This window comes from Paenibacillus sp. MER TA 81-3 (assembly GCF_023713585.1).
GTDB classification, from domain to species: domain Bacteria; phylum Bacillota; class Bacilli; order Paenibacillales; family Paenibacillaceae; genus Paenibacillus_B; species Paenibacillus_B profundus.
On record NZ_JAMAWB010000015.1, the window covers coordinates 115,344 to 155,971 of the forward strand.

Annotated in this window: 38 protein-coding genes and 1 tRNA gene (1 of these 39 only partly in view); 10 read left to right on the plus strand and 29 right to left on the minus strand. The window is 47.2% G+C overall.

The genetic code is table 11. The annotated features are described in order from the left end of the window. The 11 genes from M3650_RS20975 to rpsF all read right to left on the minus strand — a co-directional run. Positions 1 to 568, minus strand: the start of a protein-coding gene (locus M3650_RS20975; protein WP_019423267.1) for an adenylosuccinate synthase. Its footprint begins 716 nt before the window's first position; 568 of the gene's 1,284 nt are visible here — the first part of the coding sequence; its start codon is at positions 566 to 568; its stop codon lies beyond the left edge, outside the window. A 169-nt stretch (positions 569 to 737) separates the two neighbouring features. Then, positions 738 to 2,093 (minus strand): replicative DNA helicase, encoded by a 1,356-nt coding sequence (dnaB, locus tag M3650_RS20980; RefSeq protein WP_019423266.1) that lies wholly within the window; start codon positions 2,091 to 2,093, stop codon positions 738 to 740. Position 2,094: 1 nt separating this feature from the next. Beyond that, a complete protein-coding gene (gene rplI / locus M3650_RS20985) occupies positions 2,095 to 2,538 on the minus strand; it encodes a 50S ribosomal protein L9 (RefSeq protein WP_019423265.1) in 444 nt (147 codons plus the stop codon). Next, positions 2,535 to 4,493: a DHH family phosphoesterase gene (locus M3650_RS20990; protein ID WP_233698634.1), complete on the minus strand. Its 1,959-nt coding sequence runs from the start codon at positions 4,491 to 4,493 to the stop codon at positions 2,535 to 2,537. The genes rplI and M3650_RS20990 overlap by 4 nt, the downstream gene beginning before the upstream one ends. 11 nt (positions 4,494 to 4,504) lie before the next feature. Further along, the gene (locus tag M3650_RS20995) at positions 4,505 to 5,431 is read right to left on the minus strand and encodes a DUF2232 domain-containing protein (protein WP_251577489.1); all 927 of its coding nucleotides are present in this window, start codon (positions 5,429 to 5,431) and stop codon (positions 4,505 to 4,507) included. A 145-nt stretch (positions 5,432 to 5,576) separates the two neighbouring features. Then, positions 5,577 to 5,999, minus strand: coding sequence for a CBS domain-containing protein (locus M3650_RS21000; protein WP_251577491.1), 423 nt, complete (start codon positions 5,997 to 5,999; stop codon positions 5,577 to 5,579). Between the two features lie 124 nt (positions 6,000 to 6,123). Then, entirely contained in the window at positions 6,124 to 7,101 is a 978-nt protein-coding gene (locus tag M3650_RS21005) for an LCP family protein (protein WP_251577493.1), read from the minus strand. 748 nt (positions 7,102 to 7,849) lie between these two features. After that, complete coding sequence (locus M3650_RS21010) at positions 7,850 to 8,341, minus strand: hypothetical protein (protein ID WP_251577495.1); 492 nt, start codon at positions 8,339 to 8,341, stop codon at positions 7,850 to 7,852. Positions 8,342 to 8,536: 195 nt separating this feature from the next. Further along, positions 8,537 to 8,809, minus strand: coding sequence for a 30S ribosomal protein S18 (gene rpsR, locus M3650_RS21015; RefSeq protein ID WP_019423259.1), 273 nt, complete (start codon positions 8,807 to 8,809; stop codon positions 8,537 to 8,539). A gap of 68 nt (positions 8,810 to 8,877) precedes the next feature. Next, positions 8,878 to 9,375, minus strand: coding sequence for a single-stranded DNA-binding protein (ssb, locus tag M3650_RS21020; protein ID WP_251577497.1), 498 nt, complete (start codon positions 9,373 to 9,375; stop codon positions 8,878 to 8,880). Positions 9,376 to 9,423: 48 nt separating this feature from the next. Continuing rightward, positions 9,424 to 9,708: a 30S ribosomal protein S6 gene (gene rpsF, locus M3650_RS21025; protein ID WP_019423257.1), complete on the minus strand. Its 285-nt coding sequence runs from the start codon at positions 9,706 to 9,708 to the stop codon at positions 9,424 to 9,426. Positions 9,709 to 10,016: 308 nt separating this feature from the next. Here rpsF and M3650_RS21030 point away from each other — a divergent pair, with 308 nt between their 5' ends. Continuing rightward, positions 10,017 to 10,211 carry a YjzC family protein gene (locus M3650_RS21030; protein ID WP_251577499.1) on the plus strand — a complete coding sequence of 65 codons (195 nt, stop codon included), beginning with the start codon at positions 10,017 to 10,019 and terminating at the stop codon, positions 10,209 to 10,211. Between the two features lie 387 nt (positions 10,212 to 10,598). Here the strand turns inward: M3650_RS21030 and M3650_RS21035 are convergent. The 4 genes from M3650_RS21035 to M3650_RS21050 form a co-directional block, all read right to left on the minus strand. Beyond that, positions 10,599 to 10,689 (minus strand) — tRNA-Ser (locus M3650_RS21035). Between the two features lie 60 nt (positions 10,690 to 10,749). After that, the gene (locus tag M3650_RS21040) at positions 10,750 to 10,953 is read right to left on the minus strand and encodes a DUF951 domain-containing protein (RefSeq protein ID WP_019423255.1); all 204 of its coding nucleotides are present in this window, start codon (positions 10,951 to 10,953) and stop codon (positions 10,750 to 10,752) included. Further along, positions 10,943 to 11,884 carry a mechanosensitive ion channel family protein gene (locus M3650_RS21045; protein ID WP_251577501.1) on the minus strand — a complete coding sequence of 314 codons (942 nt, stop codon included), beginning with the start codon at positions 11,882 to 11,884 and terminating at the stop codon, positions 10,943 to 10,945. Before M3650_RS21045 ends, M3650_RS21040 begins: the two co-directional genes overlap by 11 nt. Positions 11,885 to 11,903: 19 nt before the next feature. Further along, positions 11,904 to 12,173, minus strand: coding sequence for a putative Se/S carrier protein (locus tag M3650_RS21050; protein ID WP_251577503.1), 270 nt, complete (start codon positions 12,171 to 12,173; stop codon positions 11,904 to 11,906). 107 nt (positions 12,174 to 12,280) lie between these two features. On the opposite strand from M3650_RS21050, the gene yyaC reads away from it, so the two are divergent. Continuing rightward, the gene (gene yyaC / locus M3650_RS21055) at positions 12,281 to 12,868 is read left to right on the plus strand and encodes a spore protease YyaC (RefSeq protein WP_251577505.1); all 588 of its coding nucleotides are present in this window, start codon (positions 12,281 to 12,283) and stop codon (positions 12,866 to 12,868) included. A gap of 27 nt (positions 12,869 to 12,895) precedes the next feature. On the opposite strand, the gene M3650_RS21060 is transcribed toward yyaC, so the two are convergent. The 13 genes from M3650_RS21060 to rpmH form a co-directional block, all read right to left on the minus strand. Continuing rightward, positions 12,896 to 13,402: a DUF4446 family protein gene (locus tag M3650_RS21060; protein ID WP_251577507.1), complete on the minus strand. Its 507-nt coding sequence runs from the start codon at positions 13,400 to 13,402 to the stop codon at positions 12,896 to 12,898. Positions 13,403 to 13,436: 34 nt separating this feature from the next. After that, on the minus strand, positions 13,437 to 14,588 hold the full coding sequence (locus M3650_RS21065; protein ID WP_251577509.1) for an aminotransferase class V-fold PLP-dependent enzyme: 1,152 nt from the start codon (positions 14,586 to 14,588) through the stop codon (positions 13,437 to 13,439). A gap of 500 nt (positions 14,589 to 15,088) precedes the next feature. Continuing rightward, entirely contained in the window at positions 15,089 to 15,943 is an 855-nt protein-coding gene (locus tag M3650_RS21070) for a ParB/RepB/Spo0J family partition protein (RefSeq protein WP_019423249.1), read from the minus strand. Then, positions 15,936 to 16,697 (minus strand): ParA family protein, encoded by a 762-nt coding sequence (locus M3650_RS21075; RefSeq protein ID WP_019423248.1) that lies wholly within the window; start codon positions 16,695 to 16,697, stop codon positions 15,936 to 15,938. The genes M3650_RS21070 and M3650_RS21075 overlap by 8 nt, the downstream gene beginning before the upstream one ends. 368 nt (positions 16,698 to 17,065) lie before the next feature. Further along, complete coding sequence (gene noc, locus M3650_RS21080) at positions 17,066 to 17,881, minus strand: nucleoid occlusion protein (protein WP_019423247.1); 816 nt, start codon at positions 17,879 to 17,881, stop codon at positions 17,066 to 17,068. 567 nt (positions 17,882 to 18,448) lie between these two features. Continuing rightward, complete coding sequence (locus M3650_RS32060; protein WP_285848593.1) at positions 18,449 to 20,824, minus strand: S8 family serine peptidase; 2,376 nt, start codon at positions 20,822 to 20,824, stop codon at positions 18,449 to 18,451. Positions 20,825 to 21,046: 222 nt separating this feature from the next. After that, positions 21,047 to 21,769 carry a 16S rRNA (guanine(527)-N(7))-methyltransferase RsmG gene (rsmG, locus tag M3650_RS21090; protein ID WP_019423245.1) on the minus strand — a complete coding sequence of 241 codons (723 nt, stop codon included), beginning with the start codon at positions 21,767 to 21,769 and terminating at the stop codon, positions 21,047 to 21,049. Positions 21,770 to 21,841: 72 nt separating this feature from the next. Continuing rightward, positions 21,842 to 23,749: a tRNA uridine-5-carboxymethylaminomethyl(34) synthesis enzyme MnmG gene (mnmG, locus tag M3650_RS21095; RefSeq protein ID WP_251577511.1), complete on the minus strand. Its 1,908-nt coding sequence runs from the start codon at positions 23,747 to 23,749 to the stop codon at positions 21,842 to 21,844. Between the two features lie 100 nt (positions 23,750 to 23,849). Further along, on the minus strand, positions 23,850 to 25,226 hold the full coding sequence (gene mnmE / locus M3650_RS21100; protein WP_251577513.1) for a tRNA uridine-5-carboxymethylaminomethyl(34) synthesis GTPase MnmE: 1,377 nt from the start codon (positions 25,224 to 25,226) through the stop codon (positions 23,850 to 23,852). 258 nt (positions 25,227 to 25,484) lie between these two features. Continuing rightward, positions 25,485 to 26,264 (minus strand): RNA-binding cell elongation regulator Jag/EloR, encoded by a 780-nt coding sequence (jag, locus tag M3650_RS21105; RefSeq protein ID WP_019423242.1) that lies wholly within the window; start codon positions 26,262 to 26,264, stop codon positions 25,485 to 25,487. Continuing rightward, on the minus strand, positions 26,261 to 27,049 hold the full coding sequence (locus M3650_RS21110; protein WP_019423241.1) for a YidC/Oxa1 family membrane protein insertase: 789 nt from the start codon (positions 27,047 to 27,049) through the stop codon (positions 26,261 to 26,263). Before M3650_RS21110 ends, jag begins: the two co-directional genes overlap by 4 nt. Before the next feature lie 90 nt (positions 27,050 to 27,139). Further along, a complete protein-coding gene (gene rnpA, locus M3650_RS21115; protein ID WP_026011241.1) occupies positions 27,140 to 27,478 on the minus strand; it encodes a ribonuclease P protein component in 339 nt (112 codons plus the stop codon). A 214-nt stretch (positions 27,479 to 27,692) separates the two neighbouring features. Then, entirely contained in the window at positions 27,693 to 27,827 is a 135-nt protein-coding gene (gene rpmH / locus M3650_RS21120) for a 50S ribosomal protein L34 (RefSeq protein WP_019423239.1), read from the minus strand. An 898-nt stretch (positions 27,828 to 28,725) separates the two neighbouring features. Here rpmH and dnaA point away from each other — a divergent pair. From dnaA to gyrB, 6 genes are all read left to right on the plus strand, one after another. Further along, positions 28,726 to 30,081, plus strand: a complete 1,356-nt coding sequence (gene dnaA, locus M3650_RS21125) for a chromosomal replication initiator protein DnaA (protein ID WP_251577532.1) — start codon at positions 28,726 to 28,728, stop codon at positions 30,079 to 30,081. Between the two features lie 183 nt (positions 30,082 to 30,264). Further along, a complete protein-coding gene (gene dnaN, locus M3650_RS21130) occupies positions 30,265 to 31,407 on the plus strand; it encodes a DNA polymerase III subunit beta (protein ID WP_019423237.1) in 1,143 nt (380 codons plus the stop codon). Positions 31,408 to 31,491: 84 nt separating this feature from the next. Continuing rightward, positions 31,492 to 31,716 carry a S4 domain-containing protein YaaA gene (gene yaaA / locus M3650_RS21135; RefSeq protein ID WP_019423236.1) on the plus strand — a complete coding sequence of 75 codons (225 nt, stop codon included), beginning with the start codon at positions 31,492 to 31,494 and terminating at the stop codon, positions 31,714 to 31,716. A gap of 3 nt (positions 31,717 to 31,719) precedes the next feature. Beyond that, a complete protein-coding gene (recF, locus tag M3650_RS21140) occupies positions 31,720 to 32,832 on the plus strand; it encodes a DNA replication/repair protein RecF (protein WP_251577515.1) in 1,113 nt (370 codons plus the stop codon). 12 nt (positions 32,833 to 32,844) lie between these two features. Next, positions 32,845 to 33,102, plus strand: coding sequence for an extracellular matrix regulator RemB (remB, locus tag M3650_RS21145; protein ID WP_019423234.1), 258 nt, complete (start codon positions 32,845 to 32,847; stop codon positions 33,100 to 33,102). Positions 33,103 to 33,135: 33 nt separating this feature from the next. Next, complete coding sequence (gene gyrB / locus M3650_RS21150; protein WP_251577517.1) at positions 33,136 to 35,046, plus strand: DNA topoisomerase (ATP-hydrolyzing) subunit B; 1,911 nt, start codon at positions 33,136 to 33,138, stop codon at positions 35,044 to 35,046. A 119-nt stretch (positions 35,047 to 35,165) separates the two neighbouring features. Here gyrB and M3650_RS21155 read toward each other — a convergent pair whose 3' ends face one another. Further along, a complete protein-coding gene (locus M3650_RS21155) occupies positions 35,166 to 35,915 on the minus strand; it encodes a YheC/YheD family protein (protein ID WP_251577518.1) in 750 nt (249 codons plus the stop codon). A gap of 492 nt (positions 35,916 to 36,407) precedes the next feature. Between M3650_RS21155 and gyrA the strand changes: the two genes are divergently transcribed. Continuing rightward, positions 36,408 to 38,936, plus strand: coding sequence for a DNA gyrase subunit A (gene gyrA / locus M3650_RS21160; protein ID WP_251577520.1), 2,529 nt, complete (start codon positions 36,408 to 36,410; stop codon positions 38,934 to 38,936). A 132-nt stretch (positions 38,937 to 39,068) separates the two neighbouring features. Then, positions 39,069 to 40,163, plus strand: coding sequence for an HD-GYP domain-containing protein (locus M3650_RS21165; protein ID WP_311295111.1), 1,095 nt, complete (start codon positions 39,069 to 39,071; stop codon positions 40,161 to 40,163). Positions 40,164 to 40,628 lie beyond the last annotated feature (465 nt).

A 40,628-nucleotide genomic window follows, 5' to 3' on the forward strand; every position in this document is an offset into this window, starting at 1 on the left:
CTAAGTATTCTTGCAGTGTTGCTTCAATATCAAGCGGTTCGCCGCCGTACATGCTGATGAGTTCGTTCTTCTCGTTCGCCAGATGGCGGAACTTCTCTTCGAACACGTCCTTATCGAGCAAGTCGACAATACGAATGCCGTTACGGGCCGCTTTGTCCATATAGCAAGGGCCGATCCCTTTGCGGGTCGTGCCGATTTTGTTCGGGCCTTTGCGTTCTTCTTCCAACCCATCCAGCACCATATGATACGGCATAATGACATGCGCGCGATCGCTGATGCGGAGATTGTCGGTCGAGAAGCCATTATCGTGAATATATCCAATTTCTTCGATTAATGCCTTAGGATTGATGACCATTCCGTTGCCGATGACACAGATTTTGTTCGTATAAAAAATACCGGACGGAATCAGACTCAGCTTATACTTTTTATTATCAATTAGGATCGTGTGCCCCGCATTGTTACCACCTTGATAACGCGCGACCACGTCGGCGCTTTCGGCGAGGAAGTCGGTAATTTTCCCTTTTCCCTCGTCACCCCATTGGGTTCCTACGACGACTACTGTAGACATATTCATACCCCCGTCGGGTGTTCACACACCGGTTATTCGCTGCTTCACCGAAAAGCAGCATTTCTAGTTTATCAGCGATATCGCACAAAGTCAATGAAAAGCGAACGTTAATTTCCGGATTTAGACTAATGTTCGGAAACTGACGTTCGCTCCTATAAATTATATTGTATTATCCCGCAGATAAGTCCTGATGATTCCTCTCGTAGCTAACGAATTTATTGAAATTTTTCAGAAATACGAGCTCTACGGTGCCGACCGGACCATTCCGCTGCTTGGCTATAATGATTTCAATTATATTTTTCTTTTCCGTATCCTGGTTATAATAATCATCCCGATACAAGAACGCAACGATATCGGCATCCTGCTCGATCGAGCCCGATTCCCGCAAGTCAGACATCATCGGACGCTTATCCTGCCGTTGCTCGACTCCTCGACTAAGCTGGGAGAGTGCGATGACAGGAACTTCAAGCTCCCTTGCAATCATCTTGAGCGTCCGCGATATTTCGGACACTTCCTGTTGACGGTTATCTCCGGCTTTGCCGCGTCCGTGGATAAGCTGCAAGTAGTCGATTAGAATCATGCCGAGGCCGCGCTCTTTCTTCAAGCGCCGGCACTTGGCGCGGATGTCCGCGACGGTGATGCCCGGCGTATCGTCGATATAGATCTCCGCTTCTGACAATGCGCCAATGGACATCGTCAGCTTCTCCCAATCATCATCTTCCAGTTGACCCGTACGGAGCCGCCCGGCATCGACGTTCGATTCGGCGCATACCATCCGCTGTACGAGCTGGGCCGCCGACATCTCGAGACTGAAGATAGCTACTGTCTCTTTTGCCCGAACACCGACGTTCTGGGCAATGTTGAGCGCAAAGGCTGTCTTCCCTACAGAAGGACGGGCCGCGACGATAATCAAATCGTTGCGCTGAAATCCCGATGTCATCTTGTCTAGATCCGGAAATCCCGATGGAATGCCGGTCGTGATGCCCTGCTGCAAATTCAGTTGTTCCACTCGTTCGTATACGTCCATCAGGACGTCTTTAATGGCGATAAATCCGCTCGATGAGCGGCGGTTCGATATTTCTAAGATACGACGTTCCGCATCGCTTAACAGTCCGGAGACATCGTCACCGCCCGTATACCCCTCGCTTACAATCTGCGTGGCGGTGCGAATGAGACGGCGCATCATCGATTTTTCTTCAATAATTTGCGCGTAATAATCAACGTTGGCCGCGGTAGGCACCGCATTGGCCAGCTTCGTCAAATAGGACACGCCGCCGATGTCTTCCAACTGCTGCTTACCTTGCAGCTTTGCCGTCAGCGTAACGAGATCGATCGGCTGATTATCTTCCCCAAGCTCGATCATTGCCTCGTAGATCATCTGATGGGACGGGTTGTAGAAATCCTCGGATTGCACCCGCTCCATCGATGTAATCAACGCCTCCGACTGCAGCAAAATGGCGCCGATTACCGCTTGCTCGGCCTCCACATTTTGCGGCGGAACACGATCGACAAACATCTCGTTCATTTTATTCCTCCGTTACGTGTACCTTCATCGTTGCTTTGACATCCGGATGCAGTTTCACCGTCACGTTTGTATATCCTAACGCACGAATCGGATCAGGAAGTTCGATTTTGCGCTTATCCACTTTAATCTTCAACTTGCTCAACGCTTCCGCAATTTGCTTAGAAGTGATGGCACCGAACAAACGTCCGCCGTCTCCTGCCTTTGCCTTCAGCTCAATCGTCGTTTCATTTAATGTCGCTGCAAGCTTTTCGGCGTCTTCCTTTTCCTCTTCTTTGCGTTTCAATTCCGATTTATGCTGCTGCTCCAGCGTCTTCAGGTTGCCCTCCGTCGCCGGACGCGCCAGTCCTTGCTTGATAAGAAAGTTCTGTGCGTATCCTTCGGAGACCTCTTTGACTTGTCCTTTTTTGCCTTGTCCTTTTACATCCTGCAACAAAATGACTTTCATTCGAACAACCCCTCTTCCGCGTCGATTTCTTCCAGCACGCGCTTGAGCTTATCCTGCGCCTCTTCGAGTGTGCCTTGCATTTGCACGGCAGCATTCGTCAGATGTCCCCCGCCGCCCAGCCGTTCCATAACGACTTGCACGTTCATCTGACCTAGAGAGCGCGCGCTGATTCCGATAATGCCGTCCGGACGTTCGCTAATGACGAACGAGGCCAACACATCGGTCATATTTAACAGCGTATCAGCTACCTGCGCAATGAGCAACTGTGAAAATTTGCGTCCCGGTTCCGTCACCGCGATAGCGATATTGCCGTATAGCATTTCCGCATGGCGAATAATTTCCGCCTTCTGAATGAATTCTTCTAAATCTTCTTTCAATATCTTCTGAATTAGCAGCGGATCAGCTCCTTGCCGACGCAGGAAGCTTGCCGCATCGAACGTCCGTGACCCGGTCCGCAACGTAAAGTGCTTCGTATCCACTGTAATGCCCGCCAATAAGGACGTCGCTTCCAACGTGCTCAAGCTTAGGCGGTTATTAATGTACTGCAGCAGCTCGGTGACGAGCTCGGCTGTAGATGACGCATAGGGCTCCAAATAGACGAGCACCGCATCATTGATGAACTCCTCGCCGCGGCGATGGTGATCGATTATGACGATGCGCTCCGATTGCAGGAGCCGTGGTTCTTCCACCATCGACGCCTTGTGCGTATCGACAACGACGACCAAGCTATCCTCCGTAATCATCTCTATCGCCTCGCTTCGTGAAATGAAGCGGGACCATAAGATTTCATCCTTCTCCAAGTATGCGACCATTCTGTCGATCGACGGATTACTCTCCTCCAGTACGATATAAGCCTCCACATTCAGCGAGCGGCAAGCATTAAGCACGCCGATCGCCGACCCGATGGAATCCGTATCCGGGTTCTTATGCCCCATAATGAATACGGCATCGCTTTGTTGAATGAAATCACGCAGCGCGTGGGCAATGACGCGGGCACGCACCCGCGTGCGCTTCTCCACAGCGTTCGACTTACCGCCATAGAAGGACAGACGCTGCCCTAGACGGACGGCTACCTGATCCCCGCCACGGCCGAGCGCGATGTCGAGGCTCGATTGCGCAAGCTGGCCAAGCTCCGTCATCTTGTCTGCACCGGCCGCAATCCCCATGCTAAGCGTTACAGGCAGCTTGTTATCAAGCGTCGTCTCCCTTACTTCATCGAGGATGACGAAGCGCGTCTGTTCAAGCGCCTTCAACGTCTGCACGTCCATCACCATAAAGTGACGTTCCGAGGATAGTCGCTTGATCAGAATGCCATGTTCGCTTGCCCATGCAGTAATCTGGCCAGTAACACGCGCCAACAGAGCGGCACGTTGTTGATCATTCAGACCTTGAGTCGATTCTTCCAAATTGTCCATAATGACGATGCCAACCGCGATCCGTTCCTCTTCGTATCGCTTGCGCAAAGTCCATATGTCCGTAATATCCGTGAAATAGACGACCCGCTCCTCTGGCACGATGTCCGCATGCAGGATCCTACCGCCGATAAACAGCTCTACCGAACGTTCCTTCTCCTTCCCGATATGGAGCTGAGGAAAGGCTTCGGACAGATCTTCCCCCACTAGGGAGGGTAGAGCTGCTAGCTGCGCCAAATAAGGATTATGCCACTCAATAACCCGTTCATCACTATATAACAAAATGCCGTAAGGCAAATCAACAACTGCTTCTTCTCCTGCTCGTTTCACCCTTAACCCTAGCGTTGTCAAATATGACTCCATCTCATGACGGAATTTGCGCTCCGCCGCAAGTGACGCAATCGCAAGCACAACAATGGCGACAAACGCCAGTATGCCAACAATCCAATTGTAGAAAGTCACGACGATGGTTAAGGCTGACAGCAAGACAAACGTCCAGCTCGTATACTTCGTATACCAGCGATGGAACAATAGTTTAGGCATACCTTCTCACCCTATACTCTTGGTTTGGAAATGGATTGCCGTATAGGAAACGCCAAATCCACAATTCCAATAATACGTAATATCGCATGAAGCACTGGCAGGAATATGACCGCTATTGTCATAACGATAGGTATTCCCTTATTCCACCGCCTTGCATTCGCCAAGAAGAAGAGAAAAGAAATCCCTTGAAGCATAAACGCCATCTGAAGCAGAGGCGCCAAGTTTAATAAAATGAGCGTTAAGAAGCTGTCCGACGATTTCGTCACAACCAAATCCAAAATAATCGTAATCAAGTAATACCAGAGCAGCGATCTCGGCAGCATCCATTGATGAAGCGGCTTCAGCTTCTGCACACCGGCGCCTTGGGCCGTTAACAGCGGTCTGCTGATCGCATACGTAATCGTACCCATATAAAGCGCGCTGATGATAAGCATGAACGGAATCATTTGACTGAGCAGCAGAACGAACTGCTCTTTCGTATCGGACGTCATCCCCGTAGGGAACAGTGCAGTCTGTTCAAGTCCCAACAGGGACTCGTTCATGATCGTCATAATATAATCGTAAAAGTTGAAATTAAGCGCCCATTTGGCTAAAGCCAGCACAACCAAGGACTGAATGAGAAACGTGACCGTTCCTGCAAAATAAACGTTCAGTGCAGGCTTCCTCTTTTTAAACATATGCCCAAATACAATACCCGGAATCATGAAATAGAGAGCCGTAAGCACGGCAATTGACCCTAAGTTGCCCAACAAGAAAAATATGATGACCAGCACCGGCACCACAAATAATGCGAACCTGCGCGTCGATTGCGTCGCGTAGAGCATTACAAACGGAACCGCCATAAAGCTCATCGTCAACACCTGTATCGGCTGAAAGATAGATAGTAGCAACACGAGCGCGACAATCGCCCATGTAATCGATGACCAGCGGTTTTTCAAAAATGTTCACCTCTTGCGCAAAAATTGTTTCCTTATTCCATTCGATGCTTATAAAACCCGTGGCGGTTTAGGGCGGATCAGCAGTTTGGTTTTTCTATTTTTTACCTTAACCTCTAAAAAACCGTCATCTTTCATTATACCATAATTATTTCACGTCCATAGCTTTGGTAACGAACTGCTCACAGTATTCGATGATCTGACTCCGGCGCACAATACCGATGAATCGGTTCATATCGTCTACGACCGGAACGAAGTTCTGCATCTTGGCGAGATTGATTAAATCCTCCATATTTGAATCAATGCGAACACTTTTATTGCGCATATTGAGCGAGACTTCCTTAAGCATAAACTTTGAAGCGTTCTCAAATGTGACTTCGCCATTTGAATTTTTCATATGCCATAGTAAATCTCCTTCAGTCACGGTGCCGACATATTCCCCGCCTTCGTTCAAAATGGGCACCGCGGTATAACGATGATATTCCATCCGTTCAAGCGTCTGGCGCAGCGTTACGTTCAAGGTTAAGCAGACGACTTCATGTTTCGGTGTTAAGAAAAAAGCGATATTCATCCGTGTGGTCTCCTCCTCAATCAAGCAGGGGCCGTATTTACCCATAACTCCCTAAGACTAAATTAACACATTTCCCGGATCAAAAACAAAAAGTCAGCCGTAAATACGGCTGACTTGCTATTCATCAATCTTCACGCATAGGACGCGGCGCCATTAACTCTGCTTTTGGAGTACTTGCATCCAACCAATTGTTAAGCAGCTTCTGCACATATTCCAAATCTTCGTCATCCACCATGTAGTACCAGACGTTATCCATCATTTTACCATCGCCGTGCAGCATGTAACTGCTAATTTGCGGTGGATCATCTTGCGTGAACATCGTCTTGGCCAAATCAATCATATATTTTGGACGCATATCCGTTGTAAAATTATCACCCATAATTTCAATAAGCTCCGGAATGCGTGCGATTTTATCCATTTCGATAGCCCGTTCCATAACCGAATTCAAAAAGATGCGGTGCCGCATAGTCCGATTCATATCAGAATCCTCACGGTAACGAACGAAGTACAACGCTTCTTGCCCATTATAAATCGGCTTGTTGGCTTCAATTCTGAACTTCTCGTGATTCGGGTCCTTGTTGACGATATCCTTCGTTATCGGCAGCTTCACGCCGTCCAACGCATCAACGACGTCCTTTAGCCCGTTAAAATTAATTGTCGCGTAATGGTCCACTTTGTGATTAAGCAGGTTATCTACCGACTCCATACTCATTTTGGCACCGCCATAGGCGTATGCGTGATTTAATTTCGTTTTAAACCCTTTTCCGATAATTTCCGTGTACGCATCCCGCGGAATCGAGAGCAGCAGCACCTTATTATCTTGCGGCCGGACAACAGAATAAATGATCGTATCGGAGCGGCCTATCTCCTTATCCCGCTGGTCCACCCCGAGCAGCAGCACCGAGAACGGTTCCGTTACTTTGCGGATAACTTCTTCTTTTCCCTCAATCGGCTTATAAGACTTATCTAACGTTTCCTCCACATGGCCCGACAAGAACATATCAAAGGCCAAGACAGCGATTTGCTTACGGAAGAAAAATCCGCTAAAACCTATAATAGCTATGACTGCAAACGCTATTCCCCATTTTTTATATTTTTTCATTCAAAACCACTTCTTCCTAATGATGTGTTATACGGTTCCCATCAAACCATAATCGTTGTTTATGCATATTTTGTTCCCATATTTGAACATAATGAATAACAGGCGGACTTTGGGTATGCAGCACCTCGGAATCGCTGTTCTTAGAGCTGCCAGCATACAAAAAGAAGTAAGCACTCACACGGACTATAATACTCCCCTAGAAACCTTCGGCCTTCCAAGTCTGGCACATGTTCCATGATCCAACAGACGTGCTCCTGTCCTCCTTCAGCAATCATCCCGCTTGCTTGCGCTTTATCTCGTATGGCGGGAAAACGGATCGGAATTAGGATGAGCATGCGTGACCGATTTTATCTGTCTTTTTCGGTCCTTGAAATTAAGCCCTTTTCTGTGAGTTCGATGTTGTTGTGATGTTTATGCAAGAAACAATATTTTTATTTTACATGCAATCGATCGAAAAATAAAATAAAGATTCGTCACATTTATGGAAATAAAGCAGCAGGAAAGGAAGAAGCCGCCTATGAAGGCGGCTTTCGTAACGAATAGATAGGCGTTAAAAACTGTATAGATACGTAATAAATATGGATTCAATAATGACTTTTTATGCTGCGTTACATCGTTAATTGACTTATGTCGCTGTGTTGGTCATAGTATCCCTATCGTTTAAGGCGGATTATGATTCCTTGCGCACATTCCGAACAATATGACCGAGAATATATTCCATTATTTAACAATCAATTCACATGGAAAGCTAGTCAAACCAACTTCTGAACCAACGTGCCGCATCCAGCGTTAATGGAATAATACCAAAGCCATGATTGCCAATCGCAATGACCCCGTAAGCGTATTGGCCAATACCGATGGCCCCTATCCCCCATGTTCCGATGCCAATGGCTCCCACAGCCACTTTCGCAGATATTGCTACCGCCCCTAACGCGAAGGCACTTCCAATCGATACTGCTCCTACAGACATAACTCCACTTAATGCGACGGCACCGAGCGCCATCAACCAGCCAACCGTAAACACTCCAAGCGATAGCAGGCCGATGCTAAAAATGCCCCCCGCAACTAGTCCAATCGCAATATCTCCAAACGCAATCAGGCCGACGGCCGTCTTCAATTTTTCTCCGGGTCTGCCCCCATTGGTTCGTATGCTGATAATAGGCAGGCTCGGAGAAGGCCATTGATAATCAATTCCCCGCCCGCCTCGCAACGTTGTAAACAATCGGTTATTCCACCACATGAAGCATCCCCCATCATGAGTTACTGCTTCTCATTGTAGCACCATCTCTTCACTGTGAAATCGGTCCCTGAACGGAATCGTGGCCTCGGTCTCTGGACTGACCTGAAAAAAATAAAATGTGAAAAACGAAAAACCCTACAACTGAATGTAGGGTTTCTGTAATAAAGACCAACCCAGTTATCCCGGCTTGTCCTATTATTCCGTTGTGTATGGCAGCAATGCTACTTGACGAGAGCGTTTGATCGCTATTGTCAATGCACGTTGATACTTCGCGCTTGTGCCAGTTACACGACGTGGCAAAATTTTGCCGCGCTCGCTAACGAATTTCTTCAACAACTCAATGTCTTTATAGTCAATGTGAGTGATTTTATTCACTGTGAAGTAGCACACTTTACGGCGCTTGTTACGGCCTTTACGACCGCCAAACTTACGTTCTGGACGTTCGCCGCCTTCGCTTCTGAAGCTCATTCTATTCAACTCCTTGTCGTTAAAATTCCGTTCCAGGCAACTTTACGAATCAATTCGTAATCGGTCCCTTAGAATGGCAAATCGTCATCTGAAATATCGATCGGTTTGCCGTCGTCAGAGAAAGGATCCGCTGCTTGCCCGCGAGAATAGTTCGAACCGCCACCGCGCGGCTGCGAGTTGTTGCTTGGCGCAGGCGCACCGCCACCATAACCCCCACCCATATCGTCGCGCGTTCCACCGCTGTCGCGGTTGGATTCCAAGAAACGCACATTATCTGCAACAATTTCCGTCACGTATACACGTTTACCTTCATTGTTGTCATAGTTACGTACCTGGATGCGTCCTTCTACTGCTGTCAGCCGACCTTTACGCAAGTAGTTTGCACATGTCTCTGCCAACTGCCGCCAAGTGACGACTGGAATGAAATCCGCTTCACGTTCACCACTCTGACTCGAGAACGGCCGATCGACCGCCAACGTAAATTGCGTTACCGCAACTCCAGATGGTGTGTAGCGCAATTCAGGGTCACGCGTCAGACGACCAATCAAAATCACGCGATTCAACATGATATCCCCTCCTTCGACGTTTCCTTACGAACTAACGATGGTTGGCAATTAAGCCACGTCGCTTACTACGAGATGGCGGATAACTTCGTCAGAGATCTTCAATTGACGCTCCAACTCCGCTACTACTGCAGGTTCTGCAGTAAAGTTCACGAGAACATAGATACCGTCACGGAACTTCTTAATCTCATACGCAAGACGGCGTTTACCCATCACGTCGTGTTTCGTAATTTCACCGCCGTTAGAGATGACGCCCTGGAATTTATCGACTATAGCTTGAACAGCTTCTTGCTCGATGTCCGGACGAATGATGTACATCAATTCGTATTTGCGCATTTCACGTTCACCTCCTCTTGGACTTCAGGCCCCTGATCAAGTCAGGAGCAAGGAGCGAGAAAACTCGCACTAAAATAATATACCAAAATGAACCGCATGACGCAAGTCTAAATCAGATTTAGTCCCCCCTTGTCTCATCCATTAGACAAATTACAGTCCACATGACGTTCTCCATGGGAAACCCAAGTTCACCACACAAAAAAAGTTTGATTTATTTGTACATTTCCCCACTCATGAAGATCAATCCACCCGAGTACACTAAAGACGATATCGATCCACATATCATTAATGTATAGGAGGTCTTCAATATGGGCGAAAAAACCGAATTCGAGCCAGGCGATAAAGCACCGAACGATGCTGTCTATATGGAAGTGGGTGAAGTGAGCTTCCATACGGAAATTCAAGATCCAAAGCAGATCAGACTCAAAAAAGGCGAGCCATTTCCTGAGACCACAAACAAAGACCGCAAATGGAAGAAAAAATCGCATGCGCTGACGCACTGATTGTATATTTCCATTTTTACATTAATTTTTGTGCAACACGATGTATATAAAAGATGAGTTCGGCCATAATAACAACTGACGGTGCGAAGCGAGGTGGGTTCCGTTGAATGATGGAGCGAAGAAACCAAGTGGAGACATCAACTCTTTACGACACAAGAGAAGCGAGGGGTTGTGCTAAAGACTATTCAGTCTGACACACGAGTTTCCTGTATGGCGTAAACCATATGCGATAGCCTAAGCCATCTAAAGAAGTGAAGTGTAGAAGTCATATAAAGCACCGTCAACGAGGAAGGGACTTTGCGTACGCAAAGTCCCTTCATTCTTTATGTACCGGTATATACAAAAAACTCCGAAGCATATCGCTCCGGAGACTCATTTGCAATAAAATGGCGGAAAGGGTGGGATTCGAACCCACGCACGCCTTGCGACGCCTAGCTGATTTCGAGTCAGCCCCCTTGGGCCTCTTGGGTACCTTTCCATAGCAAAATTATTTTACCATAGGCTCCACTGAATTGCAATATCCCTTTCTGTTTTTCCCTTACTCTTCCGCTTGGGCCGATTTCAGCACTTTTTTCATGTTTTTTTCGAACTTGGCACGCGGAACGAGCACGCTGTGCTTGCAGCCGACGCACTTAATCCGAATGTCCATCCCCATGCGGATAATTTCCATCTCATTTGTGCCGCACGGATGAGGCTTTTTCATCTGCACAATGTCACCCAAGGCAAAGGTTTTACGCTCCATGGTCGACTCCCCCCTGTTCCACTCGCTGATACGTTACGAGGCGCGGATACGGTATTTCAATACCATGATCTTCAAGCGCCTTCTTCATTTCTGCATTCATTTGCCGGGATACGCCCGCCTGCGTGTACGGTCTGCATTCTGCGATAATACGAATCGTCACTTCAGATGCCGCTAACATTTGCACCCCTAATACTTGCGGTACGGTGACGACATTCTCATTGCGTTCTGGCAGCGTTTCTAATGCCTTCGACATGACATCAATCGCTTCTTCCACATTCTCCTCATAAGCAATGGAAATATCGACAACAGCAATGGAATTGTTAAGCGAAAAATTCGTTACTTCTGTAATGATTCCATTCGGAATAATATGAACCTCTCCCGTCCAGCTATGAATGCGAGTGGAGCGCAATCCAATCATCTCGACCGTTCCTTGGAACTGGCCTACTTTGATTACATCCCCTACCGCAAACTGGTCCTCAAAAATAATGAAGAATCCAGTCATCACATCCTTCACCAGACTCTGTGCCCCGAAACCGACGGCAAGGCCTACGACCCCCGCCCCAGCCAGCAGCGGTGCTAAGTTCACATTGAATTCGGATAGAATCAATAAGATCATAATGAAATTCATAACTAACGAAGTTACATTCTTCAATAACTTCCCTACCGTAAGGAGACGCCTCGGGTTCATTCCCATTCTATTCTTCTCACGCTTGATTACCGTATGGTTAATCATCCGGTACACCACTCGAATTACGATGCGCGTAATGAGCACAATAAGTGCGATTTTGATCGCTTTGACCAAAATCATTTCCCAAGTTCCGCTATCGGTCAGCCAATCAATAATCCCATGCTGCCATTTTTCGAACAAGGATAACGTATTTTCGATATTATCTTCCACTGTTGGTGGGGTAGCCGGTTCTGCCCATAACATTGACTTCACTCCCTAATAACTACGTAATGCTTATGATTATATATTCTGCTCCTTGCTTACAAAAGATTCCTTTTATTTCAATATGCTCTGTTGCAACTAACGACTTCACCTGTTCTAGATCATCGGAATGAAATTGGATCGATAGTGCACAGCCAGCGGTAATTTCTTTCGGTGTCGGACAGGTATCAATGTCCAAGCCGACATATTCCATCAGCATTTCGGCCCGCAATGCTTGCTGCGTGGAATCAAATGCCATTACTAATTCTTCATTCGCATGACCGTTTTCCATATCTCACCCTTCTTCCATCGAGGATACATTTTCCTAGCACAGAAGTATAAAAATTCTCTTTCATCCATATACTAGTTACTACCATTAGTAGAAACGGAGGCTGCACGATGTCTTATCCCTTATTCAACGACCCAGCTCCTATCGAATGTCATCCTTGCAAAGTCGCTCATGACTCACCTGATGCGCTGCCTTTATTGATTCGTTCCTGTCAGGAGCATTTGACATTACGGGCCCCATATCGCTCGGTAACCGTCGTATGTATCGGAACGGACCGCTCCACCGGAGACTGCTTAGGTCCATTAGTAGGCACGCACCTTGTTAAGCAGTCTTCTCCCTATTATCAGGTGCTCGGCACGCTTAATCAACCGGTTCATGCTATGAATTTGCAGGAAACGATAGAATCATTGCAAGCGGCAGACCCCCATTCGTTTATCGTTGCCGTAGATGCCTGTCTTGGCCAGAGCAGCAGCGTCGGGGCCGTCCAGATTCAACAAGGTCCAGTGCGCCCTGGTGCAGGGGTAAACAAACAATTGCCCCCGGTCGGCGATATGCATATTACTGGAATCGTCAACGTCGGAGGCTTTATGGAATATTTTGTATTACAAAACACACGGCTCCACCTTGTGATGAGCATGGCAGAAATAATTGCAAAGACCGTTCATCAATCCGTTACAAGTACGGGTAGATTAAATTGAAATACTTCCGCCTCATCCTTGTCCAAGCTAGTTGGCGATTGCTCGTCGCTGGGCTTCAGCTACTTCAATCGCTTGCTTTTCCTCCGGAGATAGAGAATACGGGGAATGCCCCTTCTCAAGCGGCTTCGCATATACATAGGAGTGTTCGCGTCCATGTATCCCTGTTATTACGATGCCATCCTGCTCATCGTCAATCCATGCAATCGAGAAGCTCAAATCGCTCCCATGCTCCGCAAAGGCGTTATAACGCTGAATGCCAACATGGGATTTCATCTTTTTCAATGACTTGCGAACTTGCTTCAAATCCATATCGTGCAATTCGTTGGCATGCTGAAGCTTAGCAACATCCTCATGCATGCTGGACAAGACCATGTCCAAATGTTCAACCCCACTCTCGCCCATAATAGCTGAGTATTGACGACGAAGCTTGCGCAGCTTCGCCCCTTGGACAAGAACAATAATAACAAGCATCAATGACAAACCTGCTGTACATAAAACGATCCACGGCAACCACTCGTTGACTTCATTCATCATAGGTCTCAGTTCTCTCCTGCCTCTAACTTATCCCTTACAAAATCCACTGTACGGCTTCCAACAAACGATCCACATCATCCTCAGACGTATTCCAACCTGCACTAATGCGAACCGCTCCTTGCCCAAGCGTGCCGGCTACCCCATGCGCCAACGGTGTACAGTGATAACCCGCTCTTACGGCAATCCCGAATTCTCGATCTAGACGATGGGCGATCGCAGCACTATCTGCCTGTTCTGACACAAAGGACACAATTCCGGTACGCGGGCGCCCCAGTTCCGGTCCCAACACTCGTATTCCATCCAAGGACAGCAACGTTTCCATAATACGCTGTGATAAGTTCCATTCCTTAGTATAAATTTTTTCAACGGACTCATTCAGAACATACTTTACTCCAGCTTCCAATCCAGCAATTCCCGCCGTGTTCGGTGTTCCTGCTTCATATCGATCAGGCCGGGTTAATGGCTGAGTCACCTCTTCCGAGTGACTTCCCGTTCCCCCTTGAATCAAGGGCTCAATATCTATATCTGGATGAAGATACAAGCCACCGGTCCCCTGAGGGCCGAGCAGCCCCTTGTGTCCTGGGAACGCCAGCATATCTATTCCCATTTGTTCCACCTGGATCGGCAGCAGTCCAGCAGATTGCGCCGCATCGACCAACAATTTCGCCCCATAAAGGTGGCAAATAACGGAAATTTCTTCTACAGGAATGATGGACCCAAACAGGTTTGAGCTATGGTTGCAGATGACTAGCCTCGTGCGGGCAGTCATCGCCTGTTCCAATTGCTTTACATGTAAGTGCCCCTGTGTATCTGTATCCACATAAGTAACCTGAACCCCGTGCTTTCGTCTCAACACTTCGAGAGGCCTTCTGACCGAGTTGTGTTCAACCGCTGTTGCCACAACATGATCCCCTGGCCGAACGTAGCCATGTATCGCCATATTGAGTGCCATCGTCGTATTGTACGTGAAGGCAATATCGATGGGATTAGATACATGGAACAGCTCTGCCAGCGCCATTCTTGCCCGCAGCAGACGTTTGCCTGCGCGATTAGCCATTACATGTCCACCGCGCCCCGGATTTGCTCCTTCTTCTAGCATGGAGGCTTGCACCGCTTCCGCAACGGCTTGGGGTTTAGGCCATGAAGTTGCCGCATGATCGAAATAAATTATAGGGGAATGCGGCATATGAATTCCTCCTTCTAGAGGTTGTTCAAAAAGTTCCCTTTTGATCACGAAGCATCACAAGATATGATTCGGCATCGAATCTTGCATTCACTCTCGAAGTTCTTATGCTTCCGCAGTATGTTTCCCTTGAAAACATTTAAGGTGTTCATGTAGTCTTGCCTACACTACGCTCCCCCTTACAAGTTTTGCGGAGCAAAACTCGCTTCGGAAGCATACGCTTCAAGTTCTTGCAACCTTATCGGTGCTGAAAAGGGTCCTTTTTGAACTCTCATTTCTAGCTTACAGATGCATTTTAATATCTATAACTTTATCGCAAATGGTTACGTGTATATAGTACAATTTTGTAACCTTTTAGCTGTTACACAAAAAAAACTAGCATTCCTAGTTTAATCCTTCCTGCATCGGATGACAACTAACAATACTAGTGTATTTTCAATCATTTTTTATTCTTTTTAGAGGTTGTTCAGAAAGGCCCCAGAGGCTTTTTGAACTCTCACCTTTTAGTTGGAAGATAACGTCTGCAGCATCTCTAATAAACGTTCTAAATCTTGTTTGCTAAAATAAGCAATTTCAATTTTTCCTTTATCTTTGTTTTGCTTTATTTTAACGGTTGTGCGAAACCGTTCTCTTAAGTTTTCTTCTAACTCATCCAAGTATGGATCCTTACGCGCTGTTTTCGCCTTATCAGCCGTTTTTCCCTTTTTGTGAAGCTGCTGAATCGCTTCTTCCAGCTGTCGCACACTCCACTCTTGGCTTATGGCGGACTTAGCCAATTGCTTTACCTTCACTGGATCTTTCACTCCAACGATAGCGCGGGCATGTCCCATCGATAGTGTTCCACGTGAAACATATTCTTTTACTTCTTCTGGAAGTTGTAGCAGGCGCAGGAAATTGGCAATATGAGAGCGCGACTTCCCTACTTTTACAGACAACTCTTCTTGTGTTAATGCAAATTGGTCCATCAATGCTTGATACGCAAGCGCAAGTTCAATTGCATTCAAGTTTTCACGTTGCAAGTTCTCGATCAGGGCAATCTCCATCACTTGCTGATCCGAGAAATTACGAACGACTGCTGGAATCGTTGCTTGTCCTAGCAGTTGAGAAGCACGGAAACGACGCTCACCTGCAATGATTTCATATCCTTTTAATACACTGCGTACAATGATTGGCTGAATGACACCATGCTGCTTTATCGACTCGGCCAACTCTTGTATCGATTGCTCATCGAAATTTTTTCGCGGTTGATAAGGATTGGGACGCAGTTGCTGCAGTGATACTTCGACCACCTTATCATCATCGTTCACGGACAGCGACGGAATAAGTGCGTCCAATCCACGTCCTAAGCGCTTACTCATACGAAATCACTTCCTTCGCAAGTTCCAAATATACTTCCGCCCCTTTAGATTTAGGGTCATAGGTCATTATGGATTGACCATGCGACGGTGCTTCGCTTAAACGAATGTTTCGTGGAATGATCGTCTGATACACTTTTTGCTGGAAGTATTTTTTCACTTCTTCAATGACTTGAATTCCTAGATTCGTACGGGCATCGAGCATGGTCAACAGTACACCTTCAATTTGCAATGAGGTGTTCAAATGTTTCTGTACCAAGCGTACGGTATTCAACAATTGGCTTAAACCTTCCAATGCGTAATATTCACATTGGATCGGAATAATGACCGAGTGTGAAGCCGTCAACGAGTTAATCGTTAAAATTCCTAATGAAGGTGGACAATCTATCAAAATGTAATCATAAAGATGAGCGACGAGCTGCAATGATTTTTTAAGACGAACTTCACGAGAAATCGTCGGTACTAACTCGATCTCTGCACCAGCCAATTGGATCGTTGCTGGAATAATATGCAGACCTTCCACCATAGTCGGAATGGTTGCATCTTTCGGATGCACATCGTTAATAATGACGTCATAGATGCAATTCGCCACATCTGCTTTGTTGATACCAACCCCGCTGGTCGTATTCCCTTGCGGGTCAATATCTACAAGTAATACCCGCTTCCCCAACAGTGCCAAACCTGCACCCAAATTTACCGTCGTCGTTGTTTTGCCGACGCCGCCCTTCTGGTTGGTAATGGCAATGACTTTAGCCATTCCTCTTCACCTCAATGTTGTTTCTTCGCGATTCTAGTTGCATTACTATATTGTTTCGTAAAACAGAAAAAGAGCGGCCCTCTTGCCTGCTGCCGCACTTTAATTAGCACTACGCATGACAACCAAATCGTGGCTTTGTTCTTACTTGGGCAACACCTTATTAAAGAAAATCAACGATACGTGTAACAGGTGAATCTAGTTGAGGTTGTTCAAAAACCCTTTTGATCTTCCAAAGTTGTCATTCGACATCGAATCTTGCATTCACTCTTGAAGAGCTTTGCTTCCGATCTAGTTTTCTTGCGAAAACTTGTGCTTCTCGGTGCCGAAAAGTGATCTTTTTGAACACGATCTATGTTGTATGTTATCGTTTATCGTTTTGGTATTTTAATGACAATCTCATAATGATCTTCATGATCATGTTCATCTGTCTTTATCTGTAGCCCCGATCCTGACACCATCTCAATCGATTGGCGAATCGTATTGAGCGCTAAACGAACATCCTTCGTAAAGGAAACCCGCTTTGATTTTTTGGACTTATGGACTTCTTTATAAAAAGCAACCCTTGCTTCCGTCTGCTTCACATTCAGTTCTTTTGCAATAATCTCTTCCAGAAGCTTCAATTGAATCTCTTCCGAATCAAGCCCAAGCAACGCCCTTGCGTGGCGTTCCGTAATTTTACGTCCCATTAAAGCTTGTTTGACTCCATCCGGCAAATGCAAGAGACGAATCTTATTGGCGATGGTGGATTGGCTTTTGCCCAACCGCTGCGCCAAGCTCTCCTGCGTTAACTCATGTAAATCAATTAATTTCTGATACGCAATCGCTTCTTCTATTGCTGTAAGTCCTTCACGCTGCAAATTCTCGATTAAGGCAATGGATGCCGCCTGGGAGTCATTAATTTCTCGGACGATACCCGGAATTGTATCCAAACCTAACTTTTTCACAGCACGCCAACGACGCTCACCGGCGATAATTTCGAATTTCCCATTACGCTGCCGGACGACGATGGGTTGAATTACACCATGTGTTTTAATGGTCTGACATAATTCATCAATTTTATCATCATCAAAAATTGTGCGTGGTTGATAAGGACTGGTGACAATCTCGTCCACCGGAAGTTGTTTCACCTCATCCAGCGATTGACGCTCCGCAAAACCGAATAACCGAGACAGTTGTTCTTTCATTTCCGTATAATACCACCTAACTTCAAAATAATGCCAGGCACATGAAGAAGCGGTAGTGCTCTGCTCCACTCTCATTGCGTTAGTCCTTCACTATACGTAAGCGCAATTATGGACATGAAATGGTTCTTCCCTAAGCGCTTCCTATAGTAAACCAGGACAAAGATGCTGTCATGTAACAACGACGTAATCACCCATTATCATTCACGATGTCGTGAATGCATTAGAGTTGCAATGAGTTCTACAAATCTTTTCTTCGACAGAATGAATGCTTTTCCGCTATATATGTATTCTCCAAGCTCCTGCCTTTTTCCTGCCTTTTGGGAACATGAGTAAAAAAATAATGTTTCACGTGGAACATTTCCCCAAATCATCAAAAGCTTGCTTCTCTATCCTATCACAAATAGCGAGTTTATTTCATATATTTCTGACAAAAAGAGACGGGACTGCCAACTTTATTTATTCATGCATTGTTTGTGCATATGAATACATGTAAATTTATACATGAACTTCTATGTAAAAAGGTAGAGTACTCGCCACTCTACCTCCATAATTTAACATTCAAGTTTACTACTTAATAATTACGGTTATGGCTTGATTTTGCGTATTTCCGGCGGCATCTGCCAGTCTCAGCCACACGGTATGCTTGCCTTTTTTCAGACCGGCCTTGTCCAAGGAGACATAAAACGCCTTGTTTTCTTCATTGACATGCACCGGCTTCCATTCGCCTTGGTTAGACAAGCTCCATTGCACGGTAACGAGCGGCTTGCTCTCATCATATCCCGCTTCACCAAGCATCGGGCGGGCAGCATAATCGAGCGCCAGCATCAAGTCTTGAAGCTTGCCGTTTAACACGCCCTTAGCTGCTTTTTTCTGATCGACGACGGCTTGTGGAGCCTTGCGGTCAATGAGAATGATTTGGTCATCATCCATGCCTTGGCGTTGTTCCACAAAAGATTTAACCTTTATATTGTATAAACCGTCAGGTACCTTGTTGCCTACACCATTCATGCCGCCCCAAGACATATCAAATAAACCAGCAGCATGCTGCTTTTCATTCTTGATAATGTATTGTCTGCCTCTTGCCTTCTCCGTGTCGTCAATCCGTTCAGCCGTCATGACAACTCTGTCAGAAGGAACGGTAATGTAATAATGAAACTGTATCGCTTTGCTAAAATCACCGTTTGGCGTCAACAATTGCCCATCAGCGAACACCCCCGTCACAAGCGGATAATCATTCGCGCCGGCAATCAATTGGAACGGAATTTCAATCTGCCCCGTTCCGCTCGTAAGAAGCAAAAGTCCTGTCAGCAATCCGTTTTCTTGCAATTCACCGACATTCCATTTTACGGGCACCGATACCGTCTCTCCTGCACAAGCCGTAACCGATGCCGGGAATTCCATGCTTAACTCAGATGTCATATTTTCCCGTTCTGCTTTAATCTCGTATGTTTGCGTCTCCTCGGAACGGTTCGTAATCGTGAACGATTGTTCGCGTGACGTCTTATTTTGATCTGCTTCTGTCATCAAGCCAAAGGAAAGCGCAGCCGGCTGTACGAATACGTCAGTGTTTAAAGCCTGCTCAAGGTTCAGCAGCCCGGCCCCTTGGGCGCTCCGTGGATAAGGATTTCCATTCACGTCTATTAATGATTCGGCATGCGCGACGAGCGCCGACTTAATCATGGCAGGCGTCCAATCAGGATGCGCCTCAAATAGAATAGCTGCAGCCGCAGCCACCTGAGGGGAAGCCATGCTTGTTCCGCTCATCCTGCCGTATCCTTCGTCTTTCAAGTCAAGCGGCAAGGAACTGCGAATGTCGATGCCCGGAGCAACCAAATCCGGCTTCATAAGCCATGTGCCGATAGCTGGACCGCGGGAGCTCATATCGGACACGCGAGCTCGCTTCTCCGATTTCCAATTCCAATCCGCTTGTCCAGACGTCCGCAATTGTTCGACGCCTTGCGCTGAAAGACTGGCCGCTGGAATCGATTTGGATTCATCTCCGCCCGTTATTCCAAGTTCCAATTCCCACTCTTGCTTCCCGTCCTTGTACAGCAGCAGGCCGCTTGCCCCGGATTTGACTGCAGCTTCATACCAATCGCTCGGCCATTCCTCCCCCGCATTAACGACCAGCAGTTTGCCTTTATGAGACTGCTTCGCCAATTGCTCGGCCGTAACCTTGTTCAGGAAGGTCGGTTCTACCGTACCATTGTTAGGGAATGCCCGCACATCTTTGGCTGGAATAAGCCGCACCGTTCTATCCTCGTGCTGCAGCAGCGGCATCTCTTGTGTCAAGGTCGCCGCCCCTACCGTAATGATCTCGTCCATTCCGCCAGGAGCCGTAATGTTCCATGATTCAGTGCCGTCATTGCCAGCAGATGTCACGACGACGATCCCCTGCTTGACCGCATCGGCAATTGCGATAGACAATGGTTCGCCCGGAGCGTTAATATCAGCACGCATCGACAAATTGATAACTTTCGCTCCATCCTTCACAGCTTGCTTCAACGCAGCGACGACCGGTGTCGTGTTATCACGAATTTTGGTCCCGATAGCGCGATACACAAGCAAGGAAGCGCCAGAGGCTTGTTGAGCTACGATGCCGGCGACATGTGTGCCGTGGCCCTTCTCATCCTGCGGATTCGCATCATTTTCCACAAAGTCATAGGCGCCGGATATCCGATCTTTAAGTAATGGATGATTGACGTCTGCTCCCGAGTCAATGATCGCAACCTTAACCCCTTTTCCCGTATAGGGGATGCTGGATGACGTTGGAAAGGAGCCATTTCCTTGCTTATCCGTTTGTTCCGCCTTCGCTATTTTTCCTTGAGACCCTCCCGCAGCCGAAGCCGTACCCGCATGGAAGAGCGGCGCAAATAAGCAAGCGGCCATAGCGAACGCACAAGTCACTGCAATCATGCGATGCCGCCAAGATGATGTGGACATTACTTGATTCCCTCTTTCTAAGTTGTTCTAAGATGTGTTTGGTACTGTTTATAAAGGTTGTTCTAACGTACTTTTAGCACTATTTTTTCCGATCACGCATTTATAGTAACTTAATCTTTTGACGCACAATTAAATAATTTGTTACTTTTTTTAGAAAATACAACAAAAATATATAAAAAAAGAGCCGATTGCTCGACTCTTCTACCATTTCAAACTATAAAATTATACTATCGGGGACTTTAACGGAGTTCCGGGCTTCCGCGGGTATGCCTTAGGTGTAGGCCCTGTCTTCTTCACGATTACAATGTGGCGTTCCGCTTGCTCAATGGGCAGCTTCAATGCACAATCAGACACGAACTGTGCCTGCAGCACCTGTAGACTACGCTTCGCTTCCACCAATTCCTCCTGCGGATTCGTTCCCTTCATGGCAGCGAATGTACCGCCTGGTCTGACGAAAGGCAAGCAGAACTCGTTCAATACATTCAACCTTGCTACCGCACGCGCCGTAGCCAAATCATAACGATCGCGATGCTCTGGCTTGCGCGCCACCTCTTCCGCCCGCCCGTGAATGCAGGTGACGCCGATTAGTCCTAGTTCCTGCGACAAATGGTTTAAAAATTGGACTCGTTTATTAAGCGAATCCACAATCGTCAACTGGATATGCGGAAACATGATTTTTAACGGAATCCCGGGAAATCCCGCTCCGGATCCGATGTCGGCCATCGACTGAACGTCGGCCATCGGAACATGGAAGCCGAGCGTCAAGCAATCATAGAAATGCTTCTCATACACAAGAGCCCGCTCCGTAATGCCCGTCAAGTTCATTCGTTCATTCCAATCCGCCAAAATGCGGTGATACATATCAAACTGTTCCCACTGTGTGTCCGAGACTGACCATCCGTGCTCGGATAACCAGCCTGCAAACTGTTCTTGTACGGCATCCATCATCTGAATCTCCTATACAGCAATATGTGCACAATTTATGTGCCGTACAGCCGCTAGCTAAGCCGACTGCGATTATTCCTCGTCGCTCTGAGACTGCTTAATTGCCGTTACACGGTTATAATGCTCCAAATAAACGAGCAGGATGGAAATATCTGCAGGCGATACCCCAGATATGCGGGTAGCCTGGCCGATAGAGAGCGGTCGGATCTTCGCCAGCTTCTGCTTCGCTTCCGAAGCGATTCCGTGCACGTCATGATAATCGATATCATGTGGAATCAGCTTCTTCTCCATCTTGCGCAGCCGTTCCACTTGCAGAAGCTGCTTCTCAATATATCCAGAATATTTGATCTGGATCTCGACCTGCTCCTTCATCTCTTCATCCAATTCCAGCGTGGACGGATAGAGCTGCTCCACATGAGCGTAGGTCACTTCAGGACGACGCAACAGCGTCATTACATCACAGCCGTTTACCAGCGGGGCCGATCCTACTTCGGCGAGCATCGCCTGCACCGCTTCATCCGGCTTCACCTTCGTCGTCTTCAGACGATCCAGCTCCTGCTCCACCAATTCCACCTTGCGCTTGAACGATGTATAGCGCTCCTCGGTAATAAGTCCGATATCATAACCAATTGGCGTGAGCCGCAGATCAGCATTATCATGACGCAACAGCAGACGATACTCAGCACGTGAAGTGAGCAGACGATATGGCTCGTTCGTTCCCTTCGTGACCAAATCATCAATCAGAACGCCAATATAAGCTTGCGAGCGGTCCAAAATGACAGGAGGCTGCTCCTGTACTTTACGAGCGGCGTTAATACCCGCCATTACTCCCTGCGCAGCCGCTTCCTCATAACCGGATGTTCCGTTAATCTGTCCTGCTGTGAACAAGCCCTCGACCTTCTTCGACTCCAGCGTAGGCCAGAGCTGCGTTGGAACGACCGCGTCATATTCAATCGCATACCCAGTCCGCATCATTTCTACGTTTTCCAGGCCGGGAACCGAACGCAAAATCTTTAACTGCACATCTTCCGGCATACTTGTCGATAATCCTTGCACGTAATATTCAGCCGTATTCTTCCCTTCCGGCTCCAGAAACACTTGATGCTTCGGTTTATCGGCAAAACGTACTATTTTGTCTTCTATAGACGGACAATAACGCGGTCCCGTTCCTTCAATAACCCCAGAGAACATCGGGGCGCGGTGCAAATTCTCGTTAATGATCCGGTGCGTGTCTTCCGATGTGTACGTTAGCCAGCACGGCAGCTGTTCATTGTCCGAGGACTTGGTCTCATAGGAGAAAAATTTCGGATTCTCATCTCCAGGTTGGATCTCTGTTTTGGAAAAATCGATCGAATGCTTATGGACGCGCGGCGGCGTTCCCGTCTTGAAGCGCACTAGCTCAAAGCCATGCTTGCGTAAGCTCTCCGACAGCTTCAACGAAGGCTGCTGGTTATTCGGGCCGCTCTCATACATTAACTCGCCCATAATGATTTTTCCGCGCAAATAAGTTCCTGTCGTCAGCACAATGGCTTTCGCAAGATACTGGGCGCCCGTCTTTGTCTCAACGCCTACGCATTTGCCGTCTTCTACGATAAGCTCCTCCACCATGCCTTGACGCAGTGTCAAGTTTGGTGTCGATTCTATCGTTTCCTTCATCGTTTGCTGGTACAAAAATTTATCCGCCTGCGCGCGCAATGCGTGGACGGCCGGTCCTTTACCGGTATTCAGCATCCGCATTTGGATGAATGTCTTATCAATGTTGCGCCCCATTTCACCACCGAGCGCGTCAATTTCGCGTACGACGTGCCCTTTGGCTGGTCCGCCGATCGACGGGTTGCACGGCATGAAAGCAACCATATCTAAATTAATCGTTAACAGCAGCGTATTGCAGCCTATGCGTGCGGCCGCCAACGCGGCTTCACAGCCTGCATGACCGGCACCGATAACGATGGCGTCATATTGTCCTGCTACAAATGACATGCGTCTCCCTCCTTTATCCTGCACACTTGCTCTGTTACCATTAGAGGTTGTTCAAAAAGTCCACTCTTGATCACGTACCTTTTCTGAACTCGCACTAAAATTATTTGCCTAGACAGAATTGGGAGAAGATCTGATCAATTAACGAATCCCCTACGGCATCGCCAATAATTTCTCCAAGCAGCTCCCACGCAGTGCGTACATCAATTTGAATCATATCGATAGGAATGCCTTGTTCAGAGGCCCCAACCGCATCATGAAGCGACTGCAGCGTCTTTTTCAACAGAGAGATGTGTCGAACGTTGCTGACATACGTCATGTCGTTTGACTCGATGCTGCCACTGAAAAAGAGAGCGGAGATCGACTTCTCCAGGGAGTCCATCCCCTCTTGCTCTTTGACAGACATCGTTACGATACTGCCCTCTCCAAACACGGCTTTCAATTCATCTTCCTCTAACCGTTTAGGCAGATCCATTTTATTCACAATTACAATCACTTGTCTACCCACAATTTGCTGCATCCACTCCCGTTCATCCGGATGAAGAGGTTCATTGTGGTTCACGACGAACAGAACAAGGTCGGCTTCCTGCAGCGCGCTTCTAGACCGCTCCACCCCGAGGCGTTCGACAATGTCTGAAGTTTCGCGAATGCCTGCCGTATCGAGTAGACGAAGCGGAATTCCATTTATCGTCACGAATTCCTCGATAACGTCGCGGGTCGTGCCAGGAATATCCGTCACAATCGCTTTATTATCTTGAGCGAGGGCGTTCAGCAGCGATGATTTTCCCACATTCGGTCTCCCGATGATGGCGGTCACGATGCCCTCCCTTAATATTTTCCCTTCTGAGGCCGTCTTTAACAACTTTTCAATTTCCGATATTACTTGTCCACACCGCTCTTGAATGAAAAGGCTCGTCAATTCCTCCACATCATGCTCCGGATAATCGATATTGACCTCTATGTGGGCAAGCGTCTCGATTAAAATATGCCGCAGCTGTTTGATGCGTGTGGACAACTGTCCCTCCGCTTGCTTCATCGCTACGGAGAAGGCGCGGTCCGACTTGGAGCGAATCAAATCCATGACTGCTTCAGCTTGGGACAGGTCAATACGCCCGTTCAGGAATGCGCGCTTCGTAAATTCCCCTGGCTCCGCAACGCGAATTTGCTGTTGCAGAAGCAGGTCCATCACCTTGCGCACCGAGATAACGCCGCCATGCGCATTAATCTCCACCACATCCTCGGCCGTGAACGAACGTGGCCCTTTCATGACGGTCACCAGCACCTCTTCCACTTTTTCACCGTTATCAGGGTCAACGATGTGACCGTAGTGAATCGTGTGGCTGTCCGCCTCCGTCAGCTTCGTCTTCGAGCGAAAAATGCGCTCCACCTCGGTAAGCGCCCCTTCCCCGCTTACACGTATAATGGAAATGCCACCTTCGCCAAGCGGAGTTGACACCGCCGCAATCGTTTCATACATCATGCTATGATACCCTCCTTACATGAGCCATCCATGTTCTATATATCAAGTTATAACCCGTTTATCTGCCTTTCAGCAGATTATTTTTCACCTTTTCTTTCTCTTAAGGAATGTTTGGTTTCGCTTTATCGATTTACAGAACTTAACCATTTCTTTATTGGTTAAAAAAATGCAATGATTACTCCTGAATCAGGCGCAACCATTGCATCTTGAGTCTGTCTTTACGCATTTATAAATATGGATTCATAATGGCAATCGTGTTTATTTCAACGTAATGACGACGCGGCGGTTAGGATCTTCGCCTTTGCTAAAGGTCTTCACCTTCTGGTGATCCTGCAGCTTCGCATGAATGATCTTGCGTTCCTGCGGTGTCATTGGTTCCAATACAACCTCTTGCCGTGTGCGAATCACTTTGCTCGCCAGACGGTCGGCAAGCGATTCAAGCGTCTTCTTCCGGCGCTCGCGAAATTGCTCTGCATCAAGGATAATACGGAGATGATGCTTGGAATAACGGTTGGCAACCAGGTTCGTTAAATATTGCAACGAATCCAAGGTTTGACCCCGGCGCCCAATAATAAGCCCCAAATCCGAGCCGCATATATCCAAAGTAACGGTATCTTTGCGTTTATGTACCGTAACTTCTACTTCAAGCCCCATCGAGCGCGCCACATCGGTAATGAACTGTTTCGCTTCCTCAATCGGGTCTTTCCCGTCGATAGAGGAATCCGAAGATACATTGAATGTGCCCTCTTCTCTTGACGACAAGCTAGCTGCGCTCTCTTCCACCTTTACTGCCGCGACATGAACCGGCTTAGCAAACGATGTCGATTCTGACTTTGGTTCAGGGTGCGGCGATGCTGAAGCATCCGCACGGAGCGTGAGTTCCACTTTCGCAGGACGCACTCCGATAAGACCGAACAGTCCGCGCGATGGCTTGACCAACACGCGAACCGCTACTCGATCTGCCGTAACGTTCCATTGTTCCAATCCGTTTTGTACTGCATCTTCGATCGTTTTTCCTGATACAATCAGCGTCTTCATTTCGCCGGTTGAACCTCCTTATCTTTGGAACGATAAAGGAAATAGTTCTGTACAATGGTAAACGTGTTGCTAAATACCCAGTACAATGGGAGCGCAGCTGGAAAGTTGAGCGACATGACAAAAATCAGTACAGGGAAAATCAGCATCATGAACTGCATCGATGACTGCATCGGATTTTGGCTAGCCATCATCTTCGACTGCACGAACGTCGTCAGAGCAGCAATAATCGGGAGCACATAATATGGGTCAGGTTGTCCCAACTTCAGCCATAAAAATGTATGCTCGCGAATTGCCGAGTTCATATAGATAGAGTTATACAATGCGATAAACACCGGCATTTGAATAAATACCGGTAAACAACCGGCAAGCGGATTGACATTGTGCTGCTGGAACAGCTTCATCGTCTCTTCCTGCTGCTTTTGCGGATTGTCTTTATGCTTCTTCTTTATTTCAGCGAGCTGAGGCTGCAGCTTCTGCATTTCCTTCGAGCTGCGCATTTGTTTAATCGTAAGCGGTAAAATACAAGCACGCACGATAACGGTCAGGAGCAGGATAGCAAACCCGTATTCTCCTTGAAACCACCCTGCAAACGTATCCAACGCCAACGAAAAATAATAGACCACATTACGCTCCCAGAAGTTTCCCTGCAGCAAGTCTTCAGTCTTCAGCGTAGTAGTCGATGACGTACATCCAGTCAGTACAACTAGTAACAGAACAGATACCGCCACTAAGAGCCATTTGCGGTTCGAAAACAACTTCTTCAGCGACAATAACGACAATAGCATAACCCCTCTCTTCAACCATCCGATTCCAAAGTAAATATATCATATTTCCAGCGTCAAAGGAAACGGTTCGATCACGTACCGCCACACCATTTATTTCAGTACGGAAGCTTTGCGGAGCACATGATGAACACTTTTGGACAGCTGCTCATAATTCATCGTCGTCGCCCCTTTGCGCACGATAAAAATCAAATCGACATGATCAACCACGCGGTCGGATTGAAGTCTGACAATTTCTTTAATCATTCGGCGCATGCGGTTGCGCATGACGGCATTGCCAATCTTTTTGCTCGCCGACACCCCAACGCGAAATCTGTCCACTTGAGGGCGGTTAAAAACATAAAGAACCAGCTGGTGATTCGCGAATGAGCGACCGTAGCGGTATACCCGGGTAAAATCTGCGCGGTCCCTAAGCCGATACTTTTTCTGCACGTCCATTCTCCTATCTTTCCTCTGACAAGCAATCACCTGTATGTACCACCGCAATGATGCCGACAAAATACATTAACAAAGTATGCGCTTCTGTCAAAAGGAATAAACGTTACCCTTATTTCCTTAAAGTAAGTGTTCAAAAGGAGCCTCTTGAACAACCTCTTTAGTAAAATAAGAAAAAAAGACCACCGCAGTGGTCTTGCATTCACGCCTATTATGCGCTCAATTCTTTTCTGCCTTTTTGGCGACGAGCAGCTAACACCTTGCGGCCGTTTTTCGTGCTCATTCTTTTACGGAAACCGTGAACTTTCTTGCGTTTGCTCACGTTTGGTTTAAATGTCGGTTTCAACGTACTGCACCTCCTCAAATGATATATGTCATGGTGAACCAATCCATTTTTTCATTATATCTCTTTTCGGTCTGATTGCGCAAAATTCCTTTATATAGTTAATCAGAATCCCGATGAAAAGTCAATATTTATCCATCATCTGGTGGTGTCTTTCCACTTGCTCATTTTTGCATCACTCTTTTATGTTCCATCGGATTCATAAGCATCGTCTTCCTATCCACAGTCCGAGTCTATTCATTTCTCCGTTTTTAGTTACACACATGTGCAAAACATTTTGAAAATCGACAATTTACCATTCTATCTTGTGTATAACAATTCGAACGATCTTGTCCACAGCTGTCGAAAGACAACATGTTATGAACAATATGTAGTGGTGTATATAATTTTTATACACAAGTTATTGAATTTGTGGATAAAAAACGGGCTGTCGTTGAAAAATAAGGGCTCATCTGCTATGATTATATTGCTTTTCGGTTGTGAATAGTGATTGTGGATATATAATTATCAACAACCTGTGGATAAAGTTGTGAACAATTCAGTTTTTGTTGTTATAAATTGTCCGACACACTCTGCGTATTGTGGATAAATAATAGCACGAAACGGTATACTTCGACATTTTTTATGTCCGTTTCACGTAAGCGATGAAGCGGAATATTGTCATGTCATGTCAGCATAGACCCCGACAAAACGCCCTTATAAAGAGGGCTTTCTGCGCCTTGGAGAGCCTTCTTTGCGTCTTGTCGGGGCAATTGTCCTTTTTTGATGAATACTCATCGAATTCTATTCATCGCTTAGAAACACACGTCCATTTTACAAGGGCTGAGCCGTACGTAAGGCGTTTAACGCCGGTAAGCGCGTCATGTGACGACGCAGCAGGTTTGAAGGAGTGAAGCAATCTGTGGAGCGCCAAGCGAATGAACATTGGCAGGAAATATTGTCCGTCATCCAGACCAAGCTAAGCAAGCCAAGCTTCGATACTTGGTTTAAGGCCACAAAATCGGTCAAGTTTACGGACACGCAACTACTCATCACCGCGCCGACCACTTTTGCGGTCGAATGGCTGGAAAGCCGCTATACGAAGCTGGTTAGCTCGACGATCATGGAAATGACGGGCAAACAAGTGGACGTCAAGTTCATAATCGAAGAAGCGGCCCAAGCAGAGCCGGAAATCGTGCAGCCACAGACTCCGCTAATTAGCAAAGCGGTCCATGATGAACAGGCTCCGAACATGCTTAATCCGAAATATACGTTCGACACGTTCGTTATCGGATCGAACAACCGCTTTGCGCATGCCGCCTCGCTAGCCGTTGCGGAAGCACCAGCCAAAGCGTACAACCCTTTATTTTTATACGGAGGCGTCGGGCTGGGCAAGACTCACTTGATGCATGCGATCGGACATTATATTTTAGAGCATAACCCGGCGTGCCGCGTCGTTTATACGACTTCAGAGAAGTTCATGAACGAATTCATTAACGCAATCCGCGATAATCGCGGGGAGAGCTTCCGTAACAAGTACCGCAACATCGACATCTTGCTTATTGACGACATTCAGTTTTTGGCGGGGAAGGAACAGACGCAAGAAGAGTTCTTCCATACGTTCAATGCGCTGCACAACGAAAATAAACAAATCGTCATTTCAAGCGATCGTCCGCCGAAGGAAATCGAGACGCTTGAGGAACGGCTGCGCTCCCGCTTTGAATGGGGACTCATTACTGATATACAGCCGCCCGATTTGGAAACAAGGATCGCCATCTTGCGCAAGAAGGCGAAAGCAGAGAATTTGGACATCCCGAACGAAGCGATGGGCTATATCGCCAATCAAATCAATACGAATATCCGTGAGTTGGAAGGGGCGTTAACGCGGGTTGTTGCCTTTTCGACGATGACGAATCAAGATATAACGACTCATCTGGCAGCCGAAGCTTTGAAGGACATCATTCCATCGAGCCGGCCGAAAATGATTACGATACAAGATATACAGCACAAGGTGGGCGAGTTCTACGGCATGAAGCTGGAGGATTTCAAAGCGCGCAAGCGGACGAAGGCCGTTGCGTTCCCACGTCAAATTGCTATGTACTTATCTCGCGAGCTGACCGATTATTCGCTGCCTAAGATAGGAGAAGCGTTCGGAGGGCGTGACCATACAACAGTCATCCACGCTCATGATAAGATTACCCAAAATATTCAGCAAGATCAGGAGTTATATAAAGTGATTCAAAGTCTAATCGATAAAATTAAAAACCCGACCTTGTGAACAATATAAAAAGCCTATGCACAAACTATACACATGTGGATAGGCTTTACTTTATGCCCTTTTGAGACACTTATCCACATATTCAGGGCCCCTACTATTACTACTATATTTTAAAAGATTATATAGATCATCATAAAGAGCAGCATGACAAGATTCAACGCTAAAGCGTTAAGGAGTGAGCACATGAAACTGTCGATATTGAAAAATGAACTGAATGAGGCGATACAAAACGTATCCAAGGCGATTTCCAGCCGGACTACAATTCCCATTTTGAGCGGGATTAAAATGGACGTTACGTTTCAAGGCGTAACGCTTACTGCAAGCGATACCGACATTTCCATCCAAAGCTTTATTCCGGTGGAAGATGATCGTCAAACGATCGTCCAAGTCGAACGTCCAGGCAGTGTTGTTTTGCCGGCTAAATTCTTTGTTGAGATCATCAAAAAGTTACCTTCCCAGGATGTGGAAATCGAAGTAAAAGACCATTTCCAAACTTTTCTGCGTTCGGGAACGACAGATATTCAAATGGTCGGTCTTGATCCAGAAGAATTTCCGGTTTTGCCAAGCATTGAAGAGAATCAAGTCATTACCGTAAATGGTGATTTGTTGAAGACAATGATTAAGCAGACCGTATTTGCAATTTCATCTAACGAAACCACTCCGATATTAACCGGGGTGCTGTGGTATTTGAACGAAGGGAATTTGAAGTTCGTAGCAACGGACCGTCACCGTCTGGCCAGCCGCGTGGCAGATATTCAGGTGGATCCGGAGCTGAGATTTAACAATGTCGTCATTTCCGGCAAAACGCTCAATGAGCTGAGCAAAATCATCCCTGATCAAAATAAGATGGTCGATATTGTTGTCGCCGACAATCAAGTACTATTCAAAATTGATCGTGTCTTATTCTATTCACGTATTTTGGACGGGACGTATCCTGATACTTCTAAGATTATTCCGCAGCAATACAAAACAGAACTCGTCTTGGACACGAAAAAATTGACAGATGCGATCGACCGTGCTTATTTGCTTTCTCGTGAAGAAAAGACAAATATTGTGCGCCTGCAGACGAAAGAGGACGGAACGATTGAAATTTCATCCAGCTCGTCCGAGCTAGGCCGCGTTCAGGAGCAGCTTGAAGTGAAAGAGTTCAACGGGGAACCGCTGCGTATTGCGTTTAACTCTAAATATATGCTGGATGTGTTAAAAGTTGTTGAATGTGAACATATTTTCATCGGATTTACGGGAGCCATGAGTCCGATTATTATTAAACCAACCGAGCATGTGAACAGCTTGCACCTGATTTTGCCATATCGTACGACGAACTGATCGTGCACGGCAGTTTACATGTGATGCGCCTTACGGTACAGTCAGAGTATACGCAAGGCGGTACGGCAACAAGGAGGAAGCGACATGAACGACATTAAGGTTTCAACGGAATATATTACGCTTGGTCAATTTCTGAAGCTAGCGAACTGTGCGTCGACGGGAGGCCATGCCAAGGTGATGTTGGCGGAAGCTATGGTCAAAGTGAATAGCGAAGACGAAGCGCGGCGAGGACGCAAGCTGTATGCTGGAGATGTCGTCAGCGTGGAAGGATGCGGAACGTTCCGCATCGTGCCCGCTCAGGGGGAGTAGCGGGTGTTCGTTAAAAGCGTTGCATTGAAGCAGTATCGCAATTATGAGGCTCTTGAAATGGACACGAGCAACCGGGTCAATATTTTTATCGGGAACAATGCCCAAGGCAAGACGAACTTGCTGGAATCAATCTTTGTACTCGCCTTGACCAAGTCCCATCGGACATCGAAGGACAAGGAACTTATTGGCTGGGAAGCGGAGCAAGCTCAGCTTAAAGCTGTAGTAGATCGGAAATATGGTACCGTACAGCTGGAGCTTAATATTTCCCGTCAAGGCAAAAAGGCGAAGCTGAACGGGCTTGAACAGAAAAAATTAAGCGGGTTTATTGGTGCATTGAATGTCGTCATGTTCGCTCCAGAAGATTTAGAAATTGTTAAGGGCGCTCCCGGCATACGCCGCCGGTTTTTGGACATGGAAATCGCTCAGGTGCAGCCAAGCTATCTGTATCATTTGCAGCAGTATCAGAAGGTGCTTGTGCAGCGCAACAATCTGTTGAAGCAGATGTGGAGCAGTCCGAGCTCACAGGCAAACACCATGCTGGAAATCTTCAACGAGCAGTTGGCGGATAACGGTGTTAAAGTTGTCAAGAAGAGGAAACAATATTTAAAGAAGCTGCAAACGTGGGCAGAACAGATTCATGCGGGAATTACGAACGAACGTGAAGCGCTCACGGTAGAATATGCGCCTTCGTTTACAGTGTCTGACGAAGATGACGCTGTCTTATTTGAGCAATTTATGATAAAGTTAACACAAATGAAAGACCAGGAGGTGCGGCGCGGCATGACACTTGTCGGGCCGCACCGGGACGATCTAGCCTTTTTTATTAACGGCAAAGAAGTGCAAACGTACGGATCTCAGGGGCAGCAGCGGACGACGGCATTGTCGTTGAAGCTTGCTGAAATTGAGCTCATGCATGAAGAAATAGGGGAATATCCCGTACTGTTGCTCGATGATGTATTGTCCGAGCTGGATTCGTTTCGGCAAACGCAGCTGATTGAAACCTTTCAGAGTAAAGTACAGACGTTCATCACGACAACGGGCATTGAAGGCATTAACACAAGCAAGCTGCAAGATGCAAATATGTTCCACGTGGAAAACGGGCAAGTTAAGCGTTAAGGGGTGAGCGGGATGTATATTCATTTGGGCGGAGAGAGGGTTATTCGGTCCTCAGAACTGGTCGCTATTTTTGATGTGTCGATAGAAAAATCATCCAAGCTATCCAAACAGTTCGTGGCAAACGCGCACAAGGTGAGAAATGTGGAGACAATAGGCGAGGAAGCTGCGAAATCCATCGTCGTGACGAAGGGAAAAGTATTTTACTCTCCGATATCATCGACGACATTGAAGAAACGTGCGCATCATTTAGTGCGAGTGGAAGAAGCATAGGCGGAACTGAAATTTATGAAGTAGGTGAAGGGCATGTCTTTGAATCAGAATACTTATGATGAGAGCCAGATTCAGGTATTGGAAGGCTTGGAAGCCGTACGCAAACGGCCAGGGATGTATATCGGTTCAACCAGTGCCAAAGGGCTTCATCATTTGGTATGGGAAGTGGTCGACAATAGTATTGATGAGGCGTTGGCCGGTTACTGTACGAAGATTCAAGTGATCATCCATGAAGATAACAGCATCACGGTCATTGACAACGGACGCGGGATTCCAGTAGGGGTACAAGAGAAATTGAAGCGTCCTGCGGTAGAGGTCGTTATGACTGTCTTGCACGCAGGAGGAAAATTCGGCGGAGACGGCTACAAAGTATCCGGCGGCCTGCATGGCGTCGGGGTATCGGTCGTCAACGCATTGTCAGAAGTGCTGTTGGTTACCGTAAAGCGGGACGGCTATATCCACCAACAGGAATATCGCCGCGGTGCGCCGCAGGCAGACTTGGAAATTATCGGTGAGACGACGGATACGGGAACGACCGTTAAGTTCAAACCGGATCGGGAAGTGTTTACGGAAACGACCGAATACGAATACGATATTCTTCTTTCCCGGATTCGCGAGCTTGCCTTCTTGAATAAAGGCATCGAAATGGTCCTTAGTGACGAACGGACTGGACAATCGCAAACGTTTAGATACGAAGGCGGAATCATGGAATTCGTCGATTATTTGAACCGTAACCGTGAAAAAATGCACGAGCCTCCGATTTACGTAGAGGGCGCAAAAGATAACATTACGTGCGAAATCGCACTTCAGTATAACGATAGCTATACCGAGAACATTTATTCATTTGCCAACAATATCCATACGCATGAAGGTGGTACGCACGAATCCGGATTCAAAAGCGCGCTTACTCGAATCATTAACGATTATGCTCGCAAGACGAACTTGGTGAAGGATAGCACCTCCAACTTGAGCGGCGATGACGTGCGGGAAGGATTGACCGCCATCATTTCGGTCAAAATTCCAGAACCGCAATTTGAAGGACAGACGAAAACAAAGCTCGGCAATAGTGAAGTACGCGGCATCGTAGAGTCCGTCTTCTCTGAGAAATTTATGGAGTTCTTGAATGAGAATCCAGCGGTTTCACGCAAAGTAGTGGAAAAAGGCTTGCAAGCCTCCCGTGCTCGCGAAGCGGCACGTCGTGCCCGCGAATTGACGCGCCGGAAGAGTGCGCTCGAGGTTAGCTCTTTGCCAGGGAAACTGGCGGACTGCTCCTCCAAGGATGCTGCACAATGTGAGCTCTTTATCGTCGAAGGTGACTCCGCGGGGGGCTCGGCGAAGCAAGGGCGAGATCGTCATTTCCAAGCGATTTTGCCACTGAAGGGTAAAATTTTGAACGTCGAAAAGTCCCGGCTGGATAGAATACTATCCAATGCAGAAATTCGAGCGATTATTACCGCTTTAGGTACGAGCATTGGGGAAGACTTCGACTTGTCGAAGGCACGCTATCACAAAATCATTATTATGACGGATGCTGATGTGGACGGCGCCCATATTCGAACGCTGATGTTGACATTCTTCTATCGTTACATGCGCAAACTCATCGAAGCTGGTTTCGTGTATATTGCGCAGCCGCCGCTCTATAAGATTGAGCGCAACAAGGTTGTGCGTTATGCCGATAGCGATAAGCAGAAGGATGAGATTATCGCGGAATTTGGCGAAGGCGTGAAAGTCAACGTGCAGCGGTACAAAGGTCTCGGGGAAATGAACGCGGAGCAATTGTGGGAGACGACGATGGATCCGGAAAGCCGTAAAATGCTTCAAGTCACATTCGATGACGCCAAAATGGCGGATGAAGTATTCGATACGCTCATGGGGGACAATGTCGAACCGCGCCGCGATTTCATTCAGCGTCACGCGAAGTTTGTTAAGAACTTAGATATTTAACGCGAGCCAACGTGCCTTGCCTAATTGTTCGGAGTATTTCAATGCCCCAGTTCTAAGGACTGGGGCATTGGTGTATGAATATCTTTCCGGGGCTACCTTGAGGGATTGCGGCTTGAAGGTTACTTCTGGCCAAAGCGTCCATACGCTTTGGCATTGCGGCAAATTCGCCGATAAGCACGCGGATCAAAGGTGCGGTACACATAGATAGCAGGGTTGGTGTTCACTTCAAGTATCCATGGATGCATGCTTTTGTCGAGCGCGATATCTATTCCCAGCTCTTTAAGTCCCTTATAGGTTCGGCTTAATTCCCGACCGGTAGATACACCTAATTGTTCGAGCTCACGACCTAATCTGCGGATGGAGGCATCATTCAGGCGGGAATGGAGCAGCTTGGACAGAGTCTCCATTTTACCGCCATTGCTCACATTGGTCACAATTTTATGAGCTGCCGCTTTCCGGCCCAAGATGGACATCGATTCCCATTTGTTGTCCAGGTTTTTTTGCACCAAGACGCGCAAATCAAATTTTCGACCCCGGTGGGTCATCATATGAATGCCTTTCTGTACCAAATACATTCGTTTGCCGATTCGTGTTTTGATTGCTGCATGCAAGCTATCTAAGGAATTGAAAGTCTGGGTTGAGACGCCTTCCCTCAGCTCAAAGGATGTGCCAGAGTGCTGTTTTACACGCATGACGCCATTCCCATGGGTTCCCTTGTCCGGCTTTACGTACACCATCTTATGGCGGGTTAACATTTCTCCCAAGCGGTCGTAATTGAAGATCGCTGTCTCCGGAATGTATCGCTTTAACGATGAGCTTTGCAGATTGCGGGTCTTTTTCCATTTGCTGAACACGCGACGAATGGACAAAATGCATCACCCTTTACGGAGTATAGTCGCTTACGTCTTCTTGCTGGAACAATTTGCTCCCTCAATTAGACGATTTATACCAATGTATGGCGTTATGGTTGAAGAGGAATAGAACAAAAACCTATTTTTTGTGGAAAATGTTCGGGTTTTGGGCGGTTTCATGGAACGTTTAATTGTATCTCTTTTGTGAAAGTAATATAATGAAAATAGCGTAGTTATGGAATTGATGAATATGATTTTATCCGTATGACTTGATGAATGCAGGAAGATTTCATTTGACTTCACATGAATCGTGTGGCTATTCATCGACTTAAAACGGTTATCCTCCAATTGAAGAGGCATGCCGTTTTTTTGGGAAAAATGATATTCATCCGTGGAAACGGTTCGTCCCCGATATTGGGGCTTGGGAGCCGTTTTCGCTTGCTGAGCAAATTTTTGCTTTTTGCCATACAATGTGGACGCTGTTAAAGACGAAATATGAGGAGGTCCAACATGGCGGAAGAAAAACAATCGCAAATCAGGGATCGTGACATCGGAACCGAGATGCGGGAATCTTTCTTGGATTACGCGATGAGCATCATCGTAAGCCGTGCGTTGCCGGATGTGCGGGATGGCTTGAAGCCGGTACATCGTCGTATTTTGTATGCGATGTCAGAACTCGGCATGTCGCCGGACAAGCCCCATAAGAAATCGGCCAGAATCGTCGGCGAAGTCATTGGTAAGTACCATCCGCATGGTGATTCGGCGGTATACGAGACGATGGTGCGCATGGCGCAGGACTTCTCGCTCCGCTACATGTTGATAGATGGACACGGTAACTTCGGTTCTATCGACGGCGACTTCGCCGCGGCCATGAGATATACGGAAGCGCGCCTCTCCAAGATAGCGATGGAGCTGCTGCGCGATATTAACAAAGATACGATTGACTATGCCCCGAACTATGATGGGGAAGAGCAGGAACCGGTCGTTCTGCCTGCGCGATTCCCGAACCTGCTTGTCAATGGGGTATCGGGAATTGCGGTCGGGATGGCGACCAATATTCCTCCGCATAATTTGACGGAAGTCATTAACGGATTGCAGGCGCTTATCCGCAATCCGGAATTGACGCCGCTGGATTTGATGGAATATATTAAGGGGCCGGATTTCCCAACGTCAGGATTAATTATCGGACGTGAAGGCATTCGACAAGCTTACACGACTGGACGCGGTTCAATCACGATGCGCGCCAGAGCGACTATCGAAGAGAACAATAACAAGGCTCGCATTGTTGTGCACGAGCTGCCTTATCAGGTCAATAAGGCGCGTCTTGTCGAAAAGATTGCAGAGTTGGTGCGCGAGAAGCGTATCGACGGCATTACGGATTTGCGGGACGAATCGGACCGCAATGGGATGCGCATTGTTATTGAACTGCGCCGCGATGTGAATCCGAGCGTTGTGTTGAACAATCTGTATAAGCATACTGCCATGCAGTCTAATTTCGGCTGCAACATGCTGGCGCTCGTCAACCAAGAGCCGCGCGTGTTGAATCTGCATGACATGCTCTATTATTACTTGGAGCACCAGATTGTAGTCATCCGGCGCCGTACCGAATACGAACTGAAGAAAGCAGAGGCGCGTGCCCATATTCTTGAAGGCTTGCGTATCGCGCTTGACCATATCGATGAGATTATCGCGCTCATTCGCGGCTCTCAAAATGACGAACAAGCGCGCGAAGGCTTAATATCGCGCTTCGGACTCAGCTTCGATCAGGCTCAGGCGATTTTGGACATGCGTCTGCGCCGCCTAACTGGATTGGAACGCGAGAAGATCGAAGCCGAATATCAAGAGCTTCTTCTCAAAATTGCAGAGTATCGCGAAATTTTGGCGAACGAGCAGCTCGTCCTGACCATCATTAATGACGAGTTGGAAGAAGTGAAGCAGAAGTATGGTGACGATCGCCGCACGGAAATTACGATTGGCGAAGATAGCATCCTGGATGAAGACCTCATTCCGAGAGAGGATGTCATCATCACTATTACCCATAGCGGATATATCAAGCGTCTTCCAGCAACGACGTATCGCAGCCAGAAGCGGGGCGGGCGCGGGGTTGTGGGAATGGACACGAAAGATAACGACTTCGTCGAGCATTTATTCGTATCCAACTCTCACCACTACCTGATGTTCTTTACGGACAAAGGGAAAGTGTACCGCATCAAAGCATATGAAATTCCGGACTTGAGCCGGACCGCTCGAGGTACGCCGATTATCAACCTGATTCAAATCGAACAGGGAGAATCGATCAACGCCGTCATTCCGGTAGAGACATTCGACGATGATAACTACTTGTTCTTTGCAACCCGTCAAGGGATCGTGAAGAAGACGCCGTTGAATGACTATGCTAATATTCGCAAGGGCGGCCTAATCGCCATTAACCTGCGCGAGGATGATGATCTTATCGGTGTCCGTCTTACCGATGGCGAACAGGAGATCATTATGGGAACGATGAATGGAATGTCCATTCGCTTCCCTGAGAGTGATGTCCGTTCGATGGGTCGTTCGGCGACCGGCGTCAAAGGTATTACGCTAGTAGAGAAAGATGCCGTCATCGGTATGGATGTCGTTACAATCGATAACGAAGTCTTGATCGTCACTTCCAAAGGGTACGGCAAACGGACGCCAATGGCCGATTATCGTATTCAAAGCCGCGGCGGTAAAGGGATTAAGACGATTAACGTCACAGATAAGAACGGTCCGGTCGTAGGCTTGAAGGTCGTTCAAGATGAAGAAGACTTGATGATTATTACCGCATCCGGAACGATTATCCGTACGAGCATGTCTGGAATTTCCCAGATGGGCCGGTATACACAAGGCGTTAAATTGATTAATATTCGTGACGATGATTCCGTGTCTACGGTAAGCCGTTGCGATAAAAATGAAGAAGACGATGCTTCTCTTGATGAGAACGGCGAGTTGATCGAGGAACATAACACTCAAGTCGACCAGCTTGCTGATTCAGACGAAGATGGGGCAAGCGAACAGTAAAACTATGTTAGGGGCGTACATCAATAGGATGCGCCCCTTCTTATTAAGCAATTCACCTCAAACAAAATCGCAGGAGTGTGCAATGTCCATATGGTATTAACCCCTGTTTCTCAATTAAAGCCAGGCGATAGCTTGGAAGATGACGTACATACGATGCTCGGCGGCATTTTAATGCAAAAGGGCAGGATGTTGAGCGTCCGGGATTTGGACGTGCTCGATGCATTCTTAATTAAGTCGGTTGTCATTGTTAGCACTTCTCATACGGCTCAAGCCGAGTTCTCTGCCACAGCTGAGGTTGATTTTCCTGCGGCGCGAATAAGCGAGCCTACGGTGGAAACACCAAAAAGGAAGGACCATGTTAACAGCGCAGAAAATATCGGCTTCGTCGAAGCATGGATGCAAATGGTGAACTTGTTAAAAAACGTTTACCATACTTTAGGTACATCCAAAATTCCCATTCTTGAGCTGCGTCAGCAGATGGAATGGCTGCTAGCCCGTAGCAAGCATTACTCTCCTCTAACTTTTCATCCGCAAATCAAAGCCCAGTTGCATGGAGATGTGACGGAGTATTTGTATCATAAATCGGTCGCTGTGGCGCTGACCTCATATTTGCTGGGCCAGTGGAGTTCGTTCCCAGCCCAAGAAGGTATGCAGATTGCATTGGCTGGTTTGCTGCACGATATTGGCAAGGCCAAGGTAGACGAAGATATATGGAATAAAAGAGATTCGCTCACCGACAGAGAGAGAGTCGAGATAAGACGCCATACCCATTATGGCTATGAGCTGCTGCGCAATGTTCCGGCTTTGAACGATGGGGTCAAGCTTGCCGCCTTGCAGCATCATGAGCGAATGGACGGAAGCGGGTACCCATTAGGTATAAAAGGAGAACAAATCCATCCTTATGCCAGAATCGTCGCCATTGCCGACATGTTCCACGCGATGACGCAGAATCGCGTTTACCAGAAGGCGTCATCTCCTTATGTTGTTTTAGAGCAGTTAAAAGAAGAGTCGTTCGGAAAGTTAAATCCCGAAATGGTGCGGATCTTTAATCATAAGGTGACACAGCTGCATCAAGGGTCGTTCGTGAAATTAAGCGATGGACGCGTGGGACGGATTGTATTTACAGAGCATGGACATCCTACACGCCCATGGGTTTCTGTTGACGGTCAGATTGTTCAGCTTGTGCAGGAACGTCATATTTGGATTGATGAAGTAATTGGACAATAGTATGTTTCCTTGAAAATAGCTCAGGTGCTCATGTGGTCTCACCTACACTGCGAGCATCCTTTTTCGAGGGTTGCTTCCGATGTAGTTTTCTTGCGAAAACTTTTACTCCTCGGTACTGAAAGGTGACCTTTTTGAACACGCTCGATAAGAGTCTATTTCCGACTGCTTGAATTAAGGTGATAGAGCTACTCTATCAGCAAGGGGATAGGCTTTTACATAATCTTTAAAGAAACTTTAAAAAAGTACTTGCGTTCGTTTGTAGGCTATGGTATATTATAAAAGTCGCCGATGAGAAACGCGGTGAACGAAGCGAAAGAGGCAATGAGCCGAAGCGCTGGAATGAAGATTGTTCTTTGAAAACTGAACAACGAGTGAAACGTTTGTGTAATAGAGGTTAACAACCTCGTCAGCAATACATGAGCAAGTCAAACTAACTTTAACGGAGAGTTTGATCCTGGCTCAGGA

Bases quoted from the DNA above. Each gene is read 5' to 3' on its own strand.
- dnaB (WP_019423266.1), bottom strand. From the start codon at position 2,093: ATGAACGAGATGTTTGTCGATCGTGTTCCGCCGCAAAATGTGGAGGCC.
- rplI (WP_019423265.1), bottom strand. From the start codon at position 2,538: ATGAAAGTCATTTTGTTGCAGGATGTAAAAGGACAAGGCAAAAAAGGA.
- M3650_RS20990 (WP_233698634.1), bottom strand. From the start codon at position 4,493: ATGCCTAAACTATTGTTCCATCGCTGGTATACGAAGTATACGAGCTGG.
- M3650_RS21000 (WP_251577491.1), bottom strand. From the start codon at position 5,999: ATGAATATCGCTTTTTTCTTAACACCGAAACATGAAGTCGTCTGCTTA.
- M3650_RS21005 (WP_251577493.1), bottom strand. From the start codon at position 7,101: ATGAAAAAATATAAAAAATGGGGAATAGCGTTTGCAGTCATAGCTATT.
- M3650_RS21010 (WP_251577495.1), bottom strand. From the start codon at position 8,341: ATGTGGTGGAATAACCGATTGTTTACAACGTTGCGAGGCGGGCGGGGA.
- rpsR (WP_019423259.1), bottom strand. From the start codon at position 8,809: ATGAGCTTCAGAAGCGAAGGCGGCGAACGTCCAGAACGTAAGTTTGGC.
- ssb (WP_251577497.1), bottom strand. From the start codon at position 9,375: ATGTTGAATCGCGTGATTTTGATTGGTCGTCTGACGCGTGACCCTGAA.
- rpsF (WP_019423257.1), bottom strand. From the start codon at position 9,708: ATGCGCAAATACGAATTGATGTACATCATTCGTCCGGACATCGAGCAA.
- M3650_RS21030 (WP_251577499.1), top strand. From the start codon at position 10,017: ATGGGCGAAAAAACCGAATTCGAGCCAGGCGATAAAGCACCGAACGAT.
- M3650_RS21040 (WP_019423255.1), bottom strand. From the start codon at position 10,953: ATGGAGCGTAAAACCTTTGCCTTGGGTGACATTGTGCAGATGAAAAAG.
- M3650_RS21045 (WP_251577501.1), bottom strand. From the start codon at position 11,884: ATGTTATGGGCAGAACCGGCTACCCCACCAACAGTGGAAGATAATATC.
- M3650_RS21050 (WP_251577503.1), bottom strand. From the start codon at position 12,173: ATGGAAAACGGTCATGCGAATGAAGAATTAGTAATGGCATTTGATTCC.
- yyaC (WP_251577505.1), top strand. From the start codon at position 12,281: ATGTCTTATCCCTTATTCAACGACCCAGCTCCTATCGAATGTCATCCT.
- M3650_RS21060 (WP_251577507.1), bottom strand. From the start codon at position 13,402: ATGATGAATGAAGTCAACGAGTGGTTGCCGTGGATCGTTTTATGTACA.
- M3650_RS21065 (WP_251577509.1), bottom strand. From the start codon at position 14,588: ATGCCGCATTCCCCTATAATTTATTTCGATCATGCGGCAACTTCATGG.
- M3650_RS21070 (WP_019423249.1), bottom strand. From the start codon at position 15,943: ATGAGTAAGCGCTTAGGACGTGGATTGGACGCACTTATTCCGTCGCTG.
- M3650_RS21075 (WP_019423248.1), bottom strand. From the start codon at position 16,697: ATGGCTAAAGTCATTGCCATTACCAACCAGAAGGGCGGCGTCGGCAAA.
- noc (WP_019423247.1), bottom strand. From the start codon at position 17,881: ATGAAAGAACAACTGTCTCGGTTATTCGGTTTTGCGGAGCGTCAATCG.
- M3650_RS32060 (WP_285848593.1), bottom strand. From the start codon at position 20,824: ATGTCCACATCATCTTGGCGGCATCGCATGATTGCAGTGACTTGTGCG.
- rsmG (WP_019423245.1), bottom strand. From the start codon at position 21,769: ATGGATGCCGTACAAGAACAGTTTGCAGGCTGGTTATCCGAGCACGGA.
- mnmG (WP_251577511.1), bottom strand. From the start codon at position 23,749: ATGTCATTTGTAGCAGGACAATATGACGCCATCGTTATCGGTGCCGGT.
- mnmE (WP_251577513.1), bottom strand. From the start codon at position 25,226: ATGATGTATGAAACGATTGCGGCGGTGTCAACTCCGCTTGGCGAAGGT.
- jag (WP_019423242.1), bottom strand. From the start codon at position 26,264: ATGAAGACGCTGATTGTATCAGGAAAAACGATCGAAGATGCAGTACAA.
- M3650_RS21110 (WP_019423241.1), bottom strand. From the start codon at position 27,049: ATGCTATTGTCGTTATTGTCGCTGAAGAAGTTGTTTTCGAACCGCAAA.
- dnaN (WP_019423237.1), top strand. From the start codon at position 30,265: ATGAAACTGTCGATATTGAAAAATGAACTGAATGAGGCGATACAAAAC.
- yaaA (WP_019423236.1), top strand. From the start codon at position 31,492: ATGAACGACATTAAGGTTTCAACGGAATATATTACGCTTGGTCAATTT.
- remB (WP_019423234.1), top strand. From the start codon at position 32,845: ATGTATATTCATTTGGGCGGAGAGAGGGTTATTCGGTCCTCAGAACTG.
- gyrB (WP_251577517.1), top strand. From the start codon at position 33,136: ATGTCTTTGAATCAGAATACTTATGATGAGAGCCAGATTCAGGTATTG.
- gyrA (WP_251577520.1), top strand. From the start codon at position 36,408: ATGGCGGAAGAAAAACAATCGCAAATCAGGGATCGTGACATCGGAACC.